53 protein-coding genes and 1 pseudogene (1 of these 54 only partly in view) are annotated in these 55,061 nt (G+C 68.2%); 38 read left to right on the top strand and 16 right to left on the bottom strand.

Annotated elements, in window-relative coordinates:
• The 4 genes from atpD to QSJ59_RS23495 form a co-directional block, all read left to right on the top strand.
• Positions 1 to 964, top strand: the 3' portion of a protein-coding gene (gene atpD / locus QSJ59_RS23480; protein WP_285761932.1) for a F0F1 ATP synthase subunit beta. The gene continues 479 nt to the left of window position 1, outside the view; only the last 964 of its 1,443 coding nucleotides appear in the window; its start codon lies off the left edge, out of view; the stop codon is at positions 962 to 964.
• A gap of 95 nt (positions 965 to 1,059) precedes the next feature.
• A complete protein-coding gene (locus QSJ59_RS23485; protein ID WP_285761933.1) occupies positions 1,060 to 1,461 on the top strand; it encodes a F0F1 ATP synthase subunit epsilon in 402 nt (133 codons plus the stop codon).
• Between the two features lie 22 nt (positions 1,462 to 1,483).
• Complete coding sequence (locus QSJ59_RS23490; RefSeq protein WP_285761935.1) at positions 1,484 to 1,969, top strand: DUF2550 domain-containing protein; 486 nt, start codon at positions 1,484 to 1,486, stop codon at positions 1,967 to 1,969.
• A 56-nt stretch (positions 1,970 to 2,025) separates the two neighbouring features.
• On the top strand, positions 2,026 to 2,322 hold the full coding sequence (locus tag QSJ59_RS23495) for an MTH1187 family thiamine-binding protein (protein ID WP_285761936.1): 297 nt from the start codon (positions 2,026 to 2,028) through the stop codon (positions 2,320 to 2,322).
• Between the two features lie 45 nt (positions 2,323 to 2,367).
• Here QSJ59_RS23495 and QSJ59_RS23500 read toward each other — a convergent pair whose 3' ends face one another.
• On the bottom strand, positions 2,368 to 2,964 hold the full coding sequence (locus QSJ59_RS23500; RefSeq protein ID WP_285761937.1) for a cob(I)yrinic acid a,c-diamide adenosyltransferase: 597 nt from the start codon (positions 2,962 to 2,964) through the stop codon (positions 2,368 to 2,370).
• A 457-nt stretch (positions 2,965 to 3,421) separates the two neighbouring features.
• On the opposite strand from QSJ59_RS23500, the gene QSJ59_RS23505 reads away from it, so the two are divergent.
• Positions 3,422 to 4,375, top strand: coding sequence for a peptidoglycan recognition protein family protein (locus QSJ59_RS23505; RefSeq protein WP_285761938.1), 954 nt, complete (start codon positions 3,422 to 3,424; stop codon positions 4,373 to 4,375).
• Positions 4,376 to 4,500: 125 nt separating this feature from the next.
• Here QSJ59_RS23505 and QSJ59_RS23510 read toward each other — a convergent pair whose 3' ends face one another.
• Together QSJ59_RS23510 and QSJ59_RS23515 are read right to left on the bottom strand one after the other, a co-directional pair.
• Entirely contained in the window at positions 4,501 to 5,991 is a 1,491-nt protein-coding gene (locus QSJ59_RS23510) for a carboxyl transferase domain-containing protein (protein WP_285761939.1), read from the bottom strand.
• A gap of 33 nt (positions 5,992 to 6,024) precedes the next feature.
• Positions 6,025 to 7,359: an SLC13 family permease gene (locus QSJ59_RS23515; protein WP_285761940.1), complete on the bottom strand. Its 1,335-nt coding sequence runs from the start codon at positions 7,357 to 7,359 to the stop codon at positions 6,025 to 6,027.
• Between the two features lie 143 nt (positions 7,360 to 7,502).
• On the opposite strand from QSJ59_RS23515, the gene QSJ59_RS23520 reads away from it, so the two are divergent.
• A complete protein-coding gene (locus QSJ59_RS23520; protein WP_285761941.1) occupies positions 7,503 to 8,198 on the top strand; it encodes a FadR/GntR family transcriptional regulator in 696 nt (231 codons plus the stop codon).
• Positions 8,199 to 8,543: 345 nt separating this feature from the next.
• On the opposite strand, the gene QSJ59_RS23525 is transcribed toward QSJ59_RS23520, so the two are convergent.
• From QSJ59_RS23525 to nucS, 3 genes are all read right to left on the bottom strand, one after another.
• Complete coding sequence (locus tag QSJ59_RS23525; RefSeq protein ID WP_349497234.1) at positions 8,544 to 10,097, bottom strand: M20/M25/M40 family metallo-hydrolase; 1,554 nt, start codon at positions 10,095 to 10,097, stop codon at positions 8,544 to 8,546.
• A gap of 221 nt (positions 10,098 to 10,318) precedes the next feature.
• On the bottom strand, positions 10,319 to 10,984 hold the full coding sequence (locus QSJ59_RS23530; RefSeq protein WP_285761942.1) for a DUF1707 SHOCT-like domain-containing protein: 666 nt from the start codon (positions 10,982 to 10,984) through the stop codon (positions 10,319 to 10,321).
• A 341-nt stretch (positions 10,985 to 11,325) separates the two neighbouring features.
• Positions 11,326 to 12,003 (bottom strand): endonuclease NucS, encoded by a 678-nt coding sequence (gene nucS, locus QSJ59_RS23535; RefSeq protein ID WP_285761943.1) that lies wholly within the window; start codon positions 12,001 to 12,003, stop codon positions 11,326 to 11,328.
• Positions 12,004 to 12,133: 130 nt separating this feature from the next.
• Between nucS and QSJ59_RS23540 the strand changes: the two genes are divergently transcribed.
• The 3 genes from QSJ59_RS23540 (at position 12,134) to QSJ59_RS23550 (ending at position 14,534) form a co-directional block, all read left to right on the top strand.
• Positions 12,134 to 13,339, top strand: a complete 1,206-nt coding sequence (locus tag QSJ59_RS23540) for a 3-hydroxyacyl-CoA dehydrogenase (protein WP_285761944.1) — start codon at positions 12,134 to 12,136, stop codon at positions 13,337 to 13,339.
• Positions 13,340 to 13,447: 108 nt separating this feature from the next.
• On the top strand, positions 13,448 to 13,765 hold the full coding sequence (locus tag QSJ59_RS24445; protein WP_285761945.1) for an Rv1322 family protein: 318 nt from the start codon (positions 13,448 to 13,450) through the stop codon (positions 13,763 to 13,765).
• Between the two features lie 34 nt (positions 13,766 to 13,799).
• Entirely contained in the window at positions 13,800 to 14,534 is a 735-nt protein-coding gene (locus tag QSJ59_RS23550) for an alpha/beta hydrolase (protein WP_285761946.1), read from the top strand.
• A gap of 372 nt (positions 14,535 to 14,906) precedes the next feature.
• On the opposite strand, the gene QSJ59_RS23555 is transcribed toward QSJ59_RS23550, so the two are convergent.
• Positions 14,907 to 16,229 (bottom strand): DivIVA domain-containing protein, encoded by a 1,323-nt coding sequence (locus tag QSJ59_RS23555; RefSeq protein ID WP_285761948.1) that lies wholly within the window; start codon positions 16,227 to 16,229, stop codon positions 14,907 to 14,909.
• A 565-nt stretch (positions 16,230 to 16,794) separates the two neighbouring features.
• Positions 16,795 to 17,223 carry a methylmalonyl-CoA epimerase gene (gene mce, locus QSJ59_RS23560; protein WP_285761949.1) on the bottom strand — a complete coding sequence of 143 codons (429 nt, stop codon included), beginning with the start codon at positions 17,221 to 17,223 and terminating at the stop codon, positions 16,795 to 16,797.
• A gap of 86 nt (positions 17,224 to 17,309) precedes the next feature.
• Between mce and QSJ59_RS23565 the strand changes: the two genes are divergently transcribed.
• A complete protein-coding gene (locus tag QSJ59_RS23565) occupies positions 17,310 to 18,497 on the top strand; it encodes an acetyl-CoA C-acetyltransferase (RefSeq protein WP_285761950.1) in 1,188 nt (395 codons plus the stop codon).
• A gap of 368 nt (positions 18,498 to 18,865) precedes the next feature.
• Here QSJ59_RS23565 and QSJ59_RS23570 read toward each other — a convergent pair whose 3' ends face one another.
• On the bottom strand, positions 18,866 to 20,824 hold the full coding sequence (locus QSJ59_RS23570; protein ID WP_432707528.1) for a glycosyl hydrolase family 18 protein: 1,959 nt from the start codon (positions 20,822 to 20,824) through the stop codon (positions 18,866 to 18,868).
• Positions 20,825 to 21,278: 454 nt separating this feature from the next.
• Here QSJ59_RS23570 and QSJ59_RS23575 point away from each other — a divergent pair, with 454 nt between their 5' ends.
• The 6 genes from QSJ59_RS23575 to QSJ59_RS23600 all read left to right on the top strand — a co-directional run bounded on the left by QSJ59_RS23575 (position 21,279) and on the right by QSJ59_RS23600 (position 26,316).
• Positions 21,279 to 21,791 carry a MarR family winged helix-turn-helix transcriptional regulator gene (locus QSJ59_RS23575; protein ID WP_285761951.1) on the top strand — a complete coding sequence of 171 codons (513 nt, stop codon included), beginning with the start codon at positions 21,279 to 21,281 and terminating at the stop codon, positions 21,789 to 21,791.
• A 198-nt stretch (positions 21,792 to 21,989) separates the two neighbouring features.
• On the top strand, positions 21,990 to 22,934 hold the full coding sequence (locus tag QSJ59_RS23580; RefSeq protein ID WP_285761953.1) for a tetratricopeptide repeat protein: 945 nt from the start codon (positions 21,990 to 21,992) through the stop codon (positions 22,932 to 22,934).
• Between the two features lie 118 nt (positions 22,935 to 23,052).
• Entirely contained in the window at positions 23,053 to 23,751 is a 699-nt protein-coding gene (locus QSJ59_RS23585; protein WP_285761954.1) for a cytidylate kinase-like family protein, read from the top strand.
• Positions 23,752 to 23,974: 223 nt separating this feature from the next.
• Entirely contained in the window at positions 23,975 to 25,366 is a 1,392-nt protein-coding gene (locus tag QSJ59_RS23590; RefSeq protein ID WP_285761955.1) for an NAD-dependent malic enzyme, read from the top strand.
• A gap of 71 nt (positions 25,367 to 25,437) precedes the next feature.
• Positions 25,438 to 26,019, top strand: coding sequence for a YqgE/AlgH family protein (locus QSJ59_RS23595; protein WP_285761956.1), 582 nt, complete (start codon positions 25,438 to 25,440; stop codon positions 26,017 to 26,019).
• A 54-nt stretch (positions 26,020 to 26,073) separates the two neighbouring features.
• Entirely contained in the window at positions 26,074 to 26,316 is a 243-nt protein-coding gene (locus tag QSJ59_RS23600) for a DUF3039 domain-containing protein (RefSeq protein WP_285761957.1), read from the top strand.
• Positions 26,317 to 26,366: 50 nt separating this feature from the next.
• On the opposite strand, the pseudogene QSJ59_RS23605 reads toward QSJ59_RS23600, so the two are convergent.
• From QSJ59_RS23605 to QSJ59_RS23615, 3 genes and pseudogenes are all read right to left on the bottom strand, one after another.
• Positions 26,367 to 27,188: pseudogene (locus QSJ59_RS23605) on the bottom strand (HtaA domain-containing protein).
• Positions 27,189 to 27,239: 51 nt separating this feature from the next.
• A complete protein-coding gene (locus tag QSJ59_RS23610; RefSeq protein WP_285761996.1) occupies positions 27,240 to 28,541 on the bottom strand; it encodes a neocarzinostatin apoprotein domain-containing protein in 1,302 nt (433 codons plus the stop codon).
• A gap of 32 nt (positions 28,542 to 28,573) precedes the next feature.
• On the bottom strand, positions 28,574 to 29,281 hold the full coding sequence (locus QSJ59_RS23615) for a hypothetical protein (RefSeq protein WP_285761958.1): 708 nt from the start codon (positions 29,279 to 29,281) through the stop codon (positions 28,574 to 28,576).
• Positions 29,282 to 29,689: 408 nt separating this feature from the next.
• Between QSJ59_RS23615 and QSJ59_RS23620 the strand changes: the two genes are divergently transcribed.
• From QSJ59_RS23620 to QSJ59_RS23680, 13 genes are all read left to right on the top strand, one after another.
• Positions 29,690 to 30,697, top strand: coding sequence for a heme/hemin ABC transporter substrate-binding protein (locus QSJ59_RS23620; RefSeq protein WP_349497235.1), 1,008 nt, complete (start codon positions 29,690 to 29,692; stop codon positions 30,695 to 30,697).
• Positions 30,694 to 31,812, top strand: a complete 1,119-nt coding sequence (locus QSJ59_RS23625) for a FecCD family ABC transporter permease (RefSeq protein WP_432707529.1) — start codon at positions 30,694 to 30,696, stop codon at positions 31,810 to 31,812. Before QSJ59_RS23620 ends, QSJ59_RS23625 begins: the two co-directional genes overlap by 4 nt.
• Entirely contained in the window at positions 31,803 to 32,663 is an 861-nt protein-coding gene (locus tag QSJ59_RS23630) for a heme ABC transporter ATP-binding protein (RefSeq protein ID WP_432707530.1), read from the top strand. Before QSJ59_RS23625 ends, QSJ59_RS23630 begins: the two co-directional genes overlap by 10 nt.
• A gap of 39 nt (positions 32,664 to 32,702) precedes the next feature.
• Positions 32,703 to 33,506: a class E sortase gene (locus QSJ59_RS23635; protein ID WP_285761961.1), complete on the top strand. Its 804-nt coding sequence runs from the start codon at positions 32,703 to 32,705 to the stop codon at positions 33,504 to 33,506.
• 7 nt (positions 33,507 to 33,513) lie between these two features.
• Positions 33,514 to 33,711, top strand: coding sequence for a hypothetical protein (locus QSJ59_RS23640; RefSeq protein WP_285761962.1), 198 nt, complete (start codon positions 33,514 to 33,516; stop codon positions 33,709 to 33,711).
• A gap of 105 nt (positions 33,712 to 33,816) precedes the next feature.
• Positions 33,817 to 35,535: a DEAD/DEAH box helicase gene (locus tag QSJ59_RS23645; RefSeq protein ID WP_285761963.1), complete on the top strand. Its 1,719-nt coding sequence runs from the start codon at positions 33,817 to 33,819 to the stop codon at positions 35,533 to 35,535.
• Between the two features lie 360 nt (positions 35,536 to 35,895).
• A complete protein-coding gene (locus tag QSJ59_RS23650) occupies positions 35,896 to 36,837 on the top strand; it encodes a neocarzinostatin apoprotein domain-containing protein (protein ID WP_285761964.1) in 942 nt (313 codons plus the stop codon).
• A 213-nt stretch (positions 36,838 to 37,050) separates the two neighbouring features.
• Positions 37,051 to 38,172: an HtaA domain-containing protein gene (locus tag QSJ59_RS23655; RefSeq protein WP_285761965.1), complete on the top strand. Its 1,122-nt coding sequence runs from the start codon at positions 37,051 to 37,053 to the stop codon at positions 38,170 to 38,172.
• A 113-nt stretch (positions 38,173 to 38,285) separates the two neighbouring features.
• Positions 38,286 to 39,632, top strand: coding sequence for a WxL domain-containing protein (locus QSJ59_RS23660; RefSeq protein WP_285761966.1), 1,347 nt, complete (start codon positions 38,286 to 38,288; stop codon positions 39,630 to 39,632).
• A 110-nt stretch (positions 39,633 to 39,742) separates the two neighbouring features.
• Complete coding sequence (locus tag QSJ59_RS23665; RefSeq protein WP_285761967.1) at positions 39,743 to 40,900, top strand: WxL protein peptidoglycan domain-containing protein; 1,158 nt, start codon at positions 39,743 to 39,745, stop codon at positions 40,898 to 40,900.
• Between the two features lie 2 nt (positions 40,901 to 40,902).
• Positions 40,903 to 41,850, top strand: coding sequence for a hypothetical protein (locus QSJ59_RS23670; protein ID WP_285761968.1), 948 nt, complete (start codon positions 40,903 to 40,905; stop codon positions 41,848 to 41,850).
• Positions 41,851 to 41,976: 126 nt separating this feature from the next.
• Positions 41,977 to 42,903 carry a zinc metalloprotease gene (locus tag QSJ59_RS23675; protein ID WP_285761970.1) on the top strand — a complete coding sequence of 309 codons (927 nt, stop codon included), beginning with the start codon at positions 41,977 to 41,979 and terminating at the stop codon, positions 42,901 to 42,903.
• A gap of 86 nt (positions 42,904 to 42,989) precedes the next feature.
• On the top strand, positions 42,990 to 44,000 hold the full coding sequence (locus QSJ59_RS23680) for a tryptophan--tRNA ligase (RefSeq protein ID WP_285761971.1): 1,011 nt from the start codon (positions 42,990 to 42,992) through the stop codon (positions 43,998 to 44,000).
• Between the two features lie 90 nt (positions 44,001 to 44,090).
• Here the strand turns inward: QSJ59_RS23680 and QSJ59_RS23685 are convergent, their stop codons facing one another.
• Positions 44,091 to 44,663 (bottom strand): nicotinamidase, encoded by a 573-nt coding sequence (locus QSJ59_RS23685; protein ID WP_285761972.1) that lies wholly within the window; start codon positions 44,661 to 44,663, stop codon positions 44,091 to 44,093.
• 26 nt (positions 44,664 to 44,689) lie between these two features.
• On the bottom strand, positions 44,690 to 46,006 hold the full coding sequence (locus QSJ59_RS23690; protein WP_285761973.1) for a nicotinate phosphoribosyltransferase: 1,317 nt from the start codon (positions 46,004 to 46,006) through the stop codon (positions 44,690 to 44,692).
• 149 nt (positions 46,007 to 46,155) lie between these two features.
• Here QSJ59_RS23690 and clpS point away from each other — a divergent pair, with 149 nt between their 5' ends.
• The 7 genes from clpS to QSJ59_RS23725 all read left to right on the top strand — a co-directional run bounded on the left by clpS (position 46,156) and on the right by QSJ59_RS23725 (position 50,805).
• Positions 46,156 to 46,446: an ATP-dependent Clp protease adapter ClpS gene (gene clpS / locus QSJ59_RS23695; protein ID WP_285761974.1), complete on the top strand. Its 291-nt coding sequence runs from the start codon at positions 46,156 to 46,158 to the stop codon at positions 46,444 to 46,446.
• A gap of 42 nt (positions 46,447 to 46,488) precedes the next feature.
• The gene (locus QSJ59_RS23700; RefSeq protein WP_285761975.1) at positions 46,489 to 47,031 is read left to right on the top strand and encodes a DUF2017 domain-containing protein; all 543 of its coding nucleotides are present in this window, start codon (positions 46,489 to 46,491) and stop codon (positions 47,029 to 47,031) included.
• 78 nt (positions 47,032 to 47,109) lie between these two features.
• The gene (locus QSJ59_RS23705) at positions 47,110 to 47,523 is read left to right on the top strand and encodes a M67 family metallopeptidase (protein ID WP_285761977.1); all 414 of its coding nucleotides are present in this window, start codon (positions 47,110 to 47,112) and stop codon (positions 47,521 to 47,523) included.
• 109 nt (positions 47,524 to 47,632) lie between these two features.
• Positions 47,633 to 47,911 (top strand): MoaD/ThiS family protein, encoded by a 279-nt coding sequence (locus QSJ59_RS23710; RefSeq protein WP_285761979.1) that lies wholly within the window; start codon positions 47,633 to 47,635, stop codon positions 47,909 to 47,911.
• A 5-nt stretch (positions 47,912 to 47,916) separates the two neighbouring features.
• The gene (locus tag QSJ59_RS23715) at positions 47,917 to 48,864 is read left to right on the top strand and encodes a PLP-dependent cysteine synthase family protein (protein WP_285761980.1); all 948 of its coding nucleotides are present in this window, start codon (positions 47,917 to 47,919) and stop codon (positions 48,862 to 48,864) included.
• 115 nt (positions 48,865 to 48,979) lie between these two features.
• A complete protein-coding gene (locus QSJ59_RS23720; protein WP_285761981.1) occupies positions 48,980 to 49,786 on the top strand; it encodes a thioesterase family protein in 807 nt (268 codons plus the stop codon).
• Positions 49,787 to 50,043: 257 nt separating this feature from the next.
• Positions 50,044 to 50,805, top strand: coding sequence for an MBL fold metallo-hydrolase (locus QSJ59_RS23725; RefSeq protein ID WP_285761982.1), 762 nt, complete (start codon positions 50,044 to 50,046; stop codon positions 50,803 to 50,805).
• A 20-nt stretch (positions 50,806 to 50,825) separates the two neighbouring features.
• Here the strand turns inward: QSJ59_RS23725 and QSJ59_RS23730 are convergent, their stop codons facing one another.
• Positions 50,826 to 51,425: a hypothetical protein gene (locus QSJ59_RS23730; RefSeq protein WP_285761983.1), complete on the bottom strand. Its 600-nt coding sequence runs from the start codon at positions 51,423 to 51,425 to the stop codon at positions 50,826 to 50,828.
• Positions 51,426 to 51,660: 235 nt separating this feature from the next.
• Between QSJ59_RS23730 and rph the strand changes: the two genes are divergently transcribed.
• Together rph and rdgB are read left to right on the top strand one after the other, a co-directional pair.
• Positions 51,661 to 52,380, top strand: coding sequence for a ribonuclease PH (gene rph, locus QSJ59_RS23735; RefSeq protein WP_285761984.1), 720 nt, complete (start codon positions 51,661 to 51,663; stop codon positions 52,378 to 52,380).
• A complete protein-coding gene (gene rdgB / locus QSJ59_RS23740; protein WP_285761986.1) occupies positions 52,377 to 53,000 on the top strand; it encodes an RdgB/HAM1 family non-canonical purine NTP pyrophosphatase in 624 nt (207 codons plus the stop codon). The genes rph and rdgB overlap by 4 nt, the downstream gene beginning before the upstream one ends.
• Before the next feature lie 51 nt (positions 53,001 to 53,051).
• Here rdgB and QSJ59_RS23745 read toward each other — a convergent pair whose 3' ends face one another.
• Positions 53,052 to 54,302, bottom strand: coding sequence for an Nramp family divalent metal transporter (locus tag QSJ59_RS23745; protein ID WP_285761987.1), 1,251 nt, complete (start codon positions 54,300 to 54,302; stop codon positions 53,052 to 53,054).
• Between the last annotated feature and the right edge of the window lie 759 nt (positions 54,303 to 55,061).

Consider the following 55,061-nt stretch of genomic DNA (forward strand, 5'->3'; position numbering starts at 1 on the left):
TGGCAAGATCGGTCTGTTCGGTGGTGCCGGTGTCGGCAAGACCGTGCTGATCCAGGAGATGATCACCCGTATCGCCCGCAACTTCGGCGGCGTGTCCGTCTTCGCGGGTGTGGGTGAGCGGACCCGTGAGGGCACGGACCTCTTCCTGGAGATGGGCGAGATGGAGGTCCTCCCGGACACCGCTCTCGTCTTCGGCCAGATGGACGAGCCCCCCGGCACCCGTCTGCGGGTGGCCCTGTCCGCCCTGACCATGGCGGAGTACTTCCGCGATGTTCAGAAGCAGGACGTGCTCCTCTTCATCGACAACATCTTCCGGTTCACCCAGGCGGGTTCCGAGGTCTCCACCCTGCTGGGCCGCATGCCCTCCGCGGTGGGTTACCAGCCCAACCTGGCCGACGAGATGGGCCTGCTGCAGGAGCGGATCACCTCGACCCGCGGCCACTCGATCACCTCGATGCAGGCGATCTACGTGCCCGCGGACGACTACACCGACCCCGCGCCGGCCACCACCTTCGCCCACCTGGACGCGACGACCGAGCTCTCCCGCCCGATCTCGCAGAAGGGCATCTACCCGGCGGTGGACCCGCTGGCCTCGTCCTCGCGCATCCTCGACCCGCAGTACGTGGGTCAGGAGCACTACGACGTCGCCCAGCGGGTGAAGGAGATCCTGCAGCGCAACAACGACCTGCAGGACCAGATCGCCATTCTCGGTATCGACGAGCTGTCCGAAGAGGACAAGATCATCGTGAACCGTGCGCGGCGCCTGGAGCGCTTCCTGTCGCAGAACATGTTCGTCGCCGAGAAGTTCACCGGCAACCCGGGGGTGTTCGTGCCGCTGGAGGAGACCATCGCCTCCTTCAAGGCCCTGTGCGACGGTGAGTACGACCACCTGCCCGAGCAGGCGTTCCTCGACGTCGGCAACATCGAGATGGCCGTCGAGAAGGCCAAGACGCTGCAGGGTTAGTAGCTGCGGGGACAGGGGTGCCGGTCGGTCGCGTATCGCGCCGGGCGGCCCCCGTTCTCCGCTGAAACAGCCCTCTACCTGAGGAGTATGTGGCAGTGTCGAAGAAGCTTTTCGTTGAGCTCGTCTCGCCCGAGCGTGAGCTTTGGGCCGGCGAGGGCGACATGGTGATCGTCAAGACCGTCGACGGCGAGATCGGTGTCCAGCCGGGACACGTGCCGGTGCTGGCGTTGCTCGCGCCGGGCGCTGTGGTGCGTGTGCTGGGGGCGAAGGCCGACGGTGAGATCCGCGCAGCCGTGCATGGCGGGTTCATCTCCGTCGCTTCCGGTAACCGGGTCTCGATCCTGGCCGAGATCGCTGAACTCGCCGATGAGATCGACGTCGATCGTGCCCAGACCGCGCTGACCGAGGCCGGTGCCGCCGGCCTTGAGGACGCCGAGGCGCGTGCGCGTGCAGCCCGGGCCCGCGGACGTCTGCGGGCAGCGGGAGAGGCCGCCTGACCGACGGCGTGCCGGGGAGACTTTGGGGGAGCAGCTGAACAGCGCGACGTGGTTCGATCTAGCCGAATGGCTGTTCTTCACGCTGCTCGCCCTGGCCCTCGTGGCGTTGCTCGGAGTGACCGTGCGCCGTTTCGCCCTGGAGCGTGGCGGCGGTGCGGTCGAGTGCTACCTGCGTCCAGCAACGGGCGGCCGGCATCCATGGCGGATGGGGTGTGCCCGTTACGGCAGCGAGGAACTGCGCTGGTATCGCATCTTCTCTTTGTGGCCGCGGCCGACAGCAGAGCTGTCGCGCCGCGGCCTCGTCGTTGTCGGCCGACGTGCTCCCGCGGGCGAGGACCTGCGTGAACTGACCGACGATCTCGTCGTCATCGAGGTCGCCTGGAGTGCGGCGGACGGTTCCGATCCCACGGAAGCCGTCCACGAACTCGCAATGAGCGAGGGTGCACTGACCGGATTTCTGTCCTGGCTGGAGTCCATGCCACCGGGCACGATCTGGCAGGCGGACTGAGCCGGGCCCGGGCGCTTCACCGGCCTTTCGAGGACCTCGACGACTACGATGGACCCATGATCGTCGCGTTTTCCGTGAGCCCTTTGGGCGAGGGCGAATCCGTCGCCCCCGCCGTGGCCAGAGCCGTCCAGGTCGTCCGCGAGAGCGGATTGCCCAATCACACCGATGCGATGTTCACCAGCATCGAGGGAGAGTGGGACGAGGTGATGGACGTCGTCAAACGCGCAACCGAGGCCGCGGGGGAGGGCGCGGGCCGGGTCACCCTGGTTCTCAAGGCCGACATCCGCGCCGGAGTCACCGACGGTTTGACCAGCAAGGTCGAGTCCGTCGAGTCGCTGCTGACCGAGGGGTAGCCCCCGGCCCGCGACGACCGGAGCCGGAAGCGTGCCTGCCGGTGGTCAGTCGCGCTGTCCGCCCGGCTTCCAGAGCACCTCGTCGCCGTCTGCCACCACTCGGCAGAGAATGAACAGCAGGTCCGAGAGCCGGTTCAAGTATTTGGCGGTCAGCGGGTTCACCGAGTCGCCGTGCGCCTCGATCGCGCTCCACGTGGTCCGCTCCGCACGCCTGGCCACCACCCGTGCGGTGTGCATCAGCGCCGCGATCGGGGGGCCACCGGGAAGGATGAAGCTGCGCAGCTTGGTGAGGCCGGCGTTGTAGTGGTCGCACGCCTCCTCCAGCCGGTCGATGTAGGCGGCCTCGACGCGAAGCGGCGGATATTTGGGGTCGGGAACCACCGGTGTGCAGAGGTCGGCGCCCACGTCGAAGAGCTCGTTCTGGACCCGGGACAGGAGCGCCCGTACGTCGTCGGCAACCTCGCCCAGCGACAGCGCGACACCGATTGCGGCGTTGGCCTCCTCCACGTCGGCATAGGCGGCCAGCCGTGCGTCGGTCTTGGCCGTACGGCTCATGTCCCCCAGTGAGGTGGAGCCGTCGTCGCCGCCCCGGGTATAGATCGTGGACAGGACCACGGGCTTGTCGGTATCGCGTTTGGTCATGGGGCTCACCCTAGCTAGGGGAGACGCAGGGCCGGCACGGGGCGATACCCGGACCGCCCCTCTGGGGAGCCGGCCCCGCTCTGGTCTCTTCCGGTGGCAGCGGTGGTGCTCCCCGCTGGGGTCCTCGTCTGTCGCCGGGAGAGACGTTCCCGTTGCGACCGGCTTGCGACCGGCCATTTTGTAGAGAAACCATGCGGGAATCCGTTTCTCCAGGCATCGTAGGAAGAGTGCGGAGAGTAGTTGATTCCCGACTTTGGGTCACAGTTTTCTCCGTGTCAGGTGGAACACGACACCACGGGCACCGTTCGCCCCGGTGTCCGTGTACCGCCTGCCGTGCGGGACGAGAACACAGCGGTGCGAAACCGGACGAGGTGAACGTGGCGCATCACCGCTGACGCAGGCACGGTCAACACCTTGAGTCCCTTCCCTTTGGGGCTCTTCAGCTTCTGGAGGTGCGGTGCCCCGACCCGAGAAGTACGTGTCCCGAGCCGATCTGGGCTGGGGGGAGAGCCCGGCCCAGGCGGCCGACCCCAAGTCCGGCTTGGTCATCCACTACGACTCCAGCAACCAGCGTTTGGCCGCCAAGGCACATGAGGAGTGCCTGGCCTACTGGCGGCGCACGAGAGATTTTCACACCGGGCCCAGTCGCGGCTGGGCCGACATCGGATATTCCTGGATGGCATGCCCGCACGCCTATGTCATCGAGGGACGCGGGCTGTTCCGGGTTCAGGCCGCCCAACCCGGCGGCAACTCCAGTCACTACTCGGTCACCCTGGCCACCGGCCCCACCGACGTCATCACCGACGGCCAGGTCAACGCCGTGCGTCAGCTCCGCCAGTGGTTGATGGAGCCGCGGTCCTCCATCGGCGGCACGGTGTTGGGCCACCGTGACTTCATTTCCACCTCGTGCCCCGGCGAACGCGCATACGCACTGGTCATCGACGGCACCTTCGCCAAGCCGCCCACCCCGACCCTCCAGGAGGACGACGTGCCCGGCCATCACCTGTTCAAAAAGACGACCGCCCAGCCGCTCGCCCCCGGCCAGTGGGCGTCGCTCCAGTTCACCGAACGCGACGGCATCTCCGGCGAGTTGTACGCCCTGGTCGGTGTGGACGAACCCAACGGAGCCCTCTACGACCTCTCGGTCGGGGTCACTGTCGAAGGTCTGGCCGCAGGAGAAGAGTTCCAACTGCGCGCCGTCGAGTACGAGAAGAAGGGGGACGCCTGGCAGCCGGTGCGCAACCGGCCGATCGACTCCCCGGTGCAGGCAGGGGGCAGCGGGCACTTCACCTATTCCTGGAAAGGCGATCTTGCCAAGGGGCGCCGCGTACGCATCCGGGTCGTCTCCTACGGCCGGACACCGGTGCGCGTCACCGATGCGACCGCCGACGTCTTCCACTGGGCGAGGTGACACGCGGTTGCCGAGCCCTTTGCACCACCGCGCCCCGTTCCTCACGAGGAACGGGGCGCGGTGGTTCCTGAGCGCGTGTCGGACGACGTTCCACTGAGGCGGGTGCCTCCCGGATCGAGTCCGCCTCAGAGCCCCAGCCGGCGGTACCGGTCGTGTCGCGCGCGCAGCCGAGCGGCCTGCTCACGGTGGAACAGGATGGTCAGCTCGTACTCCAGTGCGGCGCCGAGGCGCCGGCAGAACGCCTCGGGTTCGTCGGCGGCGTCGTCGTGTTCGGCGACGATACGATCCACGATGCCGTTTGCGCGCAGTTCCACCGAGCGGACCCCCTGCTCGGCCGCCAGTAGCGGTGCTCTGTCCACGGTCCGGTGGACGATGGCGCTCGCGCCCTCGGGCGGCAGCGGGGACAGCCAGGCGTGTTGGGCGCAGATGACCCGATCGGCCGGTATCAGCGCCAGTGCCCCACCACCGGTCCCCTGCCCCAGGAGCACCGACACGGTGGGCGCCTCCAGAGTGACCAGTTCGGCCAGGCAGCGAGCGATCTGCCCGGCCATGCCGCGTTCCTCGGCGTCCTTGGACAGGGCCGCCCCCGGGGTGTCGATCAGGGTGACAAGGGGCAGCCGCAGCTCACGTGCGATGCGCATGCCCCGGCGGGCCTCGCGCAGCGCGGCCGGACCCATGGGGTGCTCGACACTCTGGCGGTTGCGGTCCTGACCCAGCAGTACGCACGGCGCCTTCCCGAAACGGGCCAGGGCGAGTAGGAGTCCCGGGTCGGACTCCCCGTCACCGGTGCCGTTGAGCGGGACGACATCGGTGGCGGCATGGCGCAGCAGCCTGCGCACACCTGGCCGGTCGGGTCGGCGCGAGCGCACGATGGAGTCCCAGGCGGCGATGTCGGGGATGTGCTCCTGACCCGGTTCGGGGGTGTCGGCGAGGGAGCGGGGGCGGGCCAACAGCACGTTCAGGGTGCGGTCGGCGATCGCCGGCAGGTGCTCGGCCTCCAACACCGCATCCACCAGTCCGCTGCGGTAGAGGTTCTCGGCGACCTGGACGCCTTCGGGGAACTCCTTGCCGTACAGCGCCTCGTAGACGCGCGGGCCGAGGAAGCCGATCAGAGCGCCCGGTTCGGCGACCGTCACGTGTCCCTGCGATCCCCACGAGGCCAGCACCCCACCGGTGGTCGGGTGGCGTAGGTAGACCAGGTAGGACAGCCCGGCGGCCTTGTGCGCGGCGATGGCCGCGGAGATCTTCACCATCGCCAGGAAGGCGAGAGTTCCCTCCTGCATGCGGGTTCCGCCGGAGGCGGGGGCGGCCAGTAGCGGCAGTCCCTCCTCGGTGGCCCGTTCGACCGCCACGACCAGGCGCTCGGCGGCGGCGGCACCGATGGAGCCGGCCAGAAAGGTGAACTCACTGGCGACGATCGCCACTCGGCGCCCGCGCAGCAGCCCCTCACCCGTCAGCACCGATTCGTCGCACCCGCTGCGTTCCCGGGCCCTGGCGAGGTCGGCCGCGTACCCCTTTCCGGGGCGGACGTCGATGGGGTCGGTGTCCCACGAGGTGAACGACCCCGGGTCCAGGGTGCGCTCGATCAGTTCGCGGGCGCTCTGCCGCTTGGCCATGTTCCTCACCGGCTTTCGTCTCTGTCTGGTCGGTCACAGCCAGTTCGGGAGGACCATCACGGCCCAGGCGAGAAGCGGCCCCGCGGCCACGACGATGGCACCGTAGGCCAGGATCTGCTTGTAGAAACGATCGGGATCGATGCCCTTTGCGTTGGCCAGGACCAACGCGCCATTGGTGGAGAAGGGGCTGACATCCACGACGGTGGAGGACACGGAGAGGGCCGCGATCATCCCGACGGCGCCGATGTCGCCGGCGAGGAGGAAGGGCACTGCGAGCGGGATGGTCACACCGAGGATGGCGGTGGAGGACGCGAATGCCGAGACCACGCCGCCGATGTAGCACAGCAGGAGGGCGACCAGCAGCGGGGCCCCCAGGCCGGCGACACTGTTGCCGACGAAGTCGATGGTCCCGGCTTCTTCCATCACGTGGACGAAGGTGAGGACACCGCCCAGCAGCAGGACGGTGGACCAGCTGATCTTGTTGACCGCGCCCTTCTGGGCCTTGGGGAACATGACGGCCAGTACGACGGAGACCGTGATGGCGACGAAGCCGACGTCCATCTTGAAGCCCAGGGCGAGCACACCCAGGGCGATGAGGCCGATGATGGTCATGAGCTGTTCGAATCGGAATCCGTTCGGCTGCTCGTCGGCGCCGGGCTCCGCGCCCTGGTAGGCGCCCGATCCGTGGCCCCGTACCGCTAGTCGTTCCGCACCGGGGGAGTGATCGCCGACGCTCACGGTCTCGAACTCGCGCGAGTGCACCCCGATGAGGCGGTGTCCGCCCAGCACGATGAACAGGATGAGGGCGATGACGGTGTTGAACAACATGCTGGCCAGGAAGAGCGTCATGGGGCTGCTGTCCAGGTCGGTACCGCCGACGATGCCGTTGACGGTCGCACCGTAGATGCTGATCGGGGAGAAACCGCCGGCCTGTGCCCCGTGGACGACCATCATGCCCATCAGAAGAGGGTTGATCCGGTAGCGGGCGGCGAAGCCGAGTGCGATCGGGGCGATGATGGCGACCGCCGCGGGTCCCAGGGCCCCCATCGCGGTCAGCACACCGGTGATGGCGAACATGACCCACGGGATCGCTGCCACCCAGCCGCCGACCAGGCGTACGGCCCCGCGGACCAGGAGATCCACTGTCCCGTTGTTCTGTGCGATCGCGAACAGGTAGGTGATCCCGACCAGAATCAGGAACAGGTCTCCGGGGAAGCCGGCCAGGATCTCCTTGGAGTCCATGGACAGCACCAGCGTGCCCAGGAGAAAGGCCGCAACGAAGGCCAGTGCGCCCATATTGATGGGCAGTACCGTTGCGATGACGAACATGGCCGCCAGGGCGACAATGGAGATGATCTCAGGTGACATTGCGTGGCCGTTCAATGAGGATCGTGGGGTGTGAGTCCAGGCACCGGCTAATGTGATCCAAGCTACTGGCTCAGTGGCCTAGCCAATACTCCACTGGCATGTCCTGTCAATATCCCGCCGGTAAAAATGGAGCGTCCGACGTAGTGAACGCCAGCCCTTCCCCCCGTCGCCTCGTCCGCCCCCGACTCTACGAACAGCTTGTCGAGCGTTTGTGCGAGTACATGCGAGAAGCCGGGCTCGCTGCCGGGGATCGACTCCCACCGGAACGAGAGCTGTCGGCGACCCTGGGCGTCAGCAGGGCGTCGCTCAGTCAGGCGCTGGTCGCGCTGGAGGTTCAGGGTGTCATCGACGTGCGCCATGGTGACGGGGCAATCGTGCGACGTACGGTGGCCGAGGAGCAGGTCCTGGCCCTGCTGCGGGATCGGCGCAACCGGCGTGCAGAGGTGATCGAGGCGCGCCAGGCGCTGGAGGTCAAGCTCGCCGAACTCGCGGCGCGCCGCCGCAACGATTCCGACATCGTCGCCATCGATGCCGCCCTCGACGTCATGCGCGCCGAGATCGCCGATGGCGGGCGCGGCGAATTGGGCGACGAGCGTTTCCATGCCGCGATCACCCAGGCCGCCTGTTCCAGGCTGCTCGGTCGGATGATGGACGAGATCGCGCCGATGATCACCGAGACCCGGATGGAGTCCTTGGCGCAGCCGGGGCGGCCCGCTGATTCGCTTGCCGGTCATGAGCGGATCGCCGACGCGATCAGGGAGGGCGACGCGGAGCGTGCGGCGGCGGCGATGCATGCCCACCTGGTGTTGGTTTCCGATGTCGAGTCGCTGCGCGAGTAGCGGTGGCGTCTTGGGGTGGACGGTTCGGTTGGGCCCGCGCCGTCCACCCCGGGCCGTCGGTCGTCGTAGCTGGGTCGTCTCGCGATTGCCTCGACCGGTTCCGGTGGCCCCCGAAACCACACCGGACTACATCGAAATCACGCCAATGACCTGCAACTACTACGAACGGTAGCCGGCCTGTTTCTAACGGTAGCACCAGGCTGCTCGATTATGACGGCCCGATACGCAACGGTTACCCGGCCTTCCGCGCCAAACGCGCGTGACCGCGGCGGGAGATCCCGCCGCGGTCACGCAAACCTGCTTATTCGGTTCCGCCGGCAAAGGCAGAGCGTCGAGCGGTCGACGTCAACGGACCCAGTACGAGCCCACGCGGTCGAAACCGCTGCTGGACTGCGTGCCCAGGCTGAACGGCGCGACGCCGTTCACCGGGAGGGTGCTCTGCGCGAACGTCTCCACCGAGTAGGCGATCCCGCCGCTCAACTCGGTGACGCTGTCCCAGTTGATGTTCTCGATGGTGTCGTCGGGGGTGTGGTAGTTGCGGTCGAACTGCACCCCGGCGGTGCCGCCGTAGTGCGCCACCTGCGCTTCGGTCTTGATTCCGTCGGCGCCGCTGAACAGTCCGCCCGAGGGGATTCCGGCCAGCATGAACGCTTGATAGTCGGAGCGTCCGCTGAACTCGGTCGGCTCTGCCACGAGTCCCTTGGCGGAGAAGTAGTTCTCGAAGGTCCGCTGGATCGCTCCGGATCCCGAAGGCGGAGCCACCGAGCCGGGAAGTTCGCCACGGCCGTCGTAGATCAGGCGGGCGTAGTTCTCCGAGCCGATCATGTCGAAGTTCAGGTAGAGCGCGATCCGCTCCAGTTCCTTCTCGCTCAACGCCTCCACATACTTGGTGGAGCCGACCAGCCCGACCTCTTCGCTGCCCCAGAAGGCGAAACGCACCTTGTTCTCAGGGGTGCCGAGCTTGGGCAGCTGCTTGGCAACCTCAAGGATCGCCGCCACGCCGCTGCCGTTGTCGTTGATCCCGGGCCCTTCCTCGACGCCGTCGAGGTGGGCGCCGACCACGACCACGTTGTCCTTCTTACCGCCCTTGGTCTCTGCGGTGATGTTGTACGAGTTGGACGTCACGATCTCCGCGTCCACCCGCACCCGGAGTTCGAGCTCGTCGCCCGCGGCCACGAGGGCGGCCCCGACCTCGGGCGAGGCGCCCAGGACCGGGATGTCCGCGAGGTCGGTCACCGTGCCGTTGATCGGTCCGGTGTCGCTGGGGTCGGTGGTGGCACCGTGGTTGAACACGATCACCGCCCCGGCGCCGGCCTCGGCCGCGTTGGTCGCCTTCTGCGAGAAGGGGCACGTACCGCGCTTGACGATGGCGACCGCCCCGGCCGGGAAGCCGGCGAATTCCGACGCCGCGCAACCGCTGGTGGCGCTGTCGGCGTTGACCGGGACACCCGGTGCGGTCACGTCCCCTGAGCCGGAGTAGGACATCGCCAAGAAGTCGGCGTCCAGACCGGAGGCGTACTCGACGGCTTCCGGAGCGGTCTGGGCGAGGACGGGCTCGCTGTTCTCGACCCACTCGGAGAACTCGTAGGTATGCTTCACCGGCTGGTATCCGGCTCGCTTCAGCTGGTCGATCACATACTTGGCCGCCACGTCGTACCCGGGAGTTCCCGTAGCCCGGTTGCCGCCGTTGTACTCGGCGATCGTCGTCAGGTTCTGCAGGTGCTGCTTGATGGCGGCGGTCCGCACCAGCGTCGGCAGCTGCGCTTCGTCCACGGGGGTGGTGGCCTGGGCTGCGGGGGCACTGCCCAGACTGAGCACCATGACTGCGGCAGCGCCGACGGCGAGTCTTCGCTTGGCCGTGCCGGCCTTACGCGGGGATCGGCCCGATGATGTGCGCACGATCGTCCTCCTCAATAGCGCGTCCGCCTACCTGGGGTAACGGTATAGACGCGAACGGTGCGGGGGTCGGAGTGCAGCTTGTCACCTGCCCGTGGCGCAGAGCAAGGAGAAAGCGGACGGTTGCCACATCCAGCCAAAATCTTCCTAAGGCAGGTCAAGGCATGGTCCTATAGACGGTTGCCGTCGATATCGAGTTGACGGTCCTGAGGCGGACGCCGGAGCTATTCCTCGATTTCTTTCGTGGCCTGCTTCTGGTGCTTGCGCTTTTTGCGGATCACCACAACGGCGCCCATCAGCCCCACGCCCATGACCCGTACCACCGGTGTGCCGGGTTCGAGCACGCTGCTGGGGGCCTCCCCCTCGGCGCCGTAACCGCCCATGATCCCCACTCCGCTCACCCGGACCTCGATGTCGTCGGGGACGACGATCTCGATGCCGCCCATGAGCGCGTTGGCGACGATCGTTGTCTCCTGGGCGGCGAACCGTGCCTCGCGCAGGTCGATGCCGATGCCGCCCATCAGTGCCAGCGCGTGGTAGGTCTTCGGGACCACCCAGTTCCCGCCGCGCTCGGCCCCGCCCATCAGCGCCAGCGAGAACCACCCGCTGGGCGAGCCGTTGGTGACACGCGTCCGGCCGTAGACCGGCCGCGGTGAGTCGAAGGCGCGCTGATCGGGCAGGGAGGAGTCCTGGACGGCGGGAAGATCACTGGTGATTGGCACCAGTTCGCCCAGGGTTCTGGAGTTGTAGACGGAATCCAACCGTTCGGAGTGCTCGTCCGGGGTGATCCGGCCCTCGGCCAGGGCGTCGCGCAGTCGCGCGGCGACCCGGTCGCGGTCGGCGTCGGAGGCACGCATCTGGTTCGGTCCGGGGACGGGGGAGTCATTCATGGCATCGACCATATTGTGAGTCTTCCCCCGATTGACCGGGAAGGGAACAGGGAACTCCCCTGACCCGTCCCTGAGACGCGTCGCCGCCGCTTCAGGGGCCCGGTTCGGGGGCCCGGCCGCCGCCCGACCTTGTCGGACAGCAGCCGCGCGGACCCGAGTGCACACCTTGCGGCCACAGGCGGCCACCCGGGGAGGCATTTTGATGCGCCGTGCCGTACGCCCTCCGGACCGCGGACCTGCGCTGCTGACGGACCGCCCATGGCGACCGGCGCGGGGCAGGACAGCGGGTCTCCCCGCCGCCTGGAACAGGGCGCTGTCCAACCGAGAACCGTACCGGGCGATCAGAACAGACGCATGACGTCCGAGTCCGTTCCGCGCAGGGCTTCGTAGTCCAGGGTCACGCAGGAGATCCCACGGTCGGTCGCCAGGACCCGCGCCTGCGGCTTGATCTCCTGGGCGGCGAAGACCCCCCGAACCGGCTTGAGGGTGGAGTCACGGTTGAGCAGCTCCAGGTACCTGGTCAACTGTTCGACCCCGTCGATCTCCCCCCGACGCTTGATCTCCACGGCCACGGTCGCACCCGCGGAGTCACGGCACAGGATGTCCACCGGACCGATCGCGGTGGGGAACTCCCGGCGTACGAGGGTGTAGCCCTCGCCGAGCGTGGTGATGTGTTCGGCGAGCAACTCCTGGAGGTGGGCCTCCACGCCGTCCTTCTGTAGGCCGGGGTCCACCCCGAGCTCGTGGAACGTGTCGTGCAGGACCTTCTCGATGGTCAGTACGAGCTTCTCCCCGGATTTTCCGTGGGTCACGGTCCATACGGCCCCACCGTCGTCCCCGGCGACCTCGCGTACCGTGCAGGGCGGGTTCATCCAGTTCAAAGGTTTGAACGCACGGTCGTCGGCGTGGATCGACACGGATCCGTCGGCCTTGTGGATGATCAGGCGGGTCGCCATTGGCAGGTGGGCCGACAGCTTGCCCACGTAGTCCACTTTGCAGCGAGCGATGACAAGACGCATAACGGCAAGCTTTCCACAGCCCGGACCCCCTCCGGTGCCCCTCGTGGGTCTTCACCGGCGTGACCGATCAGGAGCGTGCGACGGGGGCGGTGTCCCGGCCCGCTGGGATCAACCCTTTATGGTGGGCCGCATGGTCCAGGAATTCAGCAAGGTCGGAGTGGTGGGGCTCGGAGCGATGGGCTCCGGCATCGTCGAGGTTTTTGCCCGGGCGGGCTTCAACGTCACTGGTGTCGAGGTCGATGACGCCGCGCTGGAGCGAGGGCGCACGCACCTGGAACGCTCCCTCGCCAAGGCAGTGGCAAAGGGCAAGCTCAGTGACACCGAGCGGCAGACCGTTCTCGACCGGGTCACCCTCACCACCTCGCGGGACGACCTTGCCGACGCCGACTTCGCCATCGAGGCGGTTCCGGAGCGGCTCGACGTCAAACGGGACGTCTTCGCCGACCTCGACCGGGTCCTGCCGCCCGGTGCCATCCTGGCCACCAATACCTCATCGCTCTCGGTCACCGAGATCGCCGCACTCACCAACCGGCCCGGAAAAGTCATCGGGCTGCACTTCTTCAATCCCGCCCCGGTCATGCGGCTCGTCGAGATCGTCGGCACGGTCGTCACCGAACCCGGCGTACTGGCCGTGGCCACCGAAGTCGCCAAACGATTGGGCAAGACACCGGTCGCGGTCACCGACCGCGCCGGATTCGTCGCCAACGCGCTGCTGGTCCCCTATCTCAACGACGCCGTCGGACTCTACGAGCGCAAACTCGCCTCCCGCGAGGAGATCGACGGTGCCATCACCAAGGCCGTCGGCCTGCCGATGGGTCCGCTCGCACTGATCGACCTCGTCGGCCTCGACGTATGTCTGGCCGTCATGGACGTACTGTGGGCGGAGTTCCGTACTCCGCGTTACGCGGCCGCGCCGCTACTGCGCCGCATGGTCGCCGCCGGACTGCTCGGACGAAAGAGCGGCCGCGGCTTCTACGACCACTCGCGCCCGGAACAGCACCCCGAAGCGTTGCCCGGCGGTCCGTTGGCCGATCGGGTCCGCGACGGTGCCACCGGACTCGACATCGCCGGGCTGCTGCTCGCCCCGCACATCGACGACGCGCTGCGCATGGTGGGCGACGGTTACGCCAGCGCGGACGAGGTGGACACCGCGATGCGGATGGGCTGTGGCTACCCCCAGGGGCCCGTCGAACTCCTGGACGGACGCGGTGTCGAATGGGTCACCGGCGTTCTCGCCGAGTCCGCGCACATGGGGCTTCATTCCTCCTTCGCCCCGGCGCCGCTGTTGCTCCACCTTGTGCAGAAGGGGCGCGACACCCTGCGCGACCACAACTGATCCCCTGGCGCAACGGGATCGCTGTCGGCTTCCACCAATCCGGCGGTTGCACCTGGGGCCGCAGGTTCGGGCGTCGGGGCAGGGGCGACTCTCTCTTAGGCTTGGGGGGTGAGTCCGCGCCGCAACGCCCCCCGCCGCCGAAAAGGGGGTTCACCCAAGCCCGACGACGGGACCTCCTTCATGGAACGCATCACCGGGGGAGAACGCCGCGAGAGCGGCCCCGACGGTGAGTGGGTCACCCGGCGGATCAGTGGTTCGTCCGCGGCCAAGGCGTATCGCTGTCCGGGCTGTTACCAGGAGATCCCCCCGGGAGTCCCGCACGTGGTGGCGTGGTCCTCTGCAGGCGACGGTGACGACCGACGCCATTGGCACAGTTCCTGCTGGGACAAACGCGCACATCGTTCGGTCCGCCATCCGCGGTACTGACCGCCCCACCCGACCCCGAACCATCCGAGGAACCATGGACATCCGCGCCAGTACGGTGCTGCCCGCCCGGCGCCGGCCCGTCACACTGCACACCGCCGACGGTCTGGCCCTGGTCGGTGAACTCGCGCTTCCCGCCGAGGCCGATCCGGTCGCCACGCTGGTCTGCCTGCACCCCCTGCCCACGGCGCAGGGCATGATGGACAGCCACGTGCTGCGCAAGGCCGCTTTCCGGCTGCCGGCGCTGGCCGGCGTCGCGGTCCTGCGCTTCAACACCCGGGGGACGACGTCCCGGCACGGAACCAGCGAGGGTGTCTTCGGCGAGGGCGAGTCCGAACGCTACGACGTCGCCGCGGCCATCGAGTTCACCGAGTTCGAGGGCTTGCCCGCCCCTTGGCTCGTCGGCTGGTCCTTCGGCACGGAACTAGCGCTCAAATGGGGGTGCGACCCGGAGGTCGTGGGCGCGATCCTGCTGTCGCCACCTCTGCACCGGGCTGTCGACGCCGACCTGGACGTCTGGGCGGACTCGGGGAAACCTTTGGTGGCCCTGGTTCCCGAGTTCGACGACTACCTTCGCCCGGCCGAGGCCGAGAAGCGTTTCGCCCGGGTCCCTCAGGCCGAGGTCATCGGGGTCGACGGTGCCAAGCACCTGTGGGTGGGAGAGCCCTACGTGCGCACCGTGCTCAACGAGGTGACCAGACGGGTTGCGCCCACCGCCCACCCGTTGCCCACCGAGTGGGACGGGCCCTACGAGAAGGACACGTTGCAGTAGTCGTCGTTCCAAACGCTGTGGTGACGGACCCGAGCGTGCCGTCGCGGAGTACACCGGCCGGTCCAGGACGAGTTCCGGAGTCGGAAATGCTCGCGCAGCGGGCAAAAAATCAAGACTGATTGGGGGGAAGCGTTCCGTTCTGCCCCGGATGCGCCTAACCTTCAGGAGTATCCATATCGTGGCTCACCGCGTTCGCGGTGTCGCACAGGGTACAGGGCGGGTTCGCTTGCTGCGGAGCAAACCTTCCCCGCCCGCGTCCTGACCACGCCCTCCCTTCCCCAAAGGGCGAGGCGGGACTACACGACAAAGGAGCCCGATCCGTCCACGGACCGGGCTCCTTTCTTTGTACGGCTGTCGAGCCGGCGGCGTCTACTACTCCTGCCACCAGTCCTCGTCGTCGGAGCCCTTGCCGGACTTGGCGGCTACGGGCTGCTTCTGGGCGCCGGCCGGCGGACGAGACGCCGACTTGGCCTCGATCGCGTGCGGCTCCTCTGCGGCAGGAGCAACCTGCGGCGCAGCCGGGGCCGGGGGCACAGCGGCGGAGAAGTCCCCGCCACCGCCGCCGCCCAGCAGCTGACGCAACTGCTGGAGGTGGGACTGAATGCTGTCGCGCTGGCGCGTGAGCTCGTCCACCTCCTGCTGGGCCTTGGTCATGATCCGGTCGGCCTCGGCCTTGGCATCGCTGACCAGGTGCTGGGCCTTGGACTTGGACTCGGCGAGGTACTGGTCGCCGTTCTTCTTGGCGTTGGCCACGACCTGCTTGGCGTGCTGTTCTGCATCGCGGCGGGTCTGGTCGGCCTGCGAGCTGGCCTTGGTGGCGCGCTGCTCGGCGCTTGCGGCGCGCTCCTCGGCCTCCGACACCAGCTTCTGCGTGGCGGCCTGTGCCGCGACCAGGCGCTCGGCGTCCTGGCGCTCGGCCTCCTCGCGGCGGCTGGCGAGCTGGATCTCGAACTCGGCCTCGTCCTGGGCGCGCTTGGCCTCGCTCTCCTCCGTGGCGCGCTGGGCCTGTGCCCGCATCTCGTCGGCCTGGCGCTTGGCGGCCTGGATGGTCTCGTCGCGCTCGCGCTTCGCCGAGGCGCGTGCCTGGGCGCACTCACGCTCGGTGGTGGTGCGCAGTTTGGCGATCTCGCCCTCGAAGGTCGCCCGCTTCTCGGCGATCTCGTGGTCGACGGTGGACCGCTTCTTCTGCACCTCGCGCTCGGTGGTCGAGGTGAGGTCGTCGGCCTCGCGACGCGCGGAGGTCCGGACCTCTTCGGCGTCGTTCTCGGCCGAGCTGCGCATCTCGTCGGACTCGCGCTGCGCGCTGGCGCGCAGGTCCGTGGCCTCGTTCTCCGCGGCGGCGCGCATCTCTGCGGCCTCCACCTTGGCGCGGGCCACGACGTCGTTGGCGTCGGCGTGCGCGCCCTGGACGAGTTCCTGAGCCTGCTCTTCCGCTAGACGCAGGAGCTGCTCGATGCGCGCGCCCAGACCTGAATAGGTGGGGCGTTCCTGCTCCTGGAGCTGGCGCTTGAGGTCGGAGAGCTCCTTGCGGCGCTTGTCGGCCTCCTCCCGCGCCTGTCGGCCGTCGCTCTTGAGCTGAGCGACGTAGGTGTCGACCTGGTTCCGATCAAAGCCGCGCAGGACGACGTCGAACTCGGGGGGCTGGTTGTTGTCTTCGAAGAAGTTGCTGAGCTGGGCGTCAATATCGGACGACATGTGGCGGAATCCTGAACAGGTGACGAGACGGCTACATTACGGATGTTTTCGTTTCGAGTTGGGGTACTGGCGTCACAGCGTCCGGCTGAGGCCACGATGATCACGCCTCAATCCGGCGGTTGCTCCCTGGGAGCGTACTCCGCGACGAGAAATCGCGTGGTCGAGTTCACTTCATTGATACGGGCTGCCGTATACGAAGGCGATGACCTGATTCGCGGCCAACTCGATCCGAAAGCGTGAATCGGCGGGGGCTAGGGGACGCACCAAGAGACCTTGGCGGCTAGCAGACTTTATCAAGCTACCGTGCAGTCGGTAGAGGGTTTGGGTACAGAACTCAGGTTTTCATCCCCTCTGCGCCTGCCAGACGTGGGGGGACGTGAAAGATGACGGTTCCATTACATATTTGGCAATTATGGCTGTCCGGAACCGAGGAGGCCGGTTGGGGAGAGCCCTTCGGCTGCTGACGCGTGGAGCCGTGCGGTGCGACGGAAGCCGTCGTAGCGGGCCTGCCCCGTCCGTGCGCGGGCGGTGGAAGCCGGCACCGCCCACCGGAGGTGAACGGTGCTCAGCGCCGATCGGACGCCTGGACGATCTCGGTCAGGACACCGCCGCAGTCCTTCGGGTGCAGGAAAGCGATCCGGGATCCCATCGACCCGGCGCGCGGCTGGGCGTCGAGCACCCGCACGCCGTGCCCGCCGATCGCCCCCGCCGTGCCTGCCACGTCCGAGGTCCCGAAGGCGATGTGATGCACCCCTTCGCCGTTTCGGGCGAGGAACTTGGCTACTGGCGAGTCGTCACGGGTCGGTTCCAGCAGTTGCAGGTAACTCGCTTCGCCGTCGTCGGTGCCGTTGACCCGGAGCATCACCTCGCGCACCCCCTGCTCCTCGTTGACCTCTTCGTGGGCCACCTCGAACCCGAAGGTGTCCCGGTAGAAAGCCGTCGTGGCCGCCAGATCGTGACAGGCGATACCGACGTGGTCGATGCGGGTGAGCATGGGGTCCAACCTCCCGGGAAAGTAGTGGAACCGCGTCTATGTATGGTGTCAGACCAGGTGGAGACCAACACATGGAGGGCTGTGCAATGCCTGGATCCGTCATCGTCAGCGGCGCGCGCACACCGATCGGGAAGCTGCTCGGATCGCTCTCGGGCCTCGCGGCAGTGGACCTCGGGGCCACCGCGATCAGGGCTGCGCTGGAGCGCGCCGGGGTCGCGGGGGACCAGGTGGACTACGTCGTGTTCGGCCAGGTCCTCCAGGCCGGGCAGGGGCAGATTCCCTCCCGCCAGGCGGCGGTCAAGGCAGGGGTCCCCATGAGCGTGCCCTCCCTGACCATCAACAAGGTCTGCCTGTCTGGCCTGGACGCCATCGCGCTTGCCGACCAGCTCATCGCCGCGGGCGAGTTCGACGTGGTGGTCGCCGGCGGAATGGAGTCGATGACCAACGCTCCACACCTGTTGCCCAAGGCGCGTCAGGGCTACAAGTACGGTTCCATCGAGGTGCTGGACGCCACCGCGCACGACGGACTCACCGACGCCTTCGACGACGAGCCCATGGGCCTGTCCACCGAGCGCCACAACGCCCGTCTGGGGATCGGCCGTCCCGAGCAGGACGCCTTCGCCGCGCGTTCCCACCAGCGCGCCGCCGCCGCGATCGCGGCCGGACTGTTCAAGGACGAGATCGTCCCGGTGGAGATTCCCCAGCGCAAGGGTGCCCCGGTGGTCGTCGACACCGACGAGGGGGTGCGTGCGGACACCACCCGGGAGTCCCTCGCCCGGTTGCGTCCGGCCTTCGACGCCGAGGGCACCATCACCGCGGGTTCGTCATCCCAGATCTCCGACGGCGCCTGCGCGGTCGTGGTGATGAGTCGGTCCAGGGCCGAGGAACTGGGATGCGAGATCCTCGCTGAGATCGGCGCGCACGGCAACGTCGCGGGGCCCGACAACTCGCTGCAGTCCCAACCCGCCAATGCGATCAGGCACGCGCTGGCAAAGGCGGGCCGAGTGGTGACCGATCTCGACCTGGTCGAGATCAACGAGGCGTTCGCCAGTGTCGCCGTGCAGTCGGTGCGCGACCTCGACATCTCCGAGGACATCGTCAACGTCAACGGCGGGGCGATCGCCCTGGGGCACCCCATCGGCGCGTCGGGGGCGCGGATAGCGCTGCACCTGGTGCACGAATTGCGCCGCAGGGGTGGCGGCCTGGGAGCGGCAGCGTTGTGCGGGGGAGGCGGTCAGGGCGACGCCCTGCTGTTCTCCGTGCCCGCGCCCTGACGCCGGTCGGACGGTTGTGCTCCCGCAGCGAAAAGAGGGCGGCGGACCCGCCGCACCGGGTCCGCCGCCCTGGGAAACCGGGGGCGGATGCCGCACCCGGGAAAAGGTCCGTGTGCCGCTTCCCGGATGCGGGGGCATCGGGGCGACACTTTCTATTAAGAAACTTAACTAATTACTCCGGGAGGGTCAACAGAGTGTCGCGGCAAATCTGCTCCGGGTAATCGCGGGCCCTTCCCCCTCCGGTGACCGCTGTCCGCGGCCCTCGTTGCCTGCCGGGCACACGAAAATCGCGGGAACGACGAAGGCCCCGCTTTCGCGGGGCCTTCGCCCTGGTCCTCCCGGGAGCACCATCGACGGCTGTTACATCGCTAGCTGCCCAGGGCCGTGTCGATGGCGGTGATCAGGGTTCCGTTGGAGTCGTCGCCGTCCAGGGACCAGATCATGACCCCGCCCAGTCCCTCGGCCCGGGCCCAGTCGACCTTCTCCGTCATGGAGACGGCGTCGTCGAACTGCCACCAGGTGGTGCCGTTGTACAGCCACGCTGTTCCCGCATCGCGGTGCAGCGTGTAGCCGGAGAGGTTCTTCAGGTTCTTGAAGTCCTCGATCCCCGCCTCATAAGGACCGGGGGCCGGCCCGCTGGCGGTTTGGAAGAGTCCGTCGCCGTTGGGGCCGGGGGCCACACCGGTCCAGCCACGACCGTAGAAGGGCACGCCCAACACGATGTCGGCCGGGTCGGCGCCGCGCGAGGTCCAGGCGTCCAGCGCGATCTCGCTGCTGTAGATGTTCTCGTCCGGGTTGTCGGCAACCGCGGTGATGTTGGACTGGTGGTTGGTGCTGTTCTGCCATGCCCCGACGTAGTCGTACCCCTGGAGCGTGATGAAGTCGAAGTCCTCCATGATCTGGGGGACCTCGTAGCCGACCCCGACCTTCTCGGGGTCGGCCGGCATGAACGAGCTCAGCTCGTATTCGCGCCCGTTCTCGGCGCCCAGTGCGTCCAGCTTCTCGCGGAAGAGCTTCACCACGGCGGTGAAGTTCTGCTTGTCCTCGGGGCGGAAGACGTTCTCCTCGTAGCCGGCGGAGGCCGGCCACTCCCAGTCCAGGTCGATGCCGTCGAACACTCCCGCACCGGAGCCCGGGCCACCGGCGCCGTCGAAGACCGGCAGATTGCCGCGCAGGTACAGGTCGATGCAGGAGTCCACCAGGCGCTCGCGCGACTGGGGGGTCAGAACGGCGTCGGAGAAGTTCTTGGACCAGCTCCAGCCGCCGATGGAGATGTTCACCCTCAGGTCGGGGTGCTTCTCCTTGAGCTGGCGCAGTTGGTTGAAGTTGCCTCGCAGGTCCTGGTCCCAGGAGTCGGCCTGGCCGTTGACGCTCTGGGCCGCGGTGAAGGAGCGCCCGTAGTCCGCCCAGGCGTCGCCCTGTCCGGCCTGGTTGACGATGAAGCACTCGCCGTTGGGGCTGATGTTGGCGAACGCGTAGTTGATGTGGGTCAGCTTCTCGGCGGTGCCGCTGTCGTCCATGTTGTTGACGAGGTAGCCGCGGTCGTAGATACCCCACTGGGTGAAGTAGCCCACGCGCCGGTCGCCCGCGGACGGGTCGGGCGGGTTGGTGGTACCCGCCAGCGTGCGCACCGAGATCTCCGAGCTGGCCTCGGACTTGTTGCCGGCCGCATCGTAGGCGCGTACCCGGAACGCGTAGGAGGTGTCGGGCGTGAGGCCGCCCACGGTCGCACTGGTCGTGGTGCCCACGACGTTGCGCACCACGTTGCCCTCGGCGTTGATGATCTCGTATCCGGTCACCCCGACGTTGTCGGTCGCCGCCGTCCAGCTCAGCGTGGCTCCGGAGGAGGTCACGTTGGACGAGGTGAGGCCCCCGGGCTTGCTGGGCGCCTCGGAGTCGGGGGTGCCGGGAGTCCCGTCGCAGGGGTCGCCGTTGACGGTGCAGCCGGTCGGCTGGGTCGCGCCGCTGCTCCCGCCGACTCCGTTGAAGCCGATGCTGTAGCTGCCGCCCGCCGGCACGCTGGCACCCCAAGCGGGAGGGGTCAGTGTGTAGGTGGCGCCCGACCGGGCCATCTGCGCGTTCCAGAGGCTGCTGATGCTCACTCCGGAGGGGAGTGTGATCGCGATGTTCCAGTCGCTGAGCGCGGTGGCGCCGGAGTTGTTGATGGTGAACTGGCCGCTGTAACCGGACCCCCAGTGGGAGCCCTCGCTGTAGACGACGGTGACGCCGGTCGCCGCAAGGGCGGGGGGCGCGACCACTGCGGTGGAGGCGAGAAGAAGACCGGTGGCGCAGGCAGCCAGCCAGCCCCGTCTGTTGGTGGTTCTCACGGTTGTGCGTCTCCCACTTCATGAGCAGGTGCGGGGGATTGGCAGGAATTTCGCGGGCGGTGCCCGCGGGCGGCCTGCCGGATCGGACGGTGCGCGTGATGGACCGGAGGGTCGATCTAAAGCGGAGTGCGAGTGTCGTGGTCGGTCGGAGCCGCGAACCGCGTACGTCCCCGACCCCGGCGGTGGCCAGGAGAAAACTGCGCCCCGAGCCATCGGCGACCAATTTTTAGGAAACTTAACTAATAATTTCAGAAGGGGTCAATATTCCAGCGCGGGCCATTCGTTCCTGGCCGGGCCCGGCCGTCGGTGCGGCTGTTGCTGGTACGGGTATGCGAGCTGGGATTTCCCGGCGATGTGTGACCGACATCAACCGCGTGGCCGGATCCGGCCACCGTCAGGGCTTGACGTGATGATGCTTCCGCGGCGGCCTGCTGGATATCGATAGAGTGGACGGGTGGGTAACCCGCTGAATCTTCCCTTCGACCCAATCGAGCGCGCGCACGACAACTGGACCGGTCGGTGGGGCGCGTCCCCGGCGATGGCCGCGGTCACGTCGATCATGCGGGCACAGCAGATCCTGATCGGCCAACTGGACGCCACGCTCAAGCCCTACGAGCTGACGTTCGCCCGCTACGAGGCCCTCGTGCTGCTCACCTTCAGCTCCTCGGGCGCGCTGCCGCTGGGCAAGATCGGCGAGCGTCTCATGGTCCACCCGACCAGCGTCACCAACACCATCGACCGTCTGGAGCGCCAGGGGTTCGTGCGGCGCAAGCCCAACCCCAGCGACGGCCGCGGCACCCTCGCCGAGATCACCGACCCGGGCAGAGAGGTCGTCGAGCATGCCACCCGTGACCTCCTGGCGATGGACTTCGGCCTGGACTGCTACTCCGACGACGATCTCCGGCACATCCACCGCCTGTTCAAGGACCTGAGGGTCGGCTTCGGGGACTTTCCCGCCGAGGCGTGAGTCCCGGCACAGCGCCCGGGGCGGGACCGTTCCGCGCGTCGGTGGAGCACCCGGCGGGTCGTGTCATGTCGACCGGCATATCTGGTATTTGTCCAGGTCTGCCCATTCGCCGGCCCGGGCGGTGGACAACGGGCCGATTTCCGACCCCGACGCAGCACGGTTCACCGTGTCCACACGGCATACGGCAGGATGGAAGGCATGCAGCCTTCGGATTTCTCCATGAACAGTGCGGTCGACCTAGGGGCGCGTAAGGCAGCCCTGGAGCGCGAGGCCAAGCGGCAGGCCGAGACCGCCTCGGGTACCGCCAACCCCTATGCGATCGATGTCACCGAGGAGAACTTCCAGAGTGACATTCTGGAACGCTCTCTCCAGGTTCCCGTGGTCCTGGTCCTGTTGGCGTCCTGGTCGGGCGAGGCAAAGCAGGTGGAGCAGTCCCTGGACAAGCTGGCCGTCGAGGCCGGCGGCCAGTGGCTGCTGGGCAAGGTCGACGCGGAGGCGAGTCCCCAGCTCGCCCAGGCACTGCGCGCCCAGGGCGTCCCCGCCATCTACCTCACCATCGGTGGCCAGATCCAGCCGATCGCTGCCGGCGCGGCCAACGAGGAGCAGCTGCGCGATCTGCTCACCCAGGTCTTCGCAGCATTGCGCCAACAGGGTGTCCTGCCCGAGGACTACGCCGGCGTCGGCGAGGCCGGGGACGGGAACGAAGTGCCCGCCGAGCAGCAGCCCGATCAGGACCCCGTGCGCGCCGAGGCTGCCGCCGCCGTCCACAACGGTGACTACGCCGGCGCCGAAGCCGTCTACGCCAAGGCGGTGGAGGCCAACCCCGGCAACGAGGAGCACCGGCTCGGTCTGGCCCAGGTGCGTCTGGTCGCCCGACTCCAGGACCTCGACGCCGGTGCGGTGCGCACGGCCGCCGCCGACGACCCCGGCAACGTGGACGCCCAGTGCAAGGTCGCCGACATCGACATGTACGGCGGAAAGTTCGACGACGCCTTCCAGCGTCTCGTGGACACCGTGCGTCGCACCGCTGGCGACGACCGCGACGCCGCCCGCCGCCACCTGTTGGGCCTTTTCGAGGTTCTGCCCGCGGGTGACCCCCGTGTCGCCAAGGCCCGGCGTGCGCTGACCGCCGCGCTGTTCTAGGTCGCCGCCGACCCCGGAGATACCTCCGTGCCGCTTTGCACTCGCGGATTTTCGGCTAATTCGCGCGGCACGGGGGTAGACCCTGGGGTAGGGAGCGAAAAGAGCCGGGGAGGGCCGGATGGCGCACGTCGTGACGATCTCAGCGACCTACGGCGCGGGCGGCAGTCTGATCGGCCCCGCAGTGGCGGCCAGACTCGGTGTCCCCTTCCTCGACCGCGCCATCCCCGGCCGTGTCGCCCAGCAGATCGGTTGTTCCCTGGAGGACGCCCTCGAGCACGATGACCGTGCGCCTACCGGGCTGGACCGCCTCCTGGCCAGCGCGGCGCGGTTGCCCAGTGTCACCCTCGGCAGTATCGACGCCACCTTCATCGGTGCCACCGACGCGGACGGCCGTCTGCTCTACGACCAGGAGTTCGTCGAGCACACCGAGCGGGTCATCGCCAAGGTCGGGGAGAACGGCGGCGTCATTTTGGGGCGGGCGGCCGCGATCGTGCTCGCCGACCATCCCGGCGCCCTGCACGTGCGGCTCGACGGTCCCAAAGACCGCAGGCTGCAGCGCGCGGTCGAAATGAGCGAGTCCGGCTGCGCCGAGTCCCTTATGCGCGGAGCAGAGGAGGCCGACGACTGGCGGCCGCCGTCCTCGCGTGAACTCGATGCCAACGACCGGGCGAGGGCCGCGTACGTGCGCCGTTTCTACCGGGCGGACGCCACCGACCCGAAGTTCTACCACCTGCTCCTGGACACCACCCTCGTCGACCACTCGACCTGTGTCGATATCATCGAGCGCCTGGCGCGGGAGCGTGCTCGCCCCAACTGATCGCGGTCGGTCCGCAATGTTGTGGTGATTTTCACCCGGGTGAAACACGCACACTTCTTCACAGCGCCTGGAATCATTTGTAATCCGGCGACAACGGGATGTCAGCGGCGGTTCCGCCGTGCCCCGTTGCCATCGGACGGCGCGCGGGCCGGGCGGGGCCGGTGACACGATGGCGATGACGCCTGTCCATGCGCGGTCAATCCGTGAAAACGAGGAGCTTTACGTGGCCACCCTTCCCAGTGTTTCCTACTCGATTACGGTCCGGCTGGAGCTCGACGGACACGGCAGTGCCGTGAGCAGCCTCACCAACGCGGTCGAGCACGTGGGGGGAGTCGTCACTGCGCTCGATGTGAACTCCGCGGGCCACGAGCGTCTGCGTATCGACGTCACGTGCGCGGCCCGCGACACCGATCACGCGCAAGCCATCGTCGACGCGCTCGGTTCGATCGAGGGCGTCACCGTCCACAAGGTCAGCGACCGCACCTTCCTGATGCACCTCGGCGGCAAGATCGAGATGAAGTCCAAGGTGCCGTTGCGCAACCGCGACGAGCTCTCGATGGCCTACACCCCGGGCGTGGCGCGCGTGTCCTCCGCGATCGCCGCCAACCGGGAGGATGCCCGCCGTCTGACGATCAAGCGCAACAGCGTCGCGGTGGTCACCGACGGTTCCGCCGTCCTGGGCCTGGGCAACATCGGCCCGGAGGCCTCCATGCCCGTCATGGAGGGCAAGGCCGCCCTGTTCAAACGGTTCGCCGACATCGACGCCTGGCCGATCGCCCTGGACACCCAGGACGTGGACGAGATCGTGCGCACCGTCCAGATCATCGCCCCCGGCTTCGGCGGCATCAACCTGGAGGACATCTCCGCCCCCCGTTGCTTCGAGGTCGAGGCCCGCCTGCGCGAGCTGCTCGACATCCCGGTCTTCCACGACGACCAGCACGGCACCGCGATCGTCGTGCTCGCCGCGCTGAAGAACGCGCTGCGCGTGGTGAACAAGGACCTCTCCGAGGTCCGCATCGCCATGTCGGGTGCCGGAGCCGCCGGTACCGCCATCCTCAAACTCCTGATGCACGCCGGGGCCAAGGACGTCATCGTCTGCGACGTCCACGGTGCCGTGCATTCCGGCCGCGGCAACCTCGACCCCAACCTGGAGTGGATCGCGGCCAACACCAATCCGGCGGGCTACGTCGGCGACCTCAAGGGCGCGGTGCGCGGGGCCGACGTGTTCATCGGTGTCTCGGCCCCCAACCTGCTCGACGGTGACGACATCGCCGAGATGAACGAGGACTCGATCATCTTCGCGCTGGCCAACCCCGACCCGGAGGTCGACCCCGAGATCGCGCACCTCCACGCCGCGGTCGTGGCCACCGGCCGTAGCGACTACCCCAACCAGATCAACAACGTCCTGGTCTTCCCGGGGGTCTTCCGCGGCCTGCTGGACGCCCAGAGCCACACGGTGAATTCCGACATGATGGTGGCCGCCGCCAACGCGCTCTCCGAGGTGGTGACCGACGACGAGCTCGGGCCGCACTACATCATCCCCAGCGTCTTCCACGCCGGCCTCTCCCAGCGCGTGGCCACCGCAGTGCGTGACGTCGCACTTCAAGAAGGGTGACCACCGCCGCGGCGCGCCCGCCCGGTCGTCCGCGCCGCGGTTAACCCGCTCCAGTGGGTAAGAGGTCTGGCATGGAGTTGCCGAGCCTGACCGGGGTCCTGCTCGTCGCCAGTCCGCTGCTGGCCGACCCGAGCTTTCGCCGTGCCGTCGTCTTCGTCATCGACGACGACACGGTCGAAGGGTCCCTCGGGGTGATCGTCAACCGGCCGCTGGAACTCGGGGTCGGTGAGGTCCTCACCGGCTGGGACGGATACGCCAGCGAGCCGGCGGTGATGTTCTCCGGAGGGCCGGTCGGCGCCGAGGCCGGGGTCGCACTGGCGGTGCCCACTGCGGCCGGCCCGCCCGGCTGGCGGTCGCTGAACGACATGGACACCGCCGTCTGGCCCACCGGTATCGGAACCGTCGACCTGGAGACCCCGCCGCAGATCCTCGGCGACGCACTGCGCAGGCTTCGCGTCTTCGCCGGGTATGCGGGATGGGGAGTGGGGCAGCTCGCCGCGGAGATCGAAGCGGGCGCCTGGTACGTCCTTCCCGCTACCGCGGACGACGTGTTCAGCAGCAGCCCAGAGGGCCTGTGGTCGCGGGTACTGCGTCGTCAGGGAGGGGATCTCGCCTTGGTATCGACCTTCCCCGAGGACCCGACGCTGAACTGATCGGGGCCGTCCCCCGGATACCGTGGATGCTGATCGAGGAGGTGCGAGGGCACAATGACCATGGATGTTGTGAACAAGGTGCTTCCGGACAGCGAGACGCGTCCGGATATTTCGCATGATGACGGCGACCGGGAACGGTTTGCCCATTACGTGCAGAAGGACAAGATCACCGAGAGCGCCGTCACCGGCGCACCGGTGATCGCGCTCTGCGGCAAAGTGTGGGTGCCCAACCGTGATCCCAAGAAGTTCCCGGTCTGCCCCGAGTGCAAGAAGATCTACGAGGAGATGACGCGCTAACGGGGGTGGGCACCATCAGGTGCCCACCCCGTCCGCGTACCGGTTCGCGTTCAGGCAGTGCGTTCACGGCGCGCATGCACGATGGCCGCCGCGCCCGCACCGAGCAGCGCGAGCGCGCCCAGCGTCAACGGGGCCAGGTCCCGCCCGGTCGAGGGCAGCGCGCCGCTGACGTTGGTGCCGCTGCCGGACGCTTGTGCGCCGTCCCCGCCCGCTGCACCTGAGGAGCCATCGCCGGTGCTGCCCCCGTCCTCGTCCGGGCCGTCGCCCGACACCTGGATGGTGACCGGGCCGAGAGGGTCGCCGACCGCGTAGAAGTCCGCGAAGGCCGGGACCCCTTCGGGGGTAAGCGTGGCCGGAACGTCCGTCCAGGTCACGCTGCTGGTGGTGTCGTCCTACCGGGCAGTGGTCCCGGACAGGTCCAACGCGGCCGGAGTGACGTCGGGGTAGTCGACGAGTTCTCCCGCGTCCAGGGCCTTGCTCACCACGTCCGCCGACAGCGTCCCGGTGGTGCCGACGATCTCCACCCGCGGTTCGCGCAGCGTCAGCTGCAACAGGGGCGCGCCCCCACCGTGGTCGTGCCCCTGGAAGAGGACCCCGCCGCCGAACGAGACGGTGGTGTCGCCGGTGGCGACATCGTGCTCGCCGGAGAGCACCGGGAACACGAAGGTGCCGTCGGTGGCGCGCGTCGCCCCGCCGGTGGGCGTGCTTTCATCCTTGGCGATGGGGCCGCTGATGTAACTGCGAAAGGACTCCTTCACCCCGCACGTGCCGTTGCCCCCGGTGACGGCCGAGGCATCGGCCAGGGCTGGTGAGGCCGGGGCCGGTCCATAGCGGGTGCGACCTTTCGGGGGAGGGACGTGCCCGGTGCGCACGCCGAAAAGTTTCTGGCGGGGGCACCGGGCACGGGACCGCAAGGGGCGGGGTCAGCCCGCTGCGGTTGCGCCGCGGCGGAAACGGATCATCGCTGCGAGTCCGGCGCCCACCAGTGCGGTCGCTCCAAGCGCGAAGGGAAGCAGGTCCAGGCCGGTCTTGGCCAGGGTTCCGCCGCCCGCCCCGGAACCACCGGCCCCGGAACCACCGGCCGAGGAACCACCGGCGGGAGGCGTCGCGTTCGCACCGGCACCGTCGTTCCCGCCGCCCGTACCGCCGCCCGTTCCACCACCGCCGTCCTGGCCGGTGAAGGTGACGGGGACGAAGACGTCCTGGCCGCGGTCGCTGGTGCGGGTGTGGTCGTTGCGGCTGATGACGGCGCATTGCACGCCGTCGGCGAGGCAGTCGGTGAACTCGTCCTTGGCGCGCAGGGTGAGCTGGATGGTGAAACCGCCGTCGGCGCCGGTGCCGTCGTAGGGGGTGGCCAGTCCTTCGCCGTAGGGCGGGGGGTTGGAGGAGATCCATGCGGAGGAGCCGCTGGCGCCCTCCATGTCCACCCCGCCCACGCACGGACTGGGCGGGGAAGAGGCCCCGGCGTTCGCGGTGTCGCAGAAGGCCACGTAGATACCCTTGGCGGTGTCGTAACCCGAACCGGTCACCGTCACGGACTCGCCTTCGGGGTTCAGCCCCGACGTCTTCGACACGGTCAGTTTCGCTGACCCGGACCCGCTGCTCACATCGGCCGGAGCGGCGTTCTGCGGTGCGGCCCCCGCACCGGTCTGCGGTCGGGCGACGACTGCCTGAGGAGCGGCGAAGGTCAGGGGCAGCCTGCTGAGCTGCACGAGCGGTTCTGCGGAGGCAGTAGCCGTGGCGGTCGAGAGGGACCGGTGCCCTGGGTCCGTTGCGGCTGCCGTCGCGGAGCGCAGCTCGAACCGTGTGGTTGCCGGTACCAGTCCGGCCGTGTCGGCGAACTCGGTGCCCACTGTGATCGTGGTGCTGAACGAGCCGTTCTCGGTGACCGCTGCGGTCACCGTGTTGGCCTCGTCGGACAGTTCCGCTGCGTTGTCCACTGCCCAGGTCGCCACCGTCGCGATGCTTCCCGGGGCGTAGCCCGTTCCGGTCACGGTGACCGCTTCGCCTTCGGGATCCAGCCCGGACGTCTTGTCGGCCCGGGTCACCACGGGGGCGGTGCCGGGCTGTGAGGAAGGTGCCCCGGGCGTGGTGTCCAGCGCAAATGCTGCCGGGGCTCCGATGAGGCACAGGCCCGCCAGCGCGGGCAGGAGCCCGCCGGCCAGCAGCACCGCTGCGCGGCGGCCCGGGCGGGCAGGCCCGCCGGGTGCGAAGGGTCGGGTCATCACGTTCGGACTTTCTACTGGGTGGGGAGATGTCAGCGGCGGGAGCGTCGGCGCAGCAGGGCGGCGAGTACGGCGACGGTGGCGCCGACCAACACGGCAAACCCCCCGACCAGCGCCGCTGTGGGGACGGAGGAGCCTGTTTCCTCCGCTGGTGCGGGGGGCGCGGTATCGGCGGGCTCCGCAGGACCGGTTGACCGACCCGCGTCGTCGGTGAAGGTGACGGGGACGAAGACGTCCTGGCCGCGGTCGCTGGTGCGGGTGTGGTCGTTGCGGCTGATGACGGCGCATTGCACGCCGTCGGCGAGGCAGTCGGTGAACTCGTCCTTGGCGCGCAGGGTGAGCTGGATGGTGAAACCGCCGTCGGCGCCGGTGCCGTCGTAGGGGGTGGCCAGTCCTTCGCCGTAGGGCGGGGGGTTGGAGGAGATCCATGCGGAGGAGCCGCTGGCGCCCTCCATGTCCACCCCGCCGATACACGGGGTCGGAGGCGTGGTGCTTCCGCTCTCCGAGCCGGAGACGTCACACAGCGCGACGTAGATTCCGCGCGACGTGTCGAACCCCGAACCGGTGACGGTCACGGTCGCGCCGTCCGCCGAGAGGTCCTCTGTCGTGGACACGGTGAGGGACGGCCCGTCGGTTCCGTCCGCTGCGAGGGAGGGAGAAGCCGTCGATACGGCTGCTGCCGCGAGCAGCGCTGCCACGGCCGTGCGCACGGCCGTGAGCGGGAACTCTGTCTGCGTCATGGGAGTCGACCTTCTGCGAACCGCGTTGCGAATAGGAGCGCGGTGCCGGACGGGGGCGGCGGCGATCGATGGCCAGGAGGCCCGCCGGCAATACCGGTATATGCGGATGAAAAGGGCATCGAATGGCGTAGCTGTCCACTGCTGGTTGTTCGGGGGGCGTTAGGCTAGCCTGACTTCAATGTGCTTAGCCTAACCTAAGCTCTTCTGTTCGGTAGTGCATCATTGCCGTCCCTCATTGTCAACGATTTGACGACGTGTTGTCATAATCATTGGCGCCGTGAGGCCGCTGGGGATCGGTCGCGCCACCGTCCTGCCGTCCGCACTCCCTGGAACAGGCTTTTCATGTCTCTACGCGATCTTGTCCCGCCCCGGGCCGTTTGTCGCGGACCCCGAGTCCTCACGGCCGCTGTGCTCGCTCCCGCCCTGCTGCTCGCCGGGTGCGCGGCACCAGGACCGTCGGCCTCCGAAGTCATACCCGACCTCGCGGAGAACCGCCTTCAGCCACTGGAGGGGGCCGCGGAGCCCCGACTTCCCGTCACCGTCGACTCGATCGTCCCGGTGGAGTACCGCACCAGCGACACCGAGGACTCCTACGAGAAGGTCGAAGTCGCCGACGTCAGCCGCATCCTGCCGCTGACCGGTGCCATAGCCGAGGTCGTCTACACCTTGGGCCTGGGCGACAACGTCGTGGGCCGCGACGTCACCGCCACCTTCGACGAGGCCGCCGATCTCCCGGTCGTCTCCCAGGGGCACGAGGTCTCAGCCGAGGGAGTGCTCGCCCTGGAACCCACGCTCATCCTCGCCGACACCTGGACCGGCCCCTACGAGACAGTTCAGCAACTGCGCGCCAGCGGTGTAACGGTGGTCATCGTCGACCAGGTGTGGTCCCTGGACGAGATGTACCCCCGCATCAATCAGATCGCCGAACTCCTGGGAGTCCCCGAACGCGGGGAGCAGCTCGTCGAGCGCACCCAGCAGCAGATGGCCGACGTCCGCGAATCCGTTCCCGACGCCGCGAGCGGTCGTACGATCGCCTTCCTCTACCTGCGCGGCAGCGCCGGTGTCTATCTGCTGGGCGGCCCCGGATCGGGTGCGGACGCACTGCTGGCGGAACTGGGCGCGAAGGACGCCGGCACCGAGTCGGGCCTGGACAAGGCGTTCAGCCCCATCACCACCGAGGCGCTGATCGCCGCCCAGCCCGACGTGATCCTCGTGATGAGCAAGGGCCTCGACTCCGTGGGCGGCCTCGACGGCATCGTCGAGATCCCTGGTATCGCCCAGACCCCGGCCGGCCGGAACCGGCGCGTCATCGACTACGAGGACGGCCTTCTCCTCAGCTTCGGCCCCCGAACCCCCCAGGTGCTCAAGGCGATGGGCGACGACCTGGCCGCCCTGTACGAGGGGGAGGGCGCGTGACCCTCACCGACCGGGGCAGCACCGCCCCACCGTCCGAGGGCGCTCCGCGTGCCGCGCGCGAGGGCGCGCACGCCCGTCGTGCGGCCGCCGTGCGCGGAGGGCTCCTTATCCTTCTCCTCGCCGTGGCACTGGTCGTCATGTCACTGCTGGCAGCAGGGATCGGTGCCTACTCCGTTGCGCCGATGGAGATCATCGGCTCCATCCTGCACCGCCTGGGAATCGAAGCAGGACCTGTCCCCGACACCGTCGGCGAACAGGTCCTGTGGAACGTGCGGTTCCCCCGTGTCGTCCTCGCCATGATCGTGGGCTCCACGCTGGCCCTGGCCGGCGCGATGATGCAGGGCGTCTTCGGCAACCCGCTGGCCGAGCCCGGTGTCATCGGCGTCTCCTCCGGTGCCGCGGTCGGCGCGGTCATCGTCATCGCCCTGGGGGTCTCCGTCCTCGGCTACTGGACGGTCATCGGCGCAGCGTTCGTCATGGGCATGGCGACCACGATGATGGTCTACGCCCTCTCCCGCGCGAGCGGCCGGGCAGAGGTAGTCACCCTGCTGCTCACCGGGATCGCGGTCAACGCCGTCGCCGGCGCGGTGATCGGGGCGGCCACCTTTTTCTCCGCCGATGCCGAACTGCGCTCCATCACGAGTTGGCAGATGGGCAGCGTCGGAGCGGCGACCTGGCCCAAGGTGCTGGCGGCGCTGCCCTTCGCCCTCGTCGGGATCGTCGCGGCCCCGTTCTTCGCCCGTCGGCTCGACCTCCTCGCCCTCGGCGAGAGCGCGGCCCGACATCTGGGGGTGGACGTGGAGCGGTTGCGACTCGCGCTGATCGTGGTCATCGCGTTGCTCACCTCCTCGGCCGTCGCCTTCGCGGGGATCGTCAACTTCGTGGGGCTGGTCGTGCCGCACATGGTCCGGATGATCGTGGGGCCAGGGCACCGGGTCCTGCTTCCGGCAAGCGTCCTCGGCGGGGCGCTGGTCCTGGTCAGCGCCGACCTCGTCGCGCGCACCGTTGTGGCCCCCCAGGAAGTCCCATTGGGCATCATCACCGCTTTCATCGGCGGCCCCTTCTTCTTCTGGCTGTTGCGCCGGACCCGGTCCCGACAGGGGGGATGGGCGTGAACGCGCTCACGAGATCGCTTCGGTCGCTGGCCGCGGCGTCAGGGTTGCGCCGCGGGGAACTCCCCGAACGCGGCGGCCGGGGCGCGACCGCCCTGCGCGGCACCGACCTGGTCAAGTCCTACGGAACACAGCGGATTCTGGACGGGGTCCACCTGGACGTCCGCCTGGGCGAGGTGCTGGCGTTGGTAGGGCCCAACGGGGCGGGAAAGAGCACACTGCTGTCGGTCCTCACCGGCGACGTCGCCCCCGACTCCGGAGCGATCGAGGTCCAGGGACGCCCGTTGGCCGAATGGACTCCGGCCGAGCTCGCACTCCGCCGCGCCGTCCTGCCACAGCATTCCGCCGTCAGCTTTCCGTTCACCGTGGTGGACGTGGTGCACATGGGGCGGGCCCCCTGGGCCACCACCGCTGCCGCCCGCGACGACGACCGAGTGGTCGCCGAGGCGATGGAACTGACCGACGTCACCCGGTTCGCTCAGCGGCGCTTCCCCTCCCTGTCCGGGGGAGAACGCGCGCGGGTCATGCTGGCCAGGGTCCTCGCCCAGCAGGCCCAGACGATGTTGCTGGACGAGCCGACCGCCGCCCTCGACATCCGTCACCAGGAGTTGGTGCTGCGTATCGCGCGCGACCGGGCACGCGCCGGCGACGCGGTTGTCGTGGTTCTCCACGATTTAGCCCTCGCGGCTGCTTATGCTGATCAGGTCGCGGTACTCTCCGGTGGAGAAATCGCGGCATTTGGGCCTCCCGCGGAGGTGTTCACCGCGGAATTGCTCAGCGACGTCTACTCATACGAGATCGAGATCCTGTCGCATCCGCGCACCGGTGTTCCGCTGGTCGTGCCCATGAGGTAACCAACTCCGGCGCGGGGCGACCCCTGACGGGTAGGACATATGGTTTCCACTTCCGAACGGCGCGGTGGGCGGCGACGGCGCAGCTCCGGCGGCCGTCGCCGCGCCGCACCGACCAGACGGCGGGTCCGCAGCAGCGGTGACATCGTGCGCGGCGCGGTTCGCACCATCGGTGAGCTGCTGTTCACCGCGGGCCTGATCATGCTGTTCTTCGCCGCGTTCCAGATCTGGGGCAAGCAGTTCCAGACCGATGCCGAACAGGGCCGACTCGATCAGGCCATGGCCGAGCAGTGGGAGCAGCCCGAGGAGGTCGGCCCCGACTCCGAACCGCTGCCAGGGTCGGCCAACAGTCGGATGTACATTCCCAAGACCGACCAGGCGTGGGTCGTCGTCAGCGGGGTCGAGCCGGACGACATCAGGTACGGACCCGGTTGGTACCCCAGGTCCTGGACCCCCGAAGGCGCGGTGCCCTCCGCGCGTGCGGGACAGCCCGGCAACTACTCCATCGCCGGCCACCGAGTCGCCGCCGTCTTCTGGGACCTCGACCAACTGGTCGACGGGGACGAGATCGTCCTGGAGGACAAGGACAACTTCTACACCTACAAGGTCGTCTCCAACGAGATCGTCCTGCCGGACGCGGTCGAGGTCACCGCGCCGGACCCCTTCGACCCCGAGGCCACCACCGATCCGGAGAAGGCGTACCTGACCCTCACCACCTGCCACCCCAAGTTCCAGAACTCCCACCGGTTGATCGTGCACGCCGAGCTCACCGACACCCGATCCAAGGACCAGGGCATGCCCGACAACATCGCCCAGATGGCCCCTGACGACCAGCAGGAGGGGTGAGGCACGCGTGTACGGCTTGATCTGGCACATTCTCCCCGGCCCCGGACCCGTGAAGGCCCTCATCTTCCTGGGGCTGGTCGCGGGGGTCGCGGCATTGCTGTGGTACGTGGTCTTCCCCTGGGCCGACCCCTATCTCCCGTTCAACGATGTCACCGTCGACGGGGGCGCCGGTGCCCCGGCTCCGGACGGTCCCCCGGATCAGTGACCTGGATCGCAGTGCGGCGAAGGCCGGGCACGCCGCCCGGCCTTCGCCGCTTCACGGGCCGGGTCCGGATACCCTCAAGCAAGTGAATACCCGAGGATTCGTGCGATGACGCTTGTCGAGACCACCAGCACCGATCGCCTGCGCGGCCTGCGCACCTGGCAACGGGAGGCGTTCACGGAGTACTTCCGGCGCGACCCGAGGGACTTCCTCGCAGTGGCGACCCCCGGCGCCGGAAAGACCACGTTCGCGCTGACGCTGGCCAGTGAGCTGCTCGCCCGCCATGTGGTCCGTTCGGTCACCGTGGTGTGCCCCACCGAGCACCTCAAGAAGCAGTGGGCGGAGGCCGCGGCCCGGTTCAACATCCCCATCGACCCTGAGTTCAAGAACGGACAGGGGCCGCTCGGCAAGCACTTCCTCGGCGCGGCCATCACGTACGCCCAGGTCGCCGCGCACCCGATGCTGCACCGCAACCGCACCGAGGCGCGCCGCACCCTGGTCATCTTCGACGAGGTCCACCACGCCGGCGACGCATTGTCCTGGGGTGAGGCCGTGCGCGAGGCGTTCGACCCCGCGGCACGCAGGCTCTCCTTGACCGGCACGCCCTTTCGCTCGGACGTCAATCCGATCCCCTTCGTGGACTACGTCCAGGATCACAACGGCGTGCGCCGCTGCTCCTGGGACTACAGCTACGGGTATGCCCCGGCCCTGGCCGACGGGGTGGTCCGTCCGGTCATCTTCATGGCCTACTCCGGTGAGATGCGCTGGCGGACCAAGGCGGGCGACGAGTTGGCCGCCCGGCTCGGCGAACCGTTGACCTCCGATGCGCTGTCGCAGGCATGGCGCGCTGCGCTGGACCCCAAGGGCGACTGGATCAAGAAGGTCCTGGCCGCGGCCGACCGTCGGCTCAGCGAAGTCCGCAAGCACAGCCCTGACGCCGGCGGACTGGTCATCGCCACCGATCACGAGACGGCGCGCGCCTACGCGCGGATCCTGCGCCAGATCACCGGGCGCGGCGCTACTGTCATCCTCTCCGACGATCCCACCGCCAGCAAGAAGATCAGCCAGTTCGCCGCATCCGACGACCGGTGGATGATCGCGGTCCGAATGGTGTCGGAGGGGGTGGACGTCCCCCGGTTGATGGTGGGCGTCTACGCCACCTCCACCAGTACGGCGCTGTTCTTCGCCCAGGCGATCGGACGTTTCGTGCGGGTGCGCCGCCGGGGCGAGATCGCCTCGGTGTTCCTGCCCTCGGTGCCGGTGCTGCTGGAATACGCCGGAGAGATGGAGCGCGAACGCGACCACGCGCTGGACCGTCCTATGAACGAGGACGGGTTCGATCCTGAACAAGACCTGATCGACGAGGCGCGCAAGAAGCGCGACACCCCCGATGCGGGGGACGAGCTTCCCTTCGAGACCATGGAGTCCGCCGCCGAGTTCGATCGGGCGCTCTACGACGGCGGGGAGTTCGGCGGCGGGTCGCCCGACTCGCCCGAGGAGGAGGACTTCCTCGGACTGCCCGGACTGCTGGAGCCCGACCAGGTGGCCAAGCTGCTGCGCAAACGCAAGTCCGAGCAGTACACCAGTCGGATCAAGGCCCCCAAGCCCGAACCCGAGGAGGCTCCGGCGCACGAGGTCATGGCCGAGTTGCGCAAGGAGCTCAACGGGCTGGTCGGCGCGTGGCACCATCGCACCGGGCAGCCGCACTCCACGATCCACACCGAACTCCGTCGTGCCTGCGGTGGTCCGCCCATCGCCCAGGCCACCCCCGATCAGGTCCGCCGCCGTATCGCCAAGCTTCGTGCCTGGGCGGTCGGGGGGGACTAGCCCGGCGGCTCGTGAGGGCTGTGCGGCGTACCGAGCGGAAGCGAAGGCCCCGCGCCCGTTCCCGCTCGCCGGCCCCCTGTACCCGGTGAGCCGGTGTACCGGCCCCAGGCGCCATTGTCATGACCCGGCCTCGTCCGGTTGCGGTCCACGCCCTGCCCAGCAGGGACGGACCGTAGCCGGGCGATTTTTTGTGACAAGTTGTCGCCAAATGGCGGTCAAAGGGTGCATATATCGACCATTTTGGAATAAGGTTAGCCTCACTTCACTTGGCGTCCGTGTCGTTTCCGGCCGCGCCTTCTGTCCCGGGTCGAATCCACCCTGTCTTCCCCGGGATACGTCCCCCACCGAGATGAGGACCCTATGCAGCGCAAACGTGGCCCGATGCGGCTCGCAGCGGTGATCGGAGCGAGCACGCTCTTCGCCGCGCCCCTCGCCCTCGCCGCCGGTTCGGCCCACGCCGACACCGCCCCCGGCCTCACCGTCTCCCAGACGGTGGGCCTCGACCCCCAGGGGCAGCAGGTCATCGTGCACGGCACCGGCTTCACGCCGGGGCAGGGCTTCTATGTCGCCCAGACCGCCGAACCCCAGTCGGCGGACTCCTATCCCTCCAGTTACGGCAATCCCCAGTGGCTCCGGGGTGGGGCGGACGAGGACGGCGGCTTCGAGGTCGCCATCACGCTCGCCGGTCAGTACACCCCGCGTGGCGCCGATCCCGTGGACTGCATCGCCCAGCAGTGCTACCTGGCGGTCTTCAACGATCACACCGACATCAACAATCGTGCGCAGGACGTCTGGGTGCCCATTTCCTTCTCGGTTCCGGGTGGGGTGAGTGCGGATCAGGAGATTGTGGCCGAGGTTGCCGGTGGTCCGTTGACGTTGTCGGTTGCCGGGGACACGGTTGTTCTGACGGGTTCTGCGGTTTCTGGTGCGGGGTTGAACCAGAGGGCGTCGGGTGAGTTGAACACGGCGACCGTGTCGGATCTGCGTGGGACGGGTGCGGGGTGGAATCTGGTTGGTCAGGTGAGTGACTTCGCTGGTGCGACCGGTTCGATTGCGGCGAGCAATCTGGGGTGGACGCCTTCGGCTGCTGTGGTGGATGACGGTCTGGGTGTTCCTGGTCGGGTGGCGCCTGGTGCGGTTGTGCTGCCGGGGCAGGGGTTGGGTTCTGCTCGTACGCTTGCGGGTTCTCCTGCTGGTTCTTCGGCTGGGACGTTCACTGCTGGTGCGGGGCTTGAGTTGGGTGTTCCGGCTGATGTGGCTCCCGGGTCGTATGCGGCCACCCTCACCCTCACCCTCAGCTGATCCGGGCCGGTGGAAACGGGGGGCGGGAAATTTATCGACGTTGTGTCGTGAAAACTTCCCAATCTCCTGATGTTAGGTTAGCCTTTCCTTGCCTGCGGGTTTCGTTGTCGAGCCCGTCCAGCGCATCCCCGGGGCGCATGACGAGAACGGCGCCCACCCCCATCCCCCTGCCCCGCTGGTACGCCGAGCCGGGGCAGCCACCCGAGGAGACACATGAACCTGGGCACTCACCGCATCACGCGCGGGGCCGTCGCGGTCCTCGCCGCGGCGGGCCTTGCCGTGGGCGCGACCGCGCTTCCGGCGTCTGCGGCATCCACCGCCATCACCGGTGGCGACGCCGACTGGGGCGTGAAGCTGTCGTTCCGCAACTACATCAACGGCCCCATCGCCCACGGCACCACCACGTTGACCGACGGTGTCACCCAGAACTCCGACGGCACCTACAACTGGCCGGTCGTCTCCGGCTCCTACGACTCCGTCACCGGTGACACCACGGTCGCCTTCGGTGGGAAGGTCGCCTACGACGGCCACGGCGGGCTGCTCCAGCTCGCCATCGAGAACGTCCGTGTCGAGATCTCCGGTGGACAGGGCGACCTCTACGCCGACCTCACCAGCAAGTCGCTGTCCAGCGGCGAGGTCGAGGACTTCCCCGACACCAACCTCGCCGACCTCGACCTCGGTGGCGGTGCGCCCGTGCTCAGCGGCGGCACCCTCACGCTGGCCCCCGTTGCCGCCACCCTGACGGAAGAGGGGGCGCCCGCCTTCGCCGGCTTCTACACCGCGGGCACGGCACTCGACCCGATCGGCTTCTCCGCGACCGTCGACGGCGGTCCGGGTTCCGGTCCGGTTCCGGGTGGGGTGAGTGCGGATCAGGAGATTGTGGCCGAGGTTGCCGGTGGTCCGTTGACGTTGTCGGTTGCCGGGGACACGGTTGTTCTGACGGGTTCTGCGGTTTCTGGTGCGGGGTTGAACCAGAGGGCGTCGGGTGAGTTGAACACGGCGACCGTGTCGGATCTGCGTGGGACGGGTGCGGGGTGGAATCTGGTTGGTCAGGTGAGTGACTTCGCTGGTGCGACCGGTTCGATTGCGGCGAGCAATCTGGGGTGGACGCCTTCGGCTGCTGTGGTGGATGACGGTCTGGGTGTTCCTGGTCGGGTGGCGCCTGGTGCGGTTGTGCTGCCGGGGCAGGGGTTGGGTTCTGCTCGTACGCTTGCGGGTTCTCCTGCTGGTTCTTCGGCTGGGACGTTCACTGCTGGTGCGGGGCTTGAGTTGGGTGTTCCGGCTGATGTGGCTCCCGGGTCGTATGCGGCCACCCTCACCCTCACCCTCAGCTGATCCACCTGCGTGCAGTCGGCGCTGCCCGAACGTCTCCGCGACCCGAAGCCGTTCGGGCAGCGCCCTTCGCGCCCGCTGCCCACGTCCGTCACCCGCACCCATTGGCACAGGTCATGTTCTTCTCTCGCCTCCCGCACCGGCGGCACGCCTCCTCTGTGGTGGTGGGAACCGCGCTGGTACTGGGACTGGCCGGACAGCTGCCGGCAGCCCACGCCGAGGACCGGTCCCCCTTCCCGGGGGTCGGGGCGGCCGAAGGGGATCGTTACGCCTTCCACCCGGTCGACGGTGCCGGGTACCTGTTGCGCCTGCCGGAGACGGCCGGTTCCCTTCCGGAGCCGGTGTTCGCCGAGCCCGGAGCGCGGTCCGAACCGGCCGCGGAGGGCAATCCCCGCCAAGGACTGTTCGCCGTCCACCCCCCTGCCGACCCCGATGGCGCCGCTTCGGTCCTGGTGCCGTTGGCCGAGGCGCCGCTGACCGGGGTCCCCGATCTTTTCGCGGTCGGGCCGGACGGTTCGCTCTATGCAGTGCACCCGGCCGAGCCTGCCGCGATGCTGGTCGTCTACCGCCCGCCCGCGCCTGTCGTGGTCGGAGCCGAGGCGGAGGAGGCCGCGGCCCCCGCCTACTCCACCGAGGTCCACGAACTTCCCACCGAACTGGACCCGGCCGCGATGCGCTCCAGCGAGGCGGGAGTCTTCCTGATCGACGCTGAGGGCGTCGTCTACCGCGTCGAGGAGGAGCCGGACAGGGTGCGGCTCGTGGTGGGGGGCGACCCGCCTCCGAGCCCGGAGCCATGGCGGCCCCCCGAGAGTGCGACCACCCCCGGGGCCCTCCCGAGTCCGCCTCCCGGATCCGAGGGGGCCGGGCCCGACCCCTTTCCCGGCGAGCAGGGGGGCGGGGCAGCTGTACCCGCGCATCCCGAAACCGCAGAGGCACCGCCCGCGGTTTCCGGCCCGGCCCCCAGGGAAACCGCGACAGGTACAGCCGACCAGTTGATCACCGCTCAGATCACCCGCGGGCCCCTGACCATGTCGGTCGCGGGAACCCCCGTGCACCTGGACCGCAGCGGGCTGCCCGGCACTGCCCTGAACCAGAGCGCCGTGGGGGAGCTCAACACCGCCATCGTCACCGACCTGCGCGGCACCAATGCCGGATGGAGCCTGGTCGGCCAGTCGAGTGACTTTCGCAGCGGCGACGGCGGTGTCATCGACGCCGACCTTCTCGGCTGGACGCCCAGCGCGGTCGTGCTCGATTCCGACCTGGCCACAGCGCTGCCCTCCGAGGTGCGCCCAGGGGCGCACCTGCCGCCGGGGGAGGGGCTCGCGGTTCCACGGACCCTGTGTGCGGGACGGGAAGGGGCGAGCGCTGGGCTGTTCGGCTGCGATGCGGGGCTGGAACTCGGGGTCCCGGCGGGAGCAGGCGCCGGTTTCTACGCCGGAGTCCTCACCCTGACGTTGAGTTGACCGGAGCGCAGGCGCCGCATCGTGCCCTCCGGGGTACCCGACGGGCATCCGGCCAGCTACTATCCCTTTTGTCTTTTAGGTTTGCCTAACCTATTTCTGGAGTTCGTTCCGTGTCAGCCCACCGCCCGACCCGATACGCACGCCTCGGCGCGGTCGGCTCCCTGTCGTTGGCCCTTCTCGCCATCGCCCCGCCCGCGGACGCGGATCCCCTCCCCAGCCCGTCGCCCTCCCCGAACGGGGAGGCCCGGGGCCCGGAGTACGACCAGAGCTTCCGCTGGTCGGTCGCCCCGTCCAACGAGGACGGCGAAACCGGACGCAGCTACTTCGTCTACGACGTCATCCCCGGCCAGGTCATCGAGGACTGGGCCGCGGTCACCAACTACGGCACCGATCCGATGACCTTCGCGGTCTACGGCGCGGACGCCTTCAACACCCCTGACGGCTCCTTCGCCCTCGACGCAGCCGATCAGGAACCCGACGAGGCCGGGACCTGGCTGGAGTTCACCTCCGACGACGCCACCCTGACCGTCGAGCCCGGCGCGACGGAGTTGGTGCCCTTCACCATGACGGTGCCTGACAACGCCGAGCCCGGCGACCACGCGGCCGGCGTCGTCACCTCCATCACCCAGGACGCCGTCAACGACCAGGGACAGCTCGTCCAGGTGGACCGCCGCATCGCAGCGCGCGTCTACCTCCGGGTCGACGGCCCCGTGCGCGCAGGACTCCAGGTCGAGGCGGTCTTTGTCGACTACGGCCACACCTGGTGGAACCCCTTCGCCGCTGGGGAAGCCACCATCCGCTACCAGGTGCGCAACGCCGGCAACCTGCGGCTGGCAGCCGACGGCGCGGTCCAGGCCAAGGCGCCGTTCGGTATCGCACTGGGGGAGGCCGTCGAGGGGGAGATCCCGGAAATGCTGCCCGGGACCAGCTACGAGTACGTCCAGACCATCCCCGACCTCTACCCCGTCTTCCTGCTCACCGGAGAGGTGACCGCCACCCCCAAGGCCGCTCCCCAGGCAACCGACCTGGCGGACACCACGCCGGTCGTTCGTTCGGCGTCGACGTGGGCCGTTCCCTGGGTCCTCGTCGCCGCTGCCGCCCTGCTCCTCGGAGTGCTCGCCGTCCAAAGACGCCTGCGCAAGAAACGGATGCGAGCGGCCATCGACAAGGCGGTCGCCCGTGCCACCGCCCAACAGGGCGCAGAAAAACCACCGGGGATCCACGAGGAGTCCGCCGCGACGCCCGCCGATCCGGGCAAGGACGCCTGACAGTGGCGCGCCACCGGCCCATCGCCGTTCTCGCCCTCGCCGTGTCCACGCTCCTCGCCCTGTCCCCTCCGGTGGCCGCCGACACCACGCCTACGGGACAGGGGGCCCCGCCCGCACCACAGGTGAGCCTGGACAGTGCCTCGGGTGGCGTCGGAGACACCGTCGTCGTGCGGTTGTCGGCCTGGCCCATCGGTACCACCACCGTGCGGGTGTGCGGAGGCGGTGACTACGTCGGCTCCGCCGACTGTGCGTTCTCCGATGCGGTCACCGTGGTCGCCGATGCAACCGGTGCCGGGGCGGGCGTCCTCACGCTCAGCGAGCCGCCCACCGCATGCCCCTGCGTGGTGCAGGTCTCCGACGTCACCGGCCGTTACCGGGTGGATGTCCCACTCGCCCTGGACGGGGTCCCCACCCTCACCCCCCAACAGCAGCAGGAGCGTCTCGACACCCTCAATCCAGCCGGCGTGCTGCGGATGCTGACCGTCACCGATGCGGCCTTCCTCCCGGAGGGCGGCGACTGGTGGAGCGGGTGGCCCGCCTGGCTGGGCGTCCCCACCCAGCGCGTCGTCCGGATCACCATCGAGAACACCGGCCTGGAACCGGTGGAGGACCCCGCTGTCAGCATCGCGGTCGGCCGGGACACGGCTCCGACCGGGCTCGTCTACCCGCCGCGGATCCACCGGTTGGAACCCGGCCAGGTCGCGTTCTACGACGTCGCGGTCGACCTGCCCGCGCCGTTGTTCGGCACCTATGTCGTCCGGGGCGAGATCGTCGGCCTGGACGCTCCGGTCGCCTTCGAGGCCAGTACCGCCAGCCAACCCTGGGTGCTGCTCGGTATCGGCGCCCTGCTCGTCGGATTCGCCGTGATGTGGTTGCTCCTGGGAGCGGTGGTCCGCATCGTCGCGGCGGGCGCCCGGGTCGGCAGGTGGCTTTCCCGCAACCGCTCCTAGCGCACCCCTGGTCAAGGCCCCCATCTGCCAAAGATCCGTCGGGTGGAACTTCCCTCGCGGGAAATAGTGAGACTTGCGCTGGGAACGCACCGGATCTGCGTCGCAGATTAGTTACATTCCGTAGTCATGAAGACGAATGGGAACCTCTGGCGCACCCTGTCCACCTGCGGCGGACTAGTGGCCAGTGCCACCGCTCTGGTCACTCTCCTGGCGATGCCGGACGCCCCCGCACGGGAGCGACTGTGCGCACCGGGGCACAGCGCCGCCCGCGTCTCCGACGTCGCCGTGCACGACCCCAACACACTCACCCCCGAGGACGCGGCCGAACTCGACCGCCAACTCCAGGCGGCGGCCGTCCCGCAGAAGTCCCCCGACCCGCAGAACCCCGTCACGATCCCGGTCGTCTTCCACGTCATTTCCGCCGAGAACGGCACGGGAGATCTTTCGACGGAGACGATCACCGAACAGATCGCCGTCATCAACAAGGCATTCGGCGGACAGTACGGCGGAGTGGACACCGGACTGCGGTTCGTCCTCGACCGGGTCAGTCGTACGGTCAACGACCGCTGGTTCTCCGACTTCGCCACCTTCGAAGACTCCGCCAAGACCGAACTGCGCCAGGGCGGGGCCGGCACCCTCAACATCTACTCGGTGAACCTGGGAACCGGCCTGCTCGGCCGCGCCACGTTCCCCCAGGACTACAAGAAGAACCCCAAGGCAGACGGGGTCACCATCGACTACCGAACGGTTCCCGGGGGAGGTCGGGAGAACTTCGACCTCGGACACACCACCACCCATGAGACCGGGCACTGGTTCGGGCTCTTCCACACCTTCCAGAACGGCTGCGACGAGCCGGGGGATTACGTCGAGGACACGCCGTTCGAGCGCGAACAGGCGACCGGCTGCCCCGAAGGCCGCGACACCTGCCCCGACAAGGCCGGTACGGACCCCATCCACAACTACATGAACTACAGCAACGACCCCTGCCTCAACCAGTTCACGCCGGGCCAGGCCGAACGCATGACCCTTGCCTGGACGGCCTTCCGCACATGAGCGGGCCGGCGCCCGGCCACAGGACACGTGGCGCCGGCCTCCTCGGGGGACGGGGAAGGGCAGCCGGCACCGATACGCTTGTCGGCATGGCAGCGACCAAGACCTATCTGACCGGTGTGAAGCCCACCGGTGAGCCGCACCTGGGCAACTACCTCGGCGCACTCAAGCCCGCACTGGAGGCGGCGCGCGACTACGACGCGTACTACTTCATCGCCGACTATCACGCCCTCACCACCGTTCGCGATCCCGAAGTGATGCGGCACAATATCCGCTCGGTCGCCGCCACCTGGCTGGCCTGCGGGCTCGACCCCGAACGCACGGTGCTCTACCGCCAGTCCGCGATCCCCGAGACCTTCGAGCTCGCGTGGGTCCTGTCCTGCGTCACCGGCAAGGGCCTGATGAACCGCTCGCACGCCTACAAGGCCGTGCGCGACCGCAACGCCGAGGCCGGTGTCGCCGACCTCGACTCCGGGGTCAACATGGGGTTGTTCAACTACCCCATCCTTATGGCCGTGGACATCCTCATCATGGAGACCGACCTCGTCCCGGTCGGCCGGGACCAGGCCCAGCACGTCGAATACGCCGCAGACATCGCCGGCTCCTTCAACCATCTGTTCGGTGAGGGCTACGCACTCACCGTCCCCAAGGGCGTCTACCCCGAGGGCGACGCCAGCGTCCTGCCCGGCATCGACGGCCGCAAGATGAGCAAGTCCTACGACAACCACATCCCGCTCTTCCTGCCGGAGAACAAGCTCAAGAAGCTGGTCCGGCGCATCCCCACCGACAGCGTTCCGGTCGAGGAACCCAAGGACCCCGACTCCTCCGTCGTGTTCCAGCTGCTCACCCAGTTCGCCTCCGCCGAGCAGGCCGCTGACGTCCGAAAGCGCCTGGAGGCCGGCGGCATGGGCTGGGGAGAGCTCAAGAACGAACTGTTCGAGGCGATCAACACCGAGGTCGCGCCCAAACGGGAGCGCTACGAGCAGTTGATGGAGCCAGGCAGCGAGCTCGACGACGTACTCGCCGCGGGGGCAGTCCGTGCCAGGGAGCGCAGTCGCCGCGTGCTCTCCGGAGTCCGCACCGCCATCGGCATCGACTAGCCGACCCGCATCTGCCCGTGGAACGGGGCCGTGACCTGACCGGTTCGGGTCACGGCCCCGTTCGTCGCAAGGACAAAAACAGCGAAGCGTCTAGGCCATGACCGGTTCGCCCTCAAGGACGACCTTCGCCTCGGACAGTTCGGCCAGAGCACGCTCGGCAGTGGGGCGGGCCACCGCGGCGGTCAGGCTCAGCAGGACCCGTACGTCGAACCCGGCACGCGCGGCGTCCAACGCAGTGGCCCGCACGCAGTGGTCGGTCGCGATCCCCACAACATCCACTGAGGTCACGTCGCGTTCGTGCAGCCAGTCGGCCAGGCCGTTGCCTTCGGCGGTGGCACCCTCGAACCCGCTGTAGGCGGCCGTGTAGGCACCCTTGTCGAAGACCGCCTCCACCGCGTCGGTCTCCAACCGGGGGTGGAACTGTGCGCCGGGAGTCCCCGCCACGCAGTGCGGCGGCCAGGAGTCCACGAAGTCCGGCGACTCGGAGAAGTGCGATCCCGGGTCCACGTGGTAGTCGCGCGTGGCCACGACGTGTGCGTAGTCGGCATGCTTGGCCTCGATGTAGGCGGAGATGGCCGAGGCCACGTCCGTCCCACCAGGCACTGCGAGTGCGCCGCCCTCACAGAAGTCGTTCTGCACGTCCACGACGATCAGTGCCTTCATGGTCCTCGACGTCCCTTCGCGGGCTGCTAGGTCAGCGCCCTCTGCTCGAAAAGTGTGGGGATCGCGGGCTCACCACGTGACATCTGCCGAGCAGTCATCGGAAGCTCGGCGACAGCACGGGAGTGCCGCTCGCGCGCCGCCCCCAGCGTCTCACGGCCCACGGTTTCGCCCCCCGCCACCAACGGCACCAAGAGCGGCCGCTCCAACCGGCCGAGCTCCGGTTCGTAGTCGTATACCAGTTCCGCGCCGGCCTGACCGTGCTCGTCGAGGCGGCGCGCTCCCCACTTGCGTCCACCCCTGCTCGGCTTGCCCACCGATCGCTTTGCCACCGGTGACAACGGACTCGTCGGGTCATCACCCTGCGCGCGGGCCACCAGTTTGTAGACCAGCGATGCGGTCGGGGTACCCGAGCCGGTAACCAGAGAGGTACCCACCCCGTAGCCGTCTACCGGCGCCACGGCCAATGCCTGGATGGCGTGTTCGTCCAGGTCGCTGGTCACCACGATGCGGGTCTCGGTCGCGCCGTGCTCGTCGAGCAGTTTGCGCACCTCCGATGCCAGCACGCCGAGGTCACCGGAGTCCAGACGCACCGCTCCCAAAGAAGGGCCGGCCAGTTCCATCGCGGTGCGCACCGCACGCACCACGTCATAGGTGTCCACGAGCAGGGTCGTACCCGCTCCCAGCGCCGTCAGTTGCGCCTCGAAGGCGTGCCGCTCGTTGTCGTGGAGCAAGGTGAAGGAGTGGGCGCTGGTGCCTGCCGTGGGCACCCCGTAGCGCCGTCCCGCCTCCAGGTTGGAACTGGTGGCGAACCCGGTGATGTAGGCCACTCGTGCCGCGGCCACCGCGGCTTCCTCATGGGTGCGCCGCGACCCCATCTCGATCATCGGGCGCCCGTTCGCGGCCGATACCATCCGCGAGGCCGCGGCCGCGATCGCGCAGTCATGGTTGTAGATGGACAGCGCCAGGGTCTCCAGTACCACGCACTCGGCGAAACTGCCCTCGACCACCAGGATGGGGGAGCCGGCGAAGTAGCACTCGCCCTCGGCGTAACCCCAGATGTCTCCGGAGAACCGATAACTCGACAGCCACTCCAGGGTAGGGTCGTCCACGACTTTGGCGTCGGCGAGATGGTCCAGAGTCGGGGTGTCGAACCGGAACCGCTCAAGCGCGTCCAAAAATCGCCCGGTTCCGGCGACGACGCCGTACCTCCGGGATTCCGGCAGCCGTCGGGCGAACATCTCAAAGACCGTAGGGCGCTCCGCGGCGCCGCTGCGCAGCGCCGCCTGCAACATGGTCAGCTCGTAGTGGTCGGTGAGGAGCGCAGTGCTCCGGGACTCGGTCATGACACCCCACCCTAGTTTGTGCCTATCGGGAACAAAATCAACAGGGTATGTCTATCCGCCCACGTCCCACCCCATGGGGGATGGGACGACACGGCGCGGGTACGTCCCCGCGAGGCGGCAGCGCCGCGGCCAGAGAAGGTGATCGATTCATGACGACCATGCCGGTCGAGCTCGACAATCCTGTGCCGGAGGAGGACGTCCGACCAGAACTACCCTGGATCACGATCGTCTGGAACGACCCCGTCAACCTGATGACCTACGTCACCTACGTCTTCCAGACCGTTTTCGGATACTCCAAGGAAAAAGCGCACAAGTTGATGCTGGACGTGCACTTCGAGGGCCGGGCCGTCGTCTCCAGCGGCAGCCGTGAGGAGATGGAGCGCGACGTCACGATCCTGCACGACTACGGTCTGTGGGCCACGCTCCAGCACGACCGGTAACGCAGACGGCACACCAGAGGACAACGGGGTTTCCCACAGATCATGACCACCGGATTTCACAGCGCACCCAGGGGCGGGGCGTTCATCCAGATCGACGCCGGCGAGGCCGGGCTGCTGCGCTCCATGGCCGCACTCGTCCTCCAGCTCGTCGAGGCGCCTGAACCGCAGGACGACTTCGCCGCACTCGTGGGGATCGGGACCAGCAGCGTCAAACCCGAGGACCCGGTCCTGGCGCGGCTCTTCCCCGACGCCTATTCCGACGACGCGGAGGCCGCTGGGGATTTTCGCCGTTATACCGAAGACGACCTGCGTCGACGTAAGCGAGAGAACGCCCAGGGCGTCCTCGACCAGATCCCGCCCAGGGGCGGTGAGATCACCTTGGACCTCGCAGACGCGCATGCCTGGCTCAAAGTCCTCAATGACGTTCGGCTCGCCCTGGCCACCCGACTGGGCATCAAGGACGACATGCCCGCGGTCGAACTAGACGACGAACTGGCCGCCGACGAGAAGGCCGGCGCGCTGAGCGTCTACAGCTGGCTCACCGGCCTGCAGGACAGCCTGCTCCGGGCGTTGACGGGCGAGTGAACACGGAGGCCGCACCCGCCCGACACTAGTCATACCCAGCGGGTGGGTAGGAATATCTGCTCGGCTACGCTAAGGACCATGCTGAGGATTGATCGCTCGATCTATGACCAGATCGTCGCCCACGCCCGCCGCGACCACCCCGACGAAGCATGCGGTGTTGTCGCCGGCCCGGAGGGCTCCGACCGGCCCGAGCGGTTCATCCAGATGGTCAACGCCGAGCGCTCGCCCACGTTCTACCGGTTCGACTCTCTGGAGCAGCTGAAGGTCTGGCGCGGGATGGACGACCGGGACGAGGTCCCCGTCGTCATCTACCACTCCCACACGGCAACCGAGGCCTATCCTTCGCGCACCGACATCAGCTACGCCTCCGAGCCGGAGACCCACTACGTCCTCGTCTCCACCCGTGACGCCGACACCATCGAGTTCCGCTCCTACCGCATCATCGACGGAGTCGTCACCGAGGAACCGGTCGAGATCACCGGCGCGGGCTGACCTGCCCGGACCAGCGCCCGCGGAATCCGCGCGCGACCGCACACGTTGCATATTGCGGGCCCACGGGCCCGCCGTCAATCGCACACAGACTTCTTACGGAGAAACGCTCATGGCCATCGAGGTCCGCATCCCGACCATCCTGCGCAACCTCACCGACGGGGCCAAGGCGGTCGACGGCGAGGGCAGCACCCTCTCCGAGCTCATCACCGACCTTGACAAGAAGTACCCGGGTATCGCGGCCCGTCTCGTCGACAACGGTCAACTGCGCCGTTTCATCAACATCTACCTCAACGACGAGGACGTCCGCTTCCTCGGTGGAATCGACTCCCCGGTCGCCGACGGCGACACCGTCACCGTCCTGCCGGCCGTCGCCGGCGGCATGCGCTGACCGCCATGCGGTTCGATTCCCTTCTGGACTCCCTGGGCCACACCCCGCTGGTGGGCCTGCCGAGTTTGTCCCCGAGCCCCGAGGTCCGGTTGTGGGCCAAACTCGAAGACCGCAACCCCACCGGGTCGATCAAGGACCGGGCCGCGTTCTTCATGATCGAGCAGGCGGAGAAGGACGGCCTGCTCAGCCCCGGCTGCACCATTCTCGAACCCACGTCGGGAAACACCGGGATCTCGCTGGCCATGGTCGCCCGCCTGCGCGGCTACAAAATGGTGTGCGTCATGCCGGAGAACACCTCGGCCGAGCGCAGCCAGCTCCTCGCGATGTGGGGCGCCACCATCCACTACTCCCCGGCAGAAGGCGGTTCCAACGAGGCGGTCCGAGTCGCCAAGACGATGGCAGCCGAGCACCCGGACTGGATCATGCTCTACCAGTACGGGAACCCCGCCAACGCCCGTGCCCACTACGAGACCACGGGGCCCGAGCTCCTGGCGGACCTCCCCGAGATCACGCACTTCGTGGCCGGCCTGGGCACCACCGGGACACTGATGGGGGTCGGGCGCTACCTGCGCGAGCACCGTCCCGGGGTGCGGATCGTCGCCGCCGAACCCCGCTATGGGGAGCTCGTGTACGGCCTGCGCAACATCGACGAGGGCTTCATCCCCGAGCTCTACGACGAAACCGTGCTCACCACGCGTTTCTCCGTGCCCGCTGAGGCGGCGCTCAAGCGCACCCGAGAACTCCTCGACAAGGAGGGGATCTTCGCCGGCATCTCCACCGGGGGTGCACTGCACGCGGCCCTGGGCATGGCGGCCAAGGCCGCCAAGGAGGGGGAACGCGCCGACATCGCGTTCATCATCGCCGACGCCGGATGGAAGTACCTCTCCACCGGTGCCTACGAGGGAACGCTGGAGGAAGCCGAGGACCGGCTCGACGGCCAACTCTGGGCCTGACCGCCACCCCGGCAAAGGGACGCGGGGCACGCACCTGCGTCCCTTGGCCATCCCCCATCGGGCCAAGGCACCCCTGCCCGCGGTGCCCCTCCGCCCGTTCGCTTCAATGGAACGCATGACGCGATTCGACGACGCGACCACCGTGCGGCGTACCGACGAGGGTCACTATGCGGCCGACCTCGACTCCGGTTACCTGATCGGTTCGGCGCTCAACGGCGGCTATCTCATGGCCGTCCTCCAGCGGGCCGTTCTCGCCGAATCCGACCACCTTCACGCGGTCTCCTCCTCCTACACGTTCCTGCGCCCCGCAGGGCCGGGCCGGGCGCTCGTCCATGCCGAGGTACTCAAACCGGGGCGCACGGTCACGACCGTGCGGATCGGCCTCGAGCAGGACGGCAAAGCCATCGTCACCGGCACGGTCGCTACCGCGACCCTGGACCGCCAAGCCGTTCCCGACTACGAGTCGGTCCCGGCAGAGGTGGCGCCCATCGGCCGCTGCCGGAGTTTCGACCCGCGCGCGGATCCCTCCGCCGCGATGGAATTCGCCGACCGGATCGACCTGCGTTTCGCCCCCGACTCCTATGCCGCACTGGCGGGGCAGGAGCCTGCCACGGGTCCCGACCTGCGGGGCCACCTCGACCTCAGTGCGGTCGACGGAGGACCGGTCGCCGACCCCCTCACCTTCCTCCCCCTCGCCGTCGACGCCCTCCCGCCTGTGGTCAGCGTGCTCTCCTCATGGAGCTGGGCTCCCACCGTGCAGCTCTCCTGGCAGTTGCGCGCACTGCCAGAGCCGGGGCCCTTGGCCTTCCACGCCCGTGCCGACCTGGTCGCGGACGGCTGGTTCGACGAGAACGTCGACCTGTGGGACGTCAAAGGCCGCCTTGTCGCCCAAAGCCGCCAGCTCGCCCGGATCGGACGGTGAACGTCGATGTGACACGTTTCCCACCAGGTGCGCCAAAGGCGGGCGAAAAGACCAGCAGTGAATACTTTGACCTGGCAATACGGCATAAGGTGGATTGTGTGATCGCCTCACGTGTGATTCACATCGCCTGAGGCGCCAGCCACAATGCGTACCGCCGTACCGGTCATTGGGGTAGACCCGTATCCACCCGGAAAAGTTGGAGACAGCGCCCTGAGCCGCGGTCTCCGGAGCCAACTCACCGAAAAGGCTTAGACGACGTGCGACTCACCATCATCGGCTCATCCGGGAGCTTCCCCGGCCCGACCAGCCCCGCGTCCTGTTACCTGATCGAGGCCGGCGGTTTCCGGCTGCTTCTGGACCTCGGAAACGGAGCACTCGGTACGCTCCAGCGCTATACCGACATCTACGCCATCGACGCGGTCTACCTCTCCCACCTGCACGCCGATCACTGCTTCGACCTGTGCTCCTACTGGGTCGCCCGGACCTTCCCCGAAGGTGGCCCCAAGCCCCGGATCCCTGTCTACGGGCCGCCCGGTGTCGCCGAGCGCATGGCGGAGGCTTACGGGCTCGACCCTCGGCCGGGCATGAGGGAGACCTTCGACTTTCGCGAGATCGCGCCGGGCCGCCGCGGAATCGGTCCCTTCACCGCTGCTTTCGACCACGTGAACCACCCGGTCGAAGCGTTCGGGATCCGCTTGGAACACCACGGCTCCTCCTTCGCCTACTCCGGTGACACCGGAGCCTGCGACGAGCTCGTCGAACTCGCCCGCGACACCGACCTCTTCCTGTGCGAGGCGTCCTTCCAGGACCACAAGGAACATCCCAAGGACATGCACCTCACCGGAAGCGAGGCCGGCGAGCACGCCAGTCGCGCTGGTGCACGCAAACTGCTTCTCACGCACCTCGTGCCCTGGAACGACAACGAGCGCACCCTCGCCGAGGCGCGCGGCACCTACAACGGCCCTCTCGGTCTGGCACAAAGCGGTGACGTCCACATGATCACCGCCCCGACACGCTGACGCAGCAGCCGCGGAGCCGGTCAGGCCGGTAGGTCGCCAGCTCCGGCCACAACGATCTCCACGAGCTGCTCCTGGGCCAGTCCCAGCCCCACCGAGGTCGCGGCCACGCTGACCCCCGGCAGGTACAGCACAGCATTTCGTCCCTGTGTGCCAAGGTCCACGTACTGCAGCTTGCCGCCGAGTGCGTCGGTCACGGGCGTCGTGTAAAGACCCATCGTCGCCTCCGCCTCCGGATCGGCCCCTTCCGGATCGGCAAACGTCTCACCCGTCTGGAACTGCACGAACAATCGCTTGCCGGTGTCTGGTTTCCCCCAGCGACAGGTCAGTACCGAACCTTCGGCGGTCTCCCCGAACGGTAGACCCCGAACGTGGGGTGCCGCCGCGTCGGCGGCGGCCGACCCCTCGCACGCCTGCGGGAGCCCCTGGGCCAACGGCTCCCGCGCCGGTGACGCCGACGCGGACGGTAGCGCCTCCCCGTGCCGACCCGATGCCGTTGCGGTCGCAGACGGCTCGTCCGGCGGCTGCTCTCCGGAAGCCGTCGAGCCGCAGCCGGTCAGAACGGCGGTCAGCACACCGGTAACGAGCGCGCTCGCCATCGGGGCACACGGGTTCAGGTTCATGGTGGCGAGGTCCTCGCGATCAGTGGGCAAAGACGGCCGCCCCGCGCCAGATGAGGACGGGGCGACGCGCAGGCGGTTCCCCTATCGTGGCACCCCTGCCCGCCGTCCCGACTTCCTGCAAGGGGAGATTCCATCCCGGATGCGCTTCCCCCGTGGTCGGACGCGTCCGACCGGCTGCGGATGGTGACACCCCGAACGGCGGTGCACGGCCGTTCGCCCGGATAGGCTCGATCGCATGCCTCGACCCGACGGACGTACTCCGAACGAACTCCGCCCCGTGACCATCACCCGCAACTGGCTCAGGCACGCGGAAGGCTCCGCCCTCGTCGAATTCGGCGACACCCGCGTCCTGTGCGCCGCCACAGTCGAGGACGGCGTCCCCCGCTGGAAGCGCGGGACGGGAGAGGGCTGGGTCACCGCCGAATACGCGATGCTGCCCCGCTCCACCGATACGCGCGGTGCCCGCGAGTCAGTCAAGGGCAAGATCGGCGGTCGCACCCACGAGATCTCCCGCCTCATCGGACGTTCCTTGCGCGCGGTCGTCGACTTCAAGGCGATGGGCGAGCACACCATCACCCTCGACTGCGACGTCCTCCAGGCCGACGGCGGGACCCGCACCGCGGCGATCACCGGTGCCTACGTCGCCCTCGCCGACGCGGTCAAGTACCTGCGCAAGCGTCGCAACCTCAAGAACAATCCGCTGACCGGTTCCGTCGCCGCCGTCAGCGTCGGCGTCATCCAAGGGCAGCCCCGCCTCGACCTCAACTACCTTGAGGACTCCGTCGCCCAGACCGACATGAACGTCGTCGTCACCGGCACCGGAGAATTCATCGAGGTTCAGGGCACCGCGGAGGGCGCGCCCTTCGACCGGGCGCTGCTCGACTCCCTGCTCGACCTCGCGGTCGGCGGGTGCACGCAACTCACCGACATCCAGAAGAAGGCGCTCGCGGGATGAGCCGGATCAGCACGCTGGTACTCGCCACGCACAACGCCAAAAAAGTCCCCGAAATGCGGGCCATTCTCGCCGAGGCAGGACTCGACATCGACGTCGTCGGCCTCGATGACCATCCCGGAGCACCGGACGTGGCCGAGACCGAGAGCACGTTCGCCGGTAACGCGCTGCTCAAGGCCAGGGCCATCGCCGCCCACACCGGCCTGCCTGCGGTCGCCGACGACTCCGGGCTGCGCGTGGACGCGCTGAACGGGATGCCCGGGGTGCTCTCGGCACGCTGGTCAGGCAGGTTCGGCTCCGCCACCGGGGACAAGGATGCCGCGAACCTCGCTCTCGTCCTCGACCAGTTGGCCGATGTTCCCGAAGAGCGGCGCGGCGCCGAGTTCGTCTCCGCGGCCGCCCTGGTGCTGCCTTCGGGAGAGGAGCACGTCGTCGAGGGGGCCTTCCGGGGAACTCTCACCACCGAACCCCGCGGCACCAACGGGTTCGGCTACGACCCGGTCTTCGTCCCGGAGGGACACAGCCGCACCGCCGCTGAGCTGAGCCCGCAGGAGAAGAACGCGATCAGCCATCGGGGCATCGCTTTTCGTTCCCTCGCAGTGAAGCTGCGGGAACTCGGGTGAGCATCGGGTGTCCCGGCCCCGGGGAGGGCCGGGGCGCCCTCCTGTCCATCCCTAGAACAGACCTGAGACCATCCCGACCAGTTCGTTGCCGCTGACGATCAGGAACAGCAGGCCCGCCAGTGCCAGGCCCGTATTGCTCAACCAGCCGTTGCGCCACTCGGCCGGCGTCCGGCTGGAGTTCAGCAGCCACATCAGCGTCAGTGCCAGGAACGGCATGAAGAACGCGCCCAGGGCTCCGTAGAGCAAGACCAGTTCGAACGGTCGGTCGAAGAACAGCAGCGCCATCGGCGGGAACGTCAGCCACAGCAGGTAGCCGCGAAATTCCACGCTCTCCTCGCGTTCCTCCACCGGGCGGTTCGTTTTGCCGCGGAGATGTCCCAGGAAGTCGGCGAACATCAGGCTCACGCCGTGCCATACCCCGAGGATCGAGGAGAAGGCCGCGGCGAAGAAGCCGATCAGGAACAGCACCGCGATCGGCCGGCCGAAGCGCTCGCGCAGAATCTCCGAGAGGTCCAGCAGTCCCCGGTCGCTTTCGACCAGCGCGATGTTGGCGGTGTAGAGGAGCTCTGCGCCGACCACCAGCATGGCGATGACGAAGATACCGGTCATGACATAGGCAACCCGGTTGTCCCAGCGCATGACCTTGATCCAGGTGGCGTCGCGCCACCCCTTGGCGTTCACCCAGTAGCCGTAGGCAGCCATGGTGATGGTGCCGCCCACACCGCCGATGAGTCCCAAGGTGTAGATGGTCGACCCCTGCGGAAGAGTGGGGACCAGGCCGGTGGCCATGTTGCCCAGGTTCGGGAGCAGGATGACCGCCAAGCTGACCACGGTCACGAACATCAGGCCGATGAACGCGGTCATGACTTTCTCGAAGACCGGGTACTGGTTGAACCAGACGAACACCAGTCCTGCGATGCCGGCCAGCATCGCCCACGCCCAGACCGGCAGCACGGGGAACAGCGCGTTGAGGGGGAGGGCGGTCGCCGACATCGCAGTCGCACCGTAGACGAAGCCCCAGATGACGATGTAGGGGCCGAAGTAGAAGTGGGTCCAGCGACCCAGACTGCTCCAGCCGTCGAAGATCGTCCGCTCGGTCGCCAGGTGCCAACGTCCGGTTGCTTCCGCAAGCGAGATCTTCACCAGGCAACCGACGATCGTCGCCCAGAGAAGGGTGTAGCCGAATCGTTCGCCCGCGATGAGGGTGGCGACGAGGTCTCCCGAACCGACGCCGGTGGCGGCGACGACGATGCCGGGACCGATGAGCCGCCAACTCGCCGGGCGCTGCTTGGTCACTGCCATGCGGCCTCCTTTACGAACTCGTTAACGATGCACAAATCGTAATCAAGAGGTCACTTGATGCAATAGTTCGATGGTAGACGTCACGTGATTGATACGAAACGGCACTCTGTGTAGCCAAAGTGATGATGATGGATCCGGGCGATGCAAGCGGTCGCCGGGTTCTTGCCGAACGCGGTCCGGGGTCCTCCGGGGGTCGGGTAGTGTTCTCCGAGTCGCCACGAACCGGGTCCGTCGGATCCACTCGGGGCGGCACTCTTTTCCGGAAGGTTCCGGTCGAAGCATTGACTTCGGGCGGGTACTCTTGAAAAGAACACGGTCTTCCGGGAACTGAGCCCCTCATCTGAGTGGGAGCAGCCGGGTCCGGACTCCACGGATTGAAGAGGATGTTTCGGCATCCGCTCCTCCGATTCCCATCTGCAGCAGGAGCGATCTCATCGCCCCTGTCTCGGGTGCTTCACCATTCTGGCTTTGTCGTCAGGAATTCCGGTGTAGGCAAAATGAGAATCGGGGACTTGAATTCTTAAAGTCGCAAAGCTTGCACCACGCCGATTTGGCGGGATCGCAAGACCGCGATAAAGTGGAGGCGCAACGGAGCGGAAATGCACGGGAAACCGGGCAGGGAAACTCCACTCCCAGCTTCATCAAGGGTTTGCGAAAAGCGCGGATTTGCGCCGGAACAAACACCCTGATAAAGTCGGGAACACAACAAAGCGGAAACAACGCCGCACCGATACGAAGAGCGTGACACGCGGGCCTGGC

It is taken from the genome of Nocardiopsis ansamitocini (assembly GCF_030268225.1).
Taxonomy (GTDB): domain Bacteria; phylum Actinomycetota; class Actinomycetes; order Streptosporangiales; family Streptosporangiaceae; genus Nocardiopsis_D; species Nocardiopsis_D ansamitocini.

What these genes read in the sequence shown, in the direction of transcription:
- nucS (WP_285761943.1), bottom strand. Translation starts at nt 12,003, where the DNA reads ATGCGTCTTGTCATCGCTCGCTGCAAAGTGGACTACGTGGGCAAGCTG.
- QSJ59_RS23660 (WP_285761966.1), top strand. Translation starts at nt 38,286, where the DNA reads ATGTTCTTCTCTCGCCTCCCGCACCGGCGGCACGCCTCCTCTGTGGTG.
- QSJ59_RS23650 (WP_285761964.1), top strand. Translation starts at nt 35,896, where the DNA reads ATGCAGCGCAAACGTGGCCCGATGCGGCTCGCAGCGGTGATCGGAGCG.
- QSJ59_RS23700 (WP_285761975.1), top strand. Translation starts at nt 46,489, where the DNA reads ATGACCACCGGATTTCACAGCGCACCCAGGGGCGGGGCGTTCATCCAG.
- mce (WP_285761949.1), bottom strand. Translation starts at nt 17,223, where the DNA reads ATGCTCACCCGCATCGACCACGTCGGTATCGCCTGTCACGATCTGGCG.
- QSJ59_RS23680 (WP_285761971.1), top strand. Translation starts at nt 42,990, where the DNA reads ATGGCAGCGACCAAGACCTATCTGACCGGTGTGAAGCCCACCGGTGAG.
- QSJ59_RS23675 (WP_285761970.1), top strand. Translation starts at nt 41,977, where the DNA reads ATGAAGACGAATGGGAACCTCTGGCGCACCCTGTCCACCTGCGGCGGA.
- rdgB (WP_285761986.1), top strand. Translation starts at nt 52,377, where the DNA reads ATGAGCCGGATCAGCACGCTGGTACTCGCCACGCACAACGCCAAAAAA.
- QSJ59_RS23515 (WP_285761940.1), bottom strand. Translation starts at nt 7,359, where the DNA reads ATGTCACCTGAGATCATCTCCATTGTCGCCCTGGCGGCCATGTTCGTC.
- QSJ59_RS23655 (WP_285761965.1), top strand. Translation starts at nt 37,051, where the DNA reads ATGAACCTGGGCACTCACCGCATCACGCGCGGGGCCGTCGCGGTCCTC.
- QSJ59_RS23530 (WP_285761942.1), bottom strand. Translation starts at nt 10,984, where the DNA reads ATGAATGACTCCCCCGTCCCCGGACCGAACCAGATGCGTGCCTCCGAC.
- QSJ59_RS23745 (WP_285761987.1), bottom strand. Translation starts at nt 54,302, where the DNA reads ATGGCAGTGACCAAGCAGCGCCCGGCGAGTTGGCGGCTCATCGGTCCC.
- clpS (WP_285761974.1), top strand. Translation starts at nt 46,156, where the DNA reads ATGACGACCATGCCGGTCGAGCTCGACAATCCTGTGCCGGAGGAGGAC.
- QSJ59_RS23610 (WP_285761996.1), bottom strand. Translation starts at nt 28,541, where the DNA reads ATGACCCGACCCTTCGCACCCGGCGGGCCTGCCCGCCCGGGCCGCCGC.
- QSJ59_RS23615 (WP_285761958.1), bottom strand. Translation starts at nt 29,281, where the DNA reads ATGACGCAGACAGAGTTCCCGCTCACGGCCGTGCGCACGGCCGTGGCA.
- QSJ59_RS23730 (WP_285761983.1), bottom strand. Translation starts at nt 51,425, where the DNA reads ATGAACCTGAACCCGTGTGCCCCGATGGCGAGCGCGCTCGTTACCGGT.
- QSJ59_RS23685 (WP_285761972.1), bottom strand. Translation starts at nt 44,663, where the DNA reads ATGAAGGCACTGATCGTCGTGGACGTGCAGAACGACTTCTGTGAGGGC.
- QSJ59_RS23635 (WP_285761961.1), top strand. Translation starts at nt 32,703, where the DNA reads ATGGTTTCCACTTCCGAACGGCGCGGTGGGCGGCGACGGCGCAGCTCC.
- QSJ59_RS23540 (WP_285761944.1), top strand. Translation starts at nt 12,134, where the DNA reads ATGGTCCAGGAATTCAGCAAGGTCGGAGTGGTGGGGCTCGGAGCGATG.
- QSJ59_RS23510 (WP_285761939.1), bottom strand. Translation starts at nt 5,991, where the DNA reads ATGGCCAAGCGGCAGAGCGCCCGCGAACTGATCGAGCGCACCCTGGAC.
- QSJ59_RS23500 (WP_285761937.1), bottom strand. Translation starts at nt 2,964, where the DNA reads ATGACCAAACGCGATACCGACAAGCCCGTGGTCCTGTCCACGATCTAT.
- QSJ59_RS23580 (WP_285761953.1), top strand. Translation starts at nt 21,990, where the DNA reads ATGCAGCCTTCGGATTTCTCCATGAACAGTGCGGTCGACCTAGGGGCG.
- QSJ59_RS23565 (WP_285761950.1), top strand. Translation starts at nt 17,310, where the DNA reads ATGCCTGGATCCGTCATCGTCAGCGGCGCGCGCACACCGATCGGGAAG.
- QSJ59_RS23555 (WP_285761948.1), bottom strand. Translation starts at nt 16,229, where the DNA reads ATGTCGTCCGATATTGACGCCCAGCTCAGCAACTTCTTCGAAGACAAC.
- QSJ59_RS23720 (WP_285761981.1), top strand. Translation starts at nt 48,980, where the DNA reads ATGACGCGATTCGACGACGCGACCACCGTGCGGCGTACCGACGAGGGT.
- QSJ59_RS23690 (WP_285761973.1), bottom strand. Translation starts at nt 46,006, where the DNA reads ATGACCGAGTCCCGGAGCACTGCGCTCCTCACCGACCACTACGAGCTG.
- QSJ59_RS23705 (WP_285761977.1), top strand. Translation starts at nt 47,110, where the DNA reads ATGCTGAGGATTGATCGCTCGATCTATGACCAGATCGTCGCCCACGCC.
- QSJ59_RS23600 (WP_285761957.1), top strand. Translation starts at nt 26,074, where the DNA reads ATGACCATGGATGTTGTGAACAAGGTGCTTCCGGACAGCGAGACGCGT.
- QSJ59_RS23550 (WP_285761946.1), top strand. Translation starts at nt 13,800, where the DNA reads ATGGACATCCGCGCCAGTACGGTGCTGCCCGCCCGGCGCCGGCCCGTC.
- rph (WP_285761984.1), top strand. Translation starts at nt 51,661, where the DNA reads ATGCCTCGACCCGACGGACGTACTCCGAACGAACTCCGCCCCGTGACC.
- QSJ59_RS23645 (WP_285761963.1), top strand. Translation starts at nt 33,817, where the DNA reads ATGACGCTTGTCGAGACCACCAGCACCGATCGCCTGCGCGGCCTGCGC.
- QSJ59_RS23585 (WP_285761954.1), top strand. Translation starts at nt 23,053, where the DNA reads ATGGCGCACGTCGTGACGATCTCAGCGACCTACGGCGCGGGCGGCAGT.
- QSJ59_RS23715 (WP_285761980.1), top strand. Translation starts at nt 47,917, where the DNA reads ATGCGGTTCGATTCCCTTCTGGACTCCCTGGGCCACACCCCGCTGGTG.
- QSJ59_RS23630 (WP_432707530.1), top strand. Translation starts at nt 31,803, where the DNA reads ATGGGCGTGAACGCGCTCACGAGATCGCTTCGGTCGCTGGCCGCGGCG.
- QSJ59_RS23595 (WP_285761956.1), top strand. Translation starts at nt 25,438, where the DNA reads ATGGAGTTGCCGAGCCTGACCGGGGTCCTGCTCGTCGCCAGTCCGCTG.
- QSJ59_RS23710 (WP_285761979.1), top strand. Translation starts at nt 47,633, where the DNA reads ATGGCCATCGAGGTCCGCATCCCGACCATCCTGCGCAACCTCACCGAC.
- QSJ59_RS23495 (WP_285761936.1), top strand. Translation starts at nt 2,026, where the DNA reads ATGATCGTCGCGTTTTCCGTGAGCCCTTTGGGCGAGGGCGAATCCGTC.